The 55,235-nt window shown below is 68.4% G+C and carries 55 protein-coding genes and 1 tRNA gene (1 of these 56 only partly in view); 26 read left to right on the top strand and 30 right to left on the bottom strand.

The features are described from left to right. Window positions 1-295, bottom strand: the 5' portion of a protein-coding gene (locus GYM46_RS02490; RefSeq protein ID WP_008263304.1) for a VOC family protein. 53 nt of this gene lie to the left of the window's left edge; only the first 295 of its 348 coding nucleotides appear in the window; it begins with the start codon at window positions 293-295; its stop codon lies off the left edge, out of view. 56 nt (window positions 296-351) lie between these two features. Further along, window positions 352-1,053 carry a helix-turn-helix transcriptional regulator gene (locus GYM46_RS02495; protein ID WP_008259145.1) on the bottom strand — a complete coding sequence of 234 codons (702 nt, stop codon included), beginning with the start codon at window positions 1,051-1,053 and terminating at the stop codon, window positions 352-354. 619 nt (window positions 1,054-1,672) lie between these two features. On the opposite strand from GYM46_RS02495, the gene GYM46_RS02505 reads away from it, so the two are divergent. Further along, on the top strand, window positions 1,673-2,890 hold the full coding sequence (locus GYM46_RS02505) for an RtcB family protein (protein ID WP_008262927.1): 1,218 nt from the start codon (window positions 1,673-1,675) through the stop codon (window positions 2,888-2,890). Window positions 2,891-2,939: 49 nt separating this feature from the next. On the opposite strand, the gene GYM46_RS02510 is transcribed toward GYM46_RS02505, so the two are convergent. Beyond that, the gene (locus tag GYM46_RS02510) at window positions 2,940-3,296 is read right to left on the bottom strand and encodes a hypothetical protein (protein WP_008260841.1); all 357 of its coding nucleotides are present in this window, start codon (window positions 3,294-3,296) and stop codon (window positions 2,940-2,942) included. Window positions 3,297-3,357: 61 nt separating this feature from the next. Continuing rightward, entirely contained in the window at window positions 3,358-3,846 is a 489-nt protein-coding gene (locus GYM46_RS02515; RefSeq protein ID WP_008262625.1) for a winged helix-turn-helix transcriptional regulator, read from the bottom strand. Window positions 3,847-4,059: 213 nt separating this feature from the next. On the opposite strand from GYM46_RS02515, the gene GYM46_RS02520 reads away from it, so the two are divergent. From GYM46_RS02520 to GYM46_RS02540, 5 genes are all read left to right on the top strand, one after another. Then, window positions 4,060-4,917, top strand: coding sequence for an acyl-CoA thioesterase (locus tag GYM46_RS02520; protein WP_008259201.1), 858 nt, complete (start codon window positions 4,060-4,062; stop codon window positions 4,915-4,917). A 67-nt stretch (window positions 4,918-4,984) separates the two neighbouring features. After that, window positions 4,985-5,260, top strand: a complete 276-nt coding sequence (locus tag GYM46_RS02525) for a hypothetical protein (protein WP_008262499.1) — start codon at window positions 4,985-4,987, stop codon at window positions 5,258-5,260. A gap of 66 nt (window positions 5,261-5,326) precedes the next feature. Continuing rightward, on the top strand, window positions 5,327-6,019 hold the full coding sequence (locus GYM46_RS02530) for an alpha/beta fold hydrolase (RefSeq protein WP_008263687.1): 693 nt from the start codon (window positions 5,327-5,329) through the stop codon (window positions 6,017-6,019). A gap of 110 nt (window positions 6,020-6,129) precedes the next feature. Continuing rightward, a complete protein-coding gene (locus GYM46_RS02535; RefSeq protein ID WP_008263334.1) occupies window positions 6,130-7,293 on the top strand; it encodes a YjgN family protein in 1,164 nt (387 codons plus the stop codon). Window position 7,294: 1 nt separating this feature from the next. Next, on the top strand, window positions 7,295-8,383 hold the full coding sequence (locus tag GYM46_RS02540; protein ID WP_008262299.1) for a M48 family metallopeptidase: 1,089 nt from the start codon (window positions 7,295-7,297) through the stop codon (window positions 8,381-8,383). Here GYM46_RS02540 and GYM46_RS02545 read toward each other — a convergent pair. Genes GYM46_RS02545 through queC form a run of 3 tightly spaced genes read right to left on the bottom strand, consistent with a single transcriptional unit; the run spans window position 8,378 to window position 10,109 of the window. Further along, a complete protein-coding gene (locus GYM46_RS02545) occupies window positions 8,378-8,746 on the bottom strand; it encodes a 6-pyruvoyl trahydropterin synthase family protein (protein ID WP_040349321.1) in 369 nt (122 codons plus the stop codon). The genes GYM46_RS02540 and GYM46_RS02545 overlap by 6 nt on opposite strands. Continuing rightward, on the bottom strand, window positions 8,746-9,381 hold the full coding sequence (gene queE, locus GYM46_RS02550; RefSeq protein WP_008260496.1) for a 7-carboxy-7-deazaguanine synthase: 636 nt from the start codon (window positions 9,379-9,381) through the stop codon (window positions 8,746-8,748). Before queE ends, GYM46_RS02545 begins: the two co-directional genes overlap by 1 nt. Then, entirely contained in the window at window positions 9,378-10,109 is a 732-nt protein-coding gene (queC, locus tag GYM46_RS02555; protein WP_040349962.1) for a 7-cyano-7-deazaguanine synthase QueC, read from the bottom strand. Before queC ends, queE begins: the two co-directional genes overlap by 4 nt. 222 nt (window positions 10,110-10,331) lie before the next feature. Between queC and GYM46_RS02560 the strand changes: the two genes are divergently transcribed. Continuing rightward, window positions 10,332-11,987 (top strand): response regulator, encoded by a 1,656-nt coding sequence (locus GYM46_RS02560; protein ID WP_008263832.1) that lies wholly within the window; start codon window positions 10,332-10,334, stop codon window positions 11,985-11,987. 18 nt (window positions 11,988-12,005) lie between these two features. Here the strand turns inward: GYM46_RS02560 and GYM46_RS02565 are convergent, their stop codons facing one another. Next, a complete protein-coding gene (locus GYM46_RS02565; RefSeq protein WP_008259765.1) occupies window positions 12,006-13,037 on the bottom strand; it encodes a ligase-associated DNA damage response exonuclease in 1,032 nt (343 codons plus the stop codon). A gap of 80 nt (window positions 13,038-13,117) precedes the next feature. Between GYM46_RS02565 and GYM46_RS02570 the strand changes: the two genes are divergently transcribed. From GYM46_RS02570 to GYM46_RS02590, 5 genes are all read left to right on the top strand, one after another. Further along, complete coding sequence (locus GYM46_RS02570; RefSeq protein WP_008262527.1) at window positions 13,118-13,588, top strand: PaaI family thioesterase; 471 nt, start codon at window positions 13,118-13,120, stop codon at window positions 13,586-13,588. Then, window positions 13,585-13,977, top strand: a complete 393-nt coding sequence (locus GYM46_RS02575; protein WP_008260356.1) for a PaaI family thioesterase — start codon at window positions 13,585-13,587, stop codon at window positions 13,975-13,977. Before GYM46_RS02570 ends, GYM46_RS02575 begins: the two co-directional genes overlap by 4 nt. A gap of 164 nt (window positions 13,978-14,141) precedes the next feature. After that, window positions 14,142-14,492 carry a hypothetical protein gene (locus GYM46_RS02580; RefSeq protein ID WP_008263080.1) on the top strand — a complete coding sequence of 117 codons (351 nt, stop codon included), beginning with the start codon at window positions 14,142-14,144 and terminating at the stop codon, window positions 14,490-14,492. 89 nt (window positions 14,493-14,581) lie between these two features. Beyond that, a complete protein-coding gene (locus tag GYM46_RS02585; protein WP_008259595.1) occupies window positions 14,582-15,019 on the top strand; it encodes a hypothetical protein in 438 nt (145 codons plus the stop codon). A 51-nt stretch (window positions 15,020-15,070) separates the two neighbouring features. Continuing rightward, window positions 15,071-15,706, top strand: coding sequence for a S24 family peptidase (locus GYM46_RS02590; RefSeq protein WP_008263968.1), 636 nt, complete (start codon window positions 15,071-15,073; stop codon window positions 15,704-15,706). 131 nt (window positions 15,707-15,837) lie between these two features. Here the strand turns inward: GYM46_RS02590 and GYM46_RS02595 are convergent, their stop codons facing one another. The 3 genes from GYM46_RS02595 to GYM46_RS02605 form a co-directional block, all read right to left on the bottom strand. After that, window positions 15,838-16,308 carry an SH3 domain-containing protein gene (locus tag GYM46_RS02595; protein ID WP_008260398.1) on the bottom strand — a complete coding sequence of 157 codons (471 nt, stop codon included), beginning with the start codon at window positions 16,306-16,308 and terminating at the stop codon, window positions 15,838-15,840. A gap of 142 nt (window positions 16,309-16,450) precedes the next feature. Next, entirely contained in the window at window positions 16,451-18,121 is a 1,671-nt protein-coding gene (locus GYM46_RS02600) for a lysine--tRNA ligase (RefSeq protein WP_164952584.1), read from the bottom strand. A 198-nt stretch (window positions 18,122-18,319) separates the two neighbouring features. Further along, window positions 18,320-18,787: a hypothetical protein gene (locus GYM46_RS02605; RefSeq protein ID WP_008259556.1), complete on the bottom strand. Its 468-nt coding sequence runs from the start codon at window positions 18,785-18,787 to the stop codon at window positions 18,320-18,322. Window positions 18,788-18,870: 83 nt separating this feature from the next. Here GYM46_RS02605 and queA point away from each other — a divergent pair, with 83 nt between their 5' ends. The 4 genes from queA to GYM46_RS02625 all read left to right on the top strand — a co-directional run bounded on the left by queA (window position 18,871) and on the right by GYM46_RS02625 (window position 22,678). After that, window positions 18,871-19,971, top strand: coding sequence for a tRNA preQ1(34) S-adenosylmethionine ribosyltransferase-isomerase QueA (gene queA, locus GYM46_RS02610; protein ID WP_040349318.1), 1,101 nt, complete (start codon window positions 18,871-18,873; stop codon window positions 19,969-19,971). Between the two features lie 787 nt (window positions 19,972-20,758). Further along, window positions 20,759-21,244, top strand: coding sequence for a hypothetical protein (locus GYM46_RS02615; protein WP_035310830.1), 486 nt, complete (start codon window positions 20,759-20,761; stop codon window positions 21,242-21,244). Beyond that, window positions 21,241-22,353, top strand: a complete 1,113-nt coding sequence (tgt, locus tag GYM46_RS02620) for a tRNA guanosine(34) transglycosylase Tgt (protein WP_156796405.1) — start codon at window positions 21,241-21,243, stop codon at window positions 22,351-22,353. Before GYM46_RS02615 ends, tgt begins: the two co-directional genes overlap by 4 nt. A 16-nt stretch (window positions 22,354-22,369) precedes the next feature. Then, on the top strand, window positions 22,370-22,678 hold the full coding sequence (locus GYM46_RS02625) for a hypothetical protein (protein ID WP_008262665.1): 309 nt from the start codon (window positions 22,370-22,372) through the stop codon (window positions 22,676-22,678). A gap of 36 nt (window positions 22,679-22,714) precedes the next feature. Here the strand turns inward: GYM46_RS02625 and GYM46_RS02630 are convergent, their stop codons facing one another. From GYM46_RS02630 to GYM46_RS02640, 3 genes are all read right to left on the bottom strand, one after another. Continuing rightward, entirely contained in the window at window positions 22,715-23,257 is a 543-nt protein-coding gene (locus GYM46_RS02630; RefSeq protein WP_008263642.1) for a hypothetical protein, read from the bottom strand. 69 nt (window positions 23,258-23,326) lie between these two features. After that, window positions 23,327-24,193: an ROK family protein gene (locus GYM46_RS02635; RefSeq protein WP_008262501.1), complete on the bottom strand. Its 867-nt coding sequence runs from the start codon at window positions 24,191-24,193 to the stop codon at window positions 23,327-23,329. A 26-nt stretch (window positions 24,194-24,219) separates the two neighbouring features. Beyond that, window positions 24,220-24,296 (bottom strand) — tRNA-Lys (locus GYM46_RS02640). A gap of 89 nt (window positions 24,297-24,385) precedes the next feature. Here GYM46_RS02640 and GYM46_RS02645 point away from each other — a divergent pair. The 8 genes from GYM46_RS02645 (at window position 24,386) to astB (ending at window position 37,324) form a co-directional block, all read left to right on the top strand. Further along, the gene (locus GYM46_RS02645) at window positions 24,386-25,477 is read left to right on the top strand and encodes a CaiB/BaiF CoA transferase family protein (RefSeq protein ID WP_008259919.1); all 1,092 of its coding nucleotides are present in this window, start codon (window positions 24,386-24,388) and stop codon (window positions 25,475-25,477) included. Between the two features lie 72 nt (window positions 25,478-25,549). Beyond that, window positions 25,550-25,819: a hypothetical protein gene (locus GYM46_RS02650; protein WP_008258639.1), complete on the top strand. Its 270-nt coding sequence runs from the start codon at window positions 25,550-25,552 to the stop codon at window positions 25,817-25,819. An 85-nt stretch (window positions 25,820-25,904) separates the two neighbouring features. Beyond that, window positions 25,905-27,701, top strand: coding sequence for an autotransporter assembly complex protein TamA (locus GYM46_RS02655; protein WP_008259663.1), 1,797 nt, complete (start codon window positions 25,905-25,907; stop codon window positions 27,699-27,701). Beyond that, entirely contained in the window at window positions 27,698-31,930 is a 4,233-nt protein-coding gene (locus GYM46_RS02660) for a translocation/assembly module TamB domain-containing protein (RefSeq protein WP_008259775.1), read from the top strand. The genes GYM46_RS02655 and GYM46_RS02660 overlap by 4 nt, the downstream gene beginning before the upstream one ends. A 67-nt stretch (window positions 31,931-31,997) precedes the next feature. Next, window positions 31,998-33,251, top strand: coding sequence for a hydrolase (locus tag GYM46_RS02665; RefSeq protein WP_008263390.1), 1,254 nt, complete (start codon window positions 31,998-32,000; stop codon window positions 33,249-33,251). Next, entirely contained in the window at window positions 33,252-34,259 is a 1,008-nt protein-coding gene (locus tag GYM46_RS02670; protein WP_040349315.1) for an arginine N-succinyltransferase, read from the top strand. A 151-nt stretch (window positions 34,260-34,410) separates the two neighbouring features. Beyond that, window positions 34,411-35,829 (top strand): succinylglutamate-semialdehyde dehydrogenase, encoded by a 1,419-nt coding sequence (gene astD / locus GYM46_RS02675; protein WP_008261310.1) that lies wholly within the window; start codon window positions 34,411-34,413, stop codon window positions 35,827-35,829. 157 nt (window positions 35,830-35,986) lie between these two features. After that, window positions 35,987-37,324, top strand: coding sequence for an N-succinylarginine dihydrolase (astB, locus tag GYM46_RS02680; RefSeq protein ID WP_008261327.1), 1,338 nt, complete (start codon window positions 35,987-35,989; stop codon window positions 37,322-37,324). Here astB and phhA read toward each other — a convergent pair. Further along, window positions 37,321-38,196, bottom strand: a complete 876-nt coding sequence (phhA, locus tag GYM46_RS02685) for a phenylalanine 4-monooxygenase (RefSeq protein WP_008260790.1) — start codon at window positions 38,194-38,196, stop codon at window positions 37,321-37,323. The genes astB and phhA overlap by 4 nt on opposite strands. Before the next feature lie 56 nt (window positions 38,197-38,252). Next, entirely contained in the window at window positions 38,253-38,561 is a 309-nt protein-coding gene (hspQ, locus tag GYM46_RS02690; RefSeq protein ID WP_008263584.1) for a heat shock protein HspQ, read from the bottom strand. Window positions 38,562-38,708: 147 nt separating this feature from the next. Here hspQ and GYM46_RS02695 point away from each other — a divergent pair, with 147 nt between their 5' ends. Continuing rightward, window positions 38,709-39,809 (top strand): Ppx/GppA phosphatase family protein, encoded by a 1,101-nt coding sequence (locus GYM46_RS02695; protein WP_008264394.1) that lies wholly within the window; start codon window positions 38,709-38,711, stop codon window positions 39,807-39,809. A 3-nt stretch (window positions 39,810-39,812) separates the two neighbouring features. Here the strand turns inward: GYM46_RS02695 and GYM46_RS02700 are convergent, their stop codons facing one another. The 5 genes from GYM46_RS02700 to gyrA all read right to left on the bottom strand — a co-directional run bounded on the left by GYM46_RS02700 (window position 39,813) and on the right by gyrA (window position 46,129). Then, window positions 39,813-40,685 carry a peptidylprolyl isomerase gene (locus tag GYM46_RS02700; protein ID WP_008259478.1) on the bottom strand — a complete coding sequence of 291 codons (873 nt, stop codon included), beginning with the start codon at window positions 40,683-40,685 and terminating at the stop codon, window positions 39,813-39,815. A gap of 28 nt (window positions 40,686-40,713) precedes the next feature. Next, entirely contained in the window at window positions 40,714-41,595 is an 882-nt protein-coding gene (locus GYM46_RS02705) for a peptidylprolyl isomerase (RefSeq protein WP_040349310.1), read from the bottom strand. Window positions 41,596-41,603: 8 nt separating this feature from the next. After that, entirely contained in the window at window positions 41,604-42,092 is a 489-nt protein-coding gene (gene coaD / locus GYM46_RS02710) for a pantetheine-phosphate adenylyltransferase (protein WP_008263176.1), read from the bottom strand. Between the two features lie 265 nt (window positions 42,093-42,357). Then, window positions 42,358-43,170, bottom strand: a complete 813-nt coding sequence (locus GYM46_RS02715; RefSeq protein WP_008259792.1) for an aminotransferase class IV — start codon at window positions 43,168-43,170, stop codon at window positions 42,358-42,360. A 175-nt stretch (window positions 43,171-43,345) separates the two neighbouring features. Beyond that, the gene (gene gyrA / locus GYM46_RS02720; protein WP_008259178.1) at window positions 43,346-46,129 is read right to left on the bottom strand and encodes a DNA gyrase subunit A; all 2,784 of its coding nucleotides are present in this window, start codon (window positions 46,127-46,129) and stop codon (window positions 43,346-43,348) included. Window positions 46,130-46,251: 122 nt separating this feature from the next. Between gyrA and GYM46_RS02725 the strand changes: the two genes are divergently transcribed. Further along, window positions 46,252-46,827 carry a superoxide dismutase family protein gene (locus GYM46_RS02725; protein WP_008260309.1) on the top strand — a complete coding sequence of 192 codons (576 nt, stop codon included), beginning with the start codon at window positions 46,252-46,254 and terminating at the stop codon, window positions 46,825-46,827. Between the two features lie 4 nt (window positions 46,828-46,831). Here GYM46_RS02725 and GYM46_RS02730 read toward each other — a convergent pair whose 3' ends face one another. From GYM46_RS02730 to GYM46_RS02770, 9 genes are all read right to left on the bottom strand, one after another. Beyond that, window positions 46,832-47,362 carry a DUF1003 domain-containing protein gene (locus tag GYM46_RS02730; protein ID WP_008260717.1) on the bottom strand — a complete coding sequence of 177 codons (531 nt, stop codon included), beginning with the start codon at window positions 47,360-47,362 and terminating at the stop codon, window positions 46,832-46,834. Window positions 47,363-47,392: 30 nt separating this feature from the next. Further along, window positions 47,393-48,313, bottom strand: coding sequence for a DMT family transporter (locus GYM46_RS02735; protein WP_008264066.1), 921 nt, complete (start codon window positions 48,311-48,313; stop codon window positions 47,393-47,395). Window positions 48,314-48,377: 64 nt separating this feature from the next. Then, a complete protein-coding gene (locus GYM46_RS02740) occupies window positions 48,378-48,848 on the bottom strand; it encodes a DUF2269 family protein (protein ID WP_008262627.1) in 471 nt (156 codons plus the stop codon). Further along, the gene (locus GYM46_RS02745) at window positions 48,845-50,146 is read right to left on the bottom strand and encodes an SDR family oxidoreductase (RefSeq protein WP_008260273.1); all 1,302 of its coding nucleotides are present in this window, start codon (window positions 50,144-50,146) and stop codon (window positions 48,845-48,847) included. Before GYM46_RS02745 ends, GYM46_RS02740 begins: the two co-directional genes overlap by 4 nt. Then, on the bottom strand, window positions 50,143-50,598 hold the full coding sequence (locus tag GYM46_RS02750; RefSeq protein WP_008264377.1) for a thiol-disulfide oxidoreductase DCC family protein: 456 nt from the start codon (window positions 50,596-50,598) through the stop codon (window positions 50,143-50,145). The genes GYM46_RS02745 and GYM46_RS02750 overlap by 4 nt, the downstream gene beginning before the upstream one ends. An 18-nt stretch (window positions 50,599-50,616) precedes the next feature. After that, complete coding sequence (ssb, locus tag GYM46_RS02755; RefSeq protein ID WP_008260567.1) at window positions 50,617-51,120, bottom strand: single-stranded DNA-binding protein; 504 nt, start codon at window positions 51,118-51,120, stop codon at window positions 50,617-50,619. 183 nt (window positions 51,121-51,303) lie between these two features. Further along, window positions 51,304-51,729 carry a hypothetical protein gene (locus GYM46_RS02760; protein ID WP_008262783.1) on the bottom strand — a complete coding sequence of 142 codons (426 nt, stop codon included), beginning with the start codon at window positions 51,727-51,729 and terminating at the stop codon, window positions 51,304-51,306. Beyond that, window positions 51,729-52,409 carry a hypothetical protein gene (locus tag GYM46_RS02765; protein ID WP_008262702.1) on the bottom strand — a complete coding sequence of 227 codons (681 nt, stop codon included), beginning with the start codon at window positions 52,407-52,409 and terminating at the stop codon, window positions 51,729-51,731. The genes GYM46_RS02760 and GYM46_RS02765 overlap by 1 nt, the downstream gene beginning before the upstream one ends. Window positions 52,410-52,488: 79 nt before the next feature. Next, a complete protein-coding gene (locus GYM46_RS02770; protein ID WP_008260458.1) occupies window positions 52,489-55,194 on the bottom strand; it encodes a hypothetical protein in 2,706 nt (901 codons plus the stop codon). Window positions 55,195-55,235: the final 41 nt, after the last annotated feature.

Raw genomic sequence — 55,235 nt, forward strand, 5'->3', positions numbered from 1 at the left:
CGCGCCCGGCCTCCATCTCCATCGGCGGGATCAGGATGCGCGCGCCCCGGTCCCAGCAGTCGATATGGGCCTGTTCGACGGCGGCCGGGTCGTCGAGCGGGAACTCCAGCTCGCGCCCCTCGCCCGCATCGGCAGGGGCCCGCCGCATCAGGCCCAGCGCTCGACCCGAGCGCATCATGAACAGGGCGCGGTCCGGCCCCGCCATCAGGGGCCGGCGCCCCAGAAGGCCCGAATAGAAGCGGGCGCTGGCCTCGGGGTCGGCCACCGCCAGAAGAATGTCGTCGATGTCAGTCATGTTCGCCCTCCGCCTTCTACGAGAACAAACCTAGACCGGACTACTGCCAGTTCCTGTCAGCATGATCCCGCCTCACCCCGTTTTTCCTGCGCCTCGCGCCAGGTCTTCAGCAGGGCTTGGCGCGAGGTGGGATAGCGCGCCTCCGTCACCTCGGCCTCGACGATCCGGTCGGTGCGGAAACTGCGGAAATCCTGCCGCAGTTCGCACCAGGCCAGCAGCAGCCGGACCCGGTCGAAGAAGACCAGGGCGAAGGGCCAGACCACTCGTTCCGACGCCGCCCCCGCCTCGTCGCGATAACACAGCCTCAGCCGCCGCTCGGTGCGGATCGCCTTCCTCAGCAGGGCGGGATCGACCAGATCGGTCGGAAAGGGCGCGCCCGGCACGACCAGCAGGGCCGAGGTCTCCATCTCGTCGCGCAGGTCCGGCGGCACCACCGCCGCGATCCGCGCCAGCGCGCCCAGCGCCGCCTCACGCATCCGCGCATCGGCCCGGTCGGCCACCCAGCGCGAGCCCAGCACCAGGGCCTCCACCTCCTCCGGCGTGAACATCAGCGGCGGCAGCAGAAAGCCTGGCTTCAGCACATAGCCGACCCCCGGCTCCCCCTCGATCGTCGCCCCCTGGGCCTGCAGGCTGGCGATGTCGCGATACAGGGTGCGCAGACTGACCCCCGTCTCCTCGGCCAGCGCACGGCCGCTGACCGGCCGGCGACGCCGCCGCAGGGCGTTCAGAAGATCGAGCAGGCGTTCGGACCGGGACACGTCGCGATCCTAGCAGACCTGCTGCCAGAAAGCGGCAGCATCCATCTCTCTCAACCTCGTCGGGGGCGCCGACCACAACCCCTCCACCCGGGTCGAACGCCGCTTCACCGTCGCCGACTGGACCCGCGACGGCGAGGTCGTCACCATCCGCCACACCCTCCCCGCCTCGTCCACGCCCCGCTACATCCGCGTGCGCGGCACCAACGGCGCCGAGCTTGAGCCCACGCCCGACACCGCCGGCGAAGACCCCTGGAGCGACCTGTGGTTCAACGCCAACCCGGTGTTCCTCACGCCGGAGGGGTGATGGTCGCGGGTCTCTTGTGCCCCCTCGCGCCCGGCGGGGTTGTGCAGGCGGACTTCGAAGTGTAAACGCCCCACCTCCGAAGACGAGAGACCCATGTTCACCCACTACGTCCCCATGAATGCGCCCAAGGGCTTGGACCGACTGCCGGTCCAGGGCGAATGCGCATGCGTGAGGGGTAGGTAGGGAACGACCGGTCATCGACTTCGGTTTTCCAGCAACCCCTCCCGCCACCGGCCGGAGGGGTTTCTTGTATCCGCAAGCGACGTCTCTCCGTCCGGTCCGGGAGGATCACAGACAGAGAAGGAGACGTCGGCCATGTCAGGCTATGACGTGATCGAAGGCTCGGGCGCGCCGATCAAGGCGTGGACCCGAGGGGTGCCCATCGAGGATGCGGCGCTGAAACAGCTGAAGAACGTGGCCTCGCTGCCGTTCATCCACAAACACGTCGCGGTCATGCCCGACGTGCACTGGGGCATGGGCGCGACGGTGGGGTCGGTGATCCCGACCGTGGGGGCCATCATCCCGGCCGCCGTGGGCGTGGACATAGGCTGCGGCATGATGGCGGTGCGGACCTCGATCCGCGCCGAACACCTGCCCGACGACCTGTCGGCCATCCGCTCCGCCATCGAGGCCGCCGTTCCGCACGGCCGCACCGACAATGGCGGGCGCAACGACAAGGGCGCCTGGGCCGCCGAACCACCGGCCTCGGCCGTGACGCGCTGGGCCGATCTGAAGGCGGGTTATGACGCCGTGGTGGAAAAGCACCCTAAGGCGGCGCACCCGCGCGGCTTCGGCCACCTGGGCACCCTGGGCACGGGCAACCACTTCATCGAGCTGTGCCTCGACGAGGCGGGCGACGTGTGGGTGATGCTGCACTCCGGCTCGCGCGGCGTGGGCAACCGGTTTGGGACCTATTTCATCGAACGGGCCAAGCACGAGATGCGTCGCTGGCACATCAACCTGCCCGACCAGGACCTGGCCTATTTCCCGGAAGGGACGGACGGCTTCGTCGACTATGTGCGGGCGGTGTCGTGGGCGCAGAAGTACGCGCGCGCCAACCGCGAGGTGATGATGGACAGCGTGCTCGGGGTGCTGAAGGCCTTCTGGCCGGATCTGGAGACGACGCAGGAGGCGGTGAACTGCCACCACAACTACGTCTCGAAGGAGAAGCATTTCGGCAAGGACGTCTTCCTGACCCGCAAGGGGGCCGTGTCGGCCAAGGACGGCGAACTGGGCATCATCCCCGGCTCTATGGGGGCGAAGTCCTTCATCGTGCGCGGCAAGGGCAATGCGGACTCGTTCTGCACCTGCTCGCACGGCGCCGGTCGTGCCATGAGCCGGACCGAAGCCAAGCGCCGCTTCACGATCGAGGACCACGTCCGCGCCACCGAGGGCGTGGAATGCCGCAAGGACGCCGAGGTGATCGACGAAACCCCGATGGCCTATAAGGACATCGACGCGGTCATCGCGGCCCAGACCGACCTGATCGAGGTCGTGCACACCCTGCGTCAGGTGGTGTGCGTCAAGGGATGACGGGAGCCGGTTCCGCCGCAGGGTGGAGCCGGCTTTCGTCGTTCTGAGCCTAGCGAGGCCAGCGACGCAAAGGCTCGCCCTTACTCAAGGCCACACTCTCCGCATCGCCCCTTTGAGCGTCGATCACATGCTCTGGCCCGAAGGGCAGTTCCACCCCGCGCCACAGCCGGTCGTTCTCGGCGATGCTCTCAGGTTCGTTGTCGAGAAGACCGAGGTATCGCCCTTCCACTCTCTCTGAAACGACGACCCACATCCGCTCCACGGTCTCTTGATCGCCCTCTTCGCCAGTTGTCCCAATGCTGAACAACAGCTTGGCGAAGTCACCGACAACCAAGGCGGTCCGTATCCGCTCATCCGGAATTTCAAAGCTGCCCGGAAACTCCAGATGACGTTCTTGGGCATCCAACAGCTGCCACCCGTCATCTTCGATTGTCGGCCCTCGCATTTCGTCCCCTCGGGCGAATTCCTTAAGCCGCTTCTTTCGGCATCACATCCCCCACCGTTGGACGGTTCTCCGCGCGCGTCAGCACGATCTCCCTCGGCTTGACGATCTCGCCGCAGCAGCCGCAGGCGATGCGCGGCGTAAGCGTATGGCCGCAGGTCGAGTGGACCATTTCGATGCCGCAGTCGGTCTCGCCATAGACGTGTTTGGCGCCCCAGCCGTGCAGGGTCACCAGCACCCCGTACAGGTCCTTGCCCTTGGCGGTCAGCACATATTCGTTGCGCGGCGGCCGCTCGGAATAGGGGCGCGGCTCCAGCACCCCGTGCTGGACCAGGCTTTTCAGCCGCGCGGCCAGGACGTTGCGCGCCACGCCCAGATTGTCCTGCCACTGTTCGAACCGGCGCACCCCGTTGAAGGCGTCGCGGATGACCAGCAGGGTCCACGGATCACCGATCACCTCCAGCGTGGCGGCGATGGAGCAGCTTTGGCGGCTGTAGTCTGCGGTGCGTCCCATGCGACAAAAGTGACCCCGCGTCAGCCGCTTGGCAAGAGGGTTGCCAAACCGAACCCGCTAAGTCAGTCTTGTTTGGCAACGGACTGACGGACCTCCCGGTTCGCCGACCTTGTTCCTTTGACTGGCGGAGGGCTCTGCGCTCAAGTCGCGAAGCGTAGCGCAACTTGAGAACTAGCCTTCCGCCTCTTCTTCGCCTGACGCAGGATCGCGCCCATGGCCCATATGACGACTCCCATCTCCCTCGACGCCGCCCTGGCCTTCCACACCCTGGACGACGGCGGCCTGTCGGCGCCCGTGCCCGGTCATTTCTCCAACGGCCCTTCCGGCATGGCGCCGGAGAAGGGCTTCCCCTTCGGCGGCCTGCTGGCGGCCCTGTGCGCCCAGTCAATGCGTCGGGGCCTGTCCCTGACCGCGCCGCTGCGCACCCTGTCGGTCCAGTATCTGTCGGCGGCCCGGTTCGGTGAACAGGTCGCCTTTCGTCCGCGCCTGCTGCGCGGCGGCCGCAATGTCATCTATGCGGCGGTCGAGGCGGAACAGGACGGCCGCATGACCCATCACGCCACCGGGACCTATGGACTGGACGGCGACACCACGCCCCTGACCCCGCTTCATCTGCCGCCGCCCCCGCTGGACAGCCTGAACCCCGCCGCCACCATCCAGGGGCCGATGTCGCCACACTTCGCCCAGCACGTCGAGTACCGGTTCGACGGCGGCCCCAACATCCTGGGCGGCAATAGGGGCAAGCCGGTGATCGAGCGCACCTGGATGCGGATGGCCGACCGACGGCCGCTGGACGAGGTCGGGCTCTGCTATCTGCTGGACGCCCTCTATCCCCCGGCCTGGACCGCCTCCTCCACGCCCGCGCCCATGACCACCGTCGATCTGCGCATCGACATCCTGACCGACCCGACGCCTGAAACAGCGCCCGAGGGCTGGGCCTTCTTCGAGTTCCGGATGCTGGACCTCGGCCTGGGCTGGACAGTGGACGAGGCGACCGCCTGGGGCGCGGACGGAACCCCGCTGGCCATCGCGCGACAGCGGCGCAAACTGCTCCCCCAACGCACGGCCTGACCCGGCGACGGTCAGGCCCTGTTCACCATTCGGCTGTAGGCTCCACATATCACGAGAGACTCCTCCGATGACCGACCGCCGCCCCCTGCGCGCCGCCGCACTCCCCGTCCTGCTGGGGGCAGCCCTGCTACTCCAGGGCTGCGTCGTCGGCGCCGTGGTCGGCGGAACCGCCGCCGTCGTGGGCGGCACGGCCAAGGCCACCGGCGCGGTCGTCGGCGCCGGCTTCGACGCCGTCACCAACTCCGACGAGGAAACCCGCGCCCGCCGCGAACGCGAACAGCGCGAGTACGAGCGCGACCAACGTCGCTGCGAACAACGGCAGCGTCAGGGCAAGAGCTGCTGACAGGCTGAGCCACACAGCCTCATTCGGCCCCTGCGCGGGCGGGAGAGGTCGTGATACGGTCCTCATATGACCCCGACCGTCCTGATCCCCGGCCTCGCCTGCACGGCCGAAATGTTCACTGCCCAGACCGTCGCCCTGTGGCCCCACGGACCCGTCACCGTCGCCTCGACCCTGGAGGGCGAAACCATCGCCGCCATGGCCGCCGCCATCCTGCGCGACGCCCCGCCGCGCTTCGCGCTCGGCGGCATCTCCATGGGCGGCTATATCGCCATGGAGATCCTGCGCCAGGCGCCGGAACGAGTCATGAAACTGGCCCTGCTCAACACCTCGGCCCGTGCAGACACCCCTGAACAGATCGAGGCCCGACGCCTGCTTATCGAACGGGTCCGGAACGGCGAACTGGAAGCGGTCCTCGCCCAGGTCACGCCCAACCTGCTTCACCCCGCCCATCGCGACCGTCAGGATCTGATCGACATCCAGATCCGCATGGGCCGCGATGTCGGATCAGACGGTTTCATCCGCCAGGAAGCCGCGATCACAAAACGGATCGACTCTCGGCCACACCTCGCCGCCATCAGGGTCCCGACCCTCGTCCTCGTCGGCGACCGCGACCCGCTGACCCCGCCGGACCGCGCCCGGGAAATCGCCGACGCCATCCCTGACGCGAGCCTCGCCATCATCCCCGACTGCGGCCACGCCTCGACGCTGGAGCAGCCCAAGGCGGTCAATGCGGCGCTGGCGGAGTGGGCCTCCGCCTGAGGCGCTCCGTCGGCTGCAGCCCTGGCGATGGCGCCCGCTTTCGATTTAATCGATTGCACCCTCGCGTTGTCTGCGGATATCCAGAACAGGGGACATTGTAGGGGGACAGTTTGACCGACATCACCGAAGACGCGCCGACTCTGGCGCGTCCGCTTCATGACGCCTTGGGTCCAATTTCCGACCCGGACGAAGGCGCCGAGACCCTGGTCTTCTCCACCACGCTCCAGCCGTCGAAATTCCTGGGCCTCAGCCTGAAGAACGGCCTGCTGAACATCGTGACCCTGACCCTCTGGCGGTTCTGGGGCAAGACCGAGGTGCGTCGCCGCGTCTGGAGCGGCGTCCGGCTGAACGACGAGGCCTTCGAATACACCGGTCGCGGGGTCGAACTGTTCGTCGGCTTCCTGCTGGCCCTGGTCGTCCTGGGCGCGCCCTTGTTGCTGGTGGTCTTCGCCGGACAGTTCCTTCACCCAGCCCTATTTGGGCTGATGCTCATGCCCCTCTATCTGTTCATCTACTGGCTCTGGGGCTTCGGCGTCTTCAGCGCCTTCCGCTATATGGCCAGCCGCACCACCTGGCGCGGCATCCGATTCCGGCTCACGGGGTCCGCCGCCATCTACGGCGTCAACTTCCTTGGCTATCTGCTGCTTTCCAGCATCACCCTGGGCTGGTTCTGGCCGACCGCCGAGCGCAAGCTGTCGGAATCCCTTTGGGACGGACTGCGCTTCGGCGACCGCCGCCTGGCCTTCCGCATTGGTCGCGCCGAAAAGAAGGGCGTCTACGGCGCCTACGCCATCGGCTGGTTCGGCACGGCAGTGAGCTATATCCTGTTGGTTGTCGTCGTAAGCGGAGTGGCGTTCGCCCATCTCCAGGCTGAACCCGCTCCGACGCCCGATACGCCCGTACCGCCCGATGTTGTGGTCTTGCTCGGCGTCTATGCCGCCATGGCGGTTCTGGCGCCGATCTTCCTGCTGGTCTGGGCGCCCTACAAAGCCGCCATGCTGCGTTCGGTCGCCCATGGCGTGACGATGGACAGCGCCGGCTTCGTGCTGAACGTGAAGGCTCTGCCCCTGTGGTGGCTGACGGTCAGCAACATGTTCCTGATAATCGTCACCCTGGGCTTCCTCATGCCCTGGGCCCAGGCCCGGACGGCGCGCTTCCTGGTCCAGCGGCTGAAGTCGGCCGGCAAGGCCAAGGTCGGGCTGGCGCACCAGACCGGCCGCGGCCCCGGCTCGGGCGAAGGCCTGGCCGACGCCTTCGGCTTCTCGGCCATCTGAGATGGACGGCCGCTTCTACGACGGCGAGAGTGCCCGATCTCTTCCGGTCGTCGTCTCCGTGGACGCGGAGGCCGTCATCCTGTCGGTCGACGGCCAGGAGCGCCGCTGGCCGGCCAAGGGCCTGTCGGTGGCGTTCGAGGCGAACGAGGCCCGCCTGTCGCACAGCGCCGAGCTGGACGCCCGGCTGGTCGTGTCCCGATCCGACTGGACCCTGGCGGGCGGTCTGCTGGCCAAACAGACCGCCCGCCGCGACCGCTCGCGCGAGCGACGCCTGGCCGTGGCCCTCGCCGTCGTGGCGGCGGCCGTGACCGGCTTCGTCTTCATCGGCATACCGGCCCTGTCGGGTCCGCTCGCCCGGGCGACGCCGGTCGAATACGAGCGCAACATGGGTCGAAACTTCGACCTGCAGATGAGCGCCCTCTTCCCCAGCTGCGAGGGCGAGGCGGGCCAGGCCGCCCTCCAGACCATGACCGACCGGCTGGCCTCCAACGCGGACACCGTGTTCGACATCCGCATCCGCGCCGTCCAGGCGCCGATGATCAACGCCTTCGCCCTGCCCGGCGGCTCCATAGTCGTCACCGACGACCTGATCCGCGCGGCCGACACCCCCGACGAGGTCGCGGCCGTGGTCGCCCACGAGATCGCCCATGTCGAGAAGCGACACGTCATGCAGGCGGTGTGGCGCAGCCTGGGACTGGGCCTGATCCTCGACGCCGTGGTCGGCGGCGGCTCCGGCGCGGGCCAGCAGGCGGTGATCCTGGCCGGTCAGGCGACCGACCTCAGCTACGGCCGCGCGGCCGAACACGAAGCCGACGAACGGGGCCGCGCGCTCCTGCACGACGCCGGTTTCAGTTCAAAGGGCATGGCCGCCTTCTTCGACCGACTGTCGAAGATGGAGGATCAGAAGCTGGCCGAGGCGGCCGAGTTCGCCGCCACCCACCCCGCCTCCGGCCGTCGCGCCCGCGAGGCGCGCGAGGCGGAACGCCCCGGCGCCCCCGCCCTGTCCGCCGAGGACTGGCGTAAGGTCAAATCGGCCTGCAAGGCGGAAGACCCGACGCTTCGCGTGATCCGCCGCAATCTGGGCCTATAGGCTCAGCACGCACCGCTCGTTGATCGTCGGCCGCGCCACCTGCACCCGGCACAGGCCAGGCCAGGCCGGCTTCAGGGTCTTGGCGAACCACAGGCACAGGTTCTCCAGGCTGGGCAGTTCCAGCCCCTCGTGCTCGTTCAGCATGCCGTGGTCCAGCTGTTCCGCCGCCGCCTTCAGCGCCCGGTCCAACGCCCCCAGGTCGGCGACCCAGTTGTGTTCGGCGTCCAGAGTCTCGGAGCGGATCGTGGCCTCGACCGTGAAGGAATGGCCGTGGACGCGGCGATAGATGCTGCCCTCGGGTTCGTTGGGGAAATGGTGGGCGGCGTCGAAGGTCGCCTGTTTGGTGATTTCGAAAACGGGCATTAGCGGACGCCGATATACTTGTGGGTCTGGACGCTCAGGCGCCACTGGGGATGGGTCAGGCAGTATTCGATGGCGGCGGCGGTGTTCTCCGCCTGGTCGGGGCCGTCCATGGGCTGCAGCCAGAACCGCTCGAACGCGAGGTGTTCGAACCGGTCCGGCAGGGCCTTGGCCTGCGGATAGACCAGCTTCAGCTCCTGGCCCTTGACCTGGATCAGATCGGCGTCCGCCTTGGGACTGACGCAGATCCAGTCGATCCCGTCCGGCGCCGCCAGGGTGCCGTTGCTCTCGATGGCGATCTCAAAGTCCCGCGCGTGCAGGGCCGCGATCAGCGGCGGGTCCAGCTGCAACAGGGGCTCGCCGCCGGTGCAAACCACCAGTTTCGGGTCCCCCGCCCGCCCCCGCCACATCGCCGCGACATGGTCGGCCAGCAGGTCCGCCGTGGCGAACTTGCCGCCCCCGTCGCCGTCCGTCCCGACGAAATCCGTGTCACAGAAGCTGCAGACGGCGCTCGCCCGATCCTGCTCGCGCCCGCTCCACAGATTGCAGCCGGCGAAGCGCAGGAAGACGGCCGGCCGGCCCGCCTGTCCGCCCTCGCCCTGCACCGTCAGAAAGACTTCCTTGGCTGAATAGGTCACGTCTCGACGCCCTGGGACGCGACCCAGTCTTCATACCCCGCCGCGCGCAGTTCGCAGGCCGGGCATTCGCCGCAGCCATAGCCCCAGGCGTGCCGATGCGTCCGGTCGCCCTGATAGCAGGTATGGCTGTCCTCGATGATCAGTTCGACCAGAGCCTCGCCGCCGATCCGCTCGGCCAGCGCCCAGGTCTGCCCCTTGGTCAGCCACATCAGCGGGGTGTCGATCACCACCGGCTTGTCCAGCCCCAGAGACAGGGCGCGCGCCATGGCCTCCATCGTCTCGTGGCGACAGTCGGGATAGCCGGAATAGTCCGTCTCGCACATGCCGCCGACCAGCACCTCCAGCCCGCGCCGATCCGCCAGGGCCGCAGCAGCCACCAGGAAGATCAGATTGCGCCCCGGCACGAAGGTCGTCGGCAGGCCGCGCGCGTCCATCTCGATCTTGCGGTCGGCGGTCAGGGCGCTCTCGGCGATCCGGCCATAGCCGGTCAGATCCACCACATGGTCGTCGCCCAGCCGGTCGGCGTACTGCGGCAGGGCCGCCCCCATGCCGGCGCGCACCGCCTGGCGCGCCTCCATCTCGACCCGATGGCGCTGGCCATAGTCGAAGCCGACCGTCTCCACCCGCTCGAACCGCTCCAGCGCCCAGGCCAGGCAGGTCGCGCTGTCCTGCCCGCCGGAGAACAGGACCAGGGCCGATGTCGGAGACTTTTCCAGGATGACGCTCATGACGAATCTGCGGTCGGCCGGTCGGCCGCGCGCATGCACAAAGGGATGGGGACCCATATGGGTCAGGGCGGCCTTCTACACCAGAGGGGCGGACGGCGCAAAATCCGGGTGGCCAGTCCGCACCTGACGCCGCATTTCATCCACGAAACTTTTTGATCCAGCTTAACTAATCCGCAAGCGCTTCCGGTCAAGGTTGTCAGGGAGTAAGGAGTTCTGGGCAGTATGCCGATCATTGAGACCCTTTCAGAGCGGCCCGAGCCCATCGCCCCGTCCACGCTCGGCTGCGCGGTGCTTGCGCGTTTCGAGCGCGAACCCGACACCCTGGTCATCCCGGTTGTCGAGAATGGCCGTCCCGTGGGTCTGGTCGAACGCACCGCCTTCCTTCAGAAAATCGCCGGCCGCTTCGGCCACGCCCTTTACGACAACCGCCCCATCAGTTTCGCCATGGACGCCGAGCCTGCGGTCGTCGAAGGCGACACCCGGATCGACGCCTTCTCCGACATCATGTTGCGCGGCGGTCCCGCCGCCCTGCTGCGCGGCTTCATCGTCACCAGGAACGGCCGGTATCATGGGGTCGGCACAGCGGCGACCCTGCTCAAGGCCGCCACCGATCGCCAGCGTGAATACGACGCCCGGATGGCCGATCAGACCGCCATCCTCAACGACACCCGCGCCCAGGCCATCGCCGCCGCCCGCGCCAAGAGCCAGTTCCTGGCCATCATGAGCCATGAGCTGCGCACCCCTATGAACGGCGTTCTGGCCGTGGCTGAACTGCTGCGCCGCCAACCTCTGAACGAGGCGGCCCAGGCCCACGTCCAAACCATCGTCGATTCCTCCGAAAGCCTGCTGCGCATCCTTCAGGACGCGGTCGACCTGTCCAAGGCCGAGGCGGGCGAGCTTGAGCTGAACCCCGTCCCCACCCCGCTCCGCGCCGTCATGGACGACGTCCAGTCCCTGTGGGAGCCGCGCGCGTCCCAGGACGGCGTGACCCTGATGGTCGGTTACGAGGGCGACACCGAACTGGCGGCCGTCATCGACGGCGTGCGGCTGAAACAGGTGTTCAACAACCTGATCGGCAACGCCCTGAAATTCGCGCGCAACGGCATGGTCGAGGCCCGGCTCAAGGCCTGGGTCGAGGGCGACCAGATCCGCATGCAGGCCCGCGTCCGCGACGACGGCCCCGGCCTGGACGCAGACCGCGTCGATTCCGTCTTCGAACCCTTTGTTCACGGCTCGGGGCCTGACGGCGCCGGCCTGGGCCTGTCGATCTGCCGTCAGGTGGTCGACCGCATGGGCGGGCGCATCTGGGCCGAGAACAACCAGGGCCGCGGCGCCACCTTCGCCTTCGACCTGACCGCGCGCCGCGCCGTGGTCGAGGTCGAGACCCCGTCGAACGTGTCGGACCTGTCCGAGCTGAACCTCCAGTCCGCCCCGCACATCCTGATCGTCGACGACAATGCGACCAACCGCGTGGTGGCCCAGGCCCTGTGCGAAATGTTCGGCTGCAGCTCGGAACTGGCCGAAGACGGGATCGAGGCGCTTCAGGCCGTTCAGGAAAACCGCTACGACCTGATCCTGATGGATATCAAGATGCCGCGCATGGACGGCGTCCAGGCCACCCAGGCCATTCGCGCCCTGAACGGTCCGGTCAGCCGCATTCCCATCGTCGCCCTCACCGCCAACGCCGATCCGGAAGACGCCAAACACTATCTGTCCATCGGCATGGCCGCCGTGGTCGAGAAGCCGATCAAGCCCGAACGCTTGCGCATGGCGATGAACGCCGCCCTCTCGACGACCCAGGCCGCCGCCGATGACAGTGGCGAGGGCGATGGTGAGAGCGCCCAGGCTCCAAAGCGCCGCGCCGCCCGTCGCGCCTGACGCGCTTCAGGCCCTGGCTCAGTCTGGCCGGACCTCCAGCGCCTCCTCATCCTCCTCGTCGTAGCCCACGAGGCGCAACGCCCGCGCCTTCTGGCCGTTCAGCTCGGCCCATCGAAGCAGCCCCTCCTCGCGGCCGTGGGTGATCCAGATCTCGTCGGGCTTCAGCTCTTCGAAGGTGGCGACCAGTTCGCCCCAGTCGGCGTGATCCGACACCACCAGCGGCAGTTCCACGCCCCTCTGACGCGCCCGCGCCCGCACCCCCATCCAGCCGGACGCAAAGGCCGTCACCGGATCGGCGAAACTGCGGGCCCACCGATCCTGGATCGCCGACGGCGGCGCGATCACCACCTCGCCGCCCAAGGCGCCCTTGCCCAGACCCCGCGCCGGCAGGACCGGCCCCAGGTCGATCCCCTCGCGTTCATACAGGGCGTTCAGCCGCTCCATCGCCCCGTGGACATAGATCGGCCGCTCCCACCCCGCCTCGCGCAGGCTCATGATGATCCGCTGCGCCTTGCCCAGGGCGTAGGCGCCGACCAGATGGGCGCGTTCCGGGAACTGACCCAGCGACCGGACCAGCCGTCCGATCTCCTCCTCGGTCGGCGGATGGCGGAACACCGGCAGGCCGAAGGTCGCCTCCGAGATGAAGACGTGACAGGGCGTGGGCTCGAACGCCGGGCAGGTCGGGTCGCGCCGGCGCTTGTAGTCGCCCGACACCACCATGGTCAGGCCCTTCCACCTCGCCTCGACCTGGGCCGAGCCCAGCACATGGCCGGCCGGGACCAGCCGCAGGTCCACGCCGTTGACGGCGGCGGCCTCGCCATACTCCACAGCCCGCATCTGCCCCGCGAACTCGGCGCCATAGCGTTCGGCCATGATGGCCAGGGTCTGGCGTGTCGCCAGCACCACGCCGTGCCCGGCCCGCGCATGATCCGAATGGCCGTGGGTGATCACCGCCCGATCCACCGGCCGCACCGGATCGACGTAGAAGTCACCCGGCGGGCAATACAGGCCGGCGGGCGTGGGGTGCAGCAGGTCTTCGGGGCGGATCATGGGACCGTAACGCTCTCGACGCCGTCGGGTCCCCCCTCCATACAGGAGACGATCATCGGCTTCACGGGCGTTCCTTTCGCATGCAAGACAGTTTCGTCGACACCATCCTGCCCCAGCTGGCGACGGGGTCCGCCCACACCAGTGCGCTGGGCTTCGTCTTCGACGGCCTGCACGAGGGCGATCCCCGCATTCGCGTGCCCTGGCGGCCCGATCTGGTCGGCGATCCCGGCACCGGCGTCCTGGCCGGCGGCCTCGTCACCACCCTGCTGGACCACATCGGCGGCCTGGCGGTCTGGACGGCCATGGCCGAGTTTCAGCCCATCGCCACCCTGGATCTGCGGGTGGACTATATGCGCGCCGCCCATCCGCGCGTGGACCTGCTGGCCCAGGGGAAATGCTACCGGCTGACGCCGACCATCGCCTTCGTCCGGGCCTGGGCCTTCGAAGAAGACCCATCCGACCCGGTCGCGGCGGCCCAGTCCGCCTATGTGCTGAACCGCGCCCGCCCGCACCGGGAAAAGACGGCCGCCAGCCGTGAGGCCACGGCATGAGCGACCTTCTCGAACGCATCCCCTACGCCCGCTTCCTGAACCTTCAGACCCTGGTCAGCGGCGACGAGATCACCGTCATCCTGCCCTTCGCCGACCGGCTGATCGGCAATCCCATGCTTCCGGCCCTGCACGGTGGTTCGACGGCGGCCCTGCTGGAGATGACGGCCATGGCCCAGGTCGCCCTGGCCTTCCCCAGCCCGCGCCTGCCCCGCCCGATCAATGTCACCGTCGCCTATCTGCGCACCGGCCGCCCGGTCGACGTCTTCGCCCGCGCCAGCATCAGCCGCGCCGGCCGCCGCGTCGCCCATGTCCAGGCCGAGGCCTGGCAGGAAGCCCGCAGCCAGCCCATCGCCTCCCTGACCGCCCATTTCCTGCTGGACAATCCCTAAGCCTTTCAGCGGCTTCGGGCGGACGAAAACAGAAATGACACCCCGTTCGTCGAACAATCGGCGCTGAACACGCGCACGACCATCACGGTTAACAAGACTCTACCAAGCAAGGTTAATCCATGTTAAGCTTACATCTCTTGTAAACCTTGTTTTAGGGGCTTTCTATGGAACGGACCGAAGTCATCGCCAGCGTCGCCGGCGATCTCCACGCGACCGAACACGCGATCGACGCCGCCATCACCCAGGCGACGACGCTGGTTCAATCCTTCATCGGCGCCCGCGCCGCCCTGTCCCTTTCGCCCGTCGCCGCCACCGCGTCGCAGGCCAAGGCCATGGAAACCATCGCCGCCCTCGCCGCCGCCCGCGAGTCCATCGTCGCCTGCCACGCGGAACTCCAGAAGGATCACCGTCGTATGGGTTACGGCACCTACGCCATCGGTCCGGTTGGCAAGCCCGACGACTGGCTTGATCCCAAGCCTGTCAAGCAGACCGGCCACCTTCGCTCGGTCGGGTGAATTTTTGGTAAGCTTAGCGGACTGACATTATCGTTTAACCAGCAATGGTTCATTATCGCCCCCGTGCACTCAGTGCGGGGGCGATTTGCATGGTGAACATGGGTTATGCGGTCGTCGGCGCGATCTTCATGGTCGGCATGGTCCTTTTCGCCTTCATCAAGGGCGGACCGCGAGAACGAGTCGGTGCCGGTTATCTTCTTGCCGCCTGGTTCGCCTCACTGCTCGTTCAGGAGAACAACGGCTTTCGCGGATTGCCTATTGGGATGTTTCTCATTGATGCGATGTCCCTAGTGGTATTCGCCGCTTTAGCCTGGCGGGCGCATCAATCCTGGCCCGTATGGGTAGCCGGCCTACAGCTGATTACTGTCATGGCTCACATCATGATCCTGACGACGAAGACGATCCCCATAGCGTCGCTCTACACAGTGATGAACTTGATCGGCTATCTCATCATCATCTGCATCGGCGTCGGCACCTTCTGGGCCTGGCAGGAGCGCAAGGCTGAGGCCGAGTTTGCGTCTAGGTAGAAATTCCTAATCCCATCCCCTAAACTTCCCCGACTCAGTCGCGGGAACCCCATGCCCCTGTCGCACGCGAAACTCTGGAAGGCCGTGGACGCCCTGGCGCGGCGCGAGGGGTTGTCGCCGTCGGGGCTGGCCCGGCGGGCGGGGCTGGATGCGACCAGTTTCAATCCGTCCAAACGGTTCGGCGCCGGCGATCCGCCCCGTCCCCGCTGGCCCTCGACCGAGAGCATGACCCTGATGCTTCAGGCGACCGGCGTCTCCCTGGCCGAGTTCGCGGCCCTGGCCGACGACGCGCCGCCGACGTCCACGACCGTGCCCCTGCTGGGCCTGGCCCGCGCCGGCCTGGACGGTTTCTTCGACGACGCCGGCCTGCCGGTCGGCGACGGCTGGGATCAGACCGAACTGCCCCGGGTCAACGCCACCACCTTCAGCCTGCGGATCAGCGGGGATTCGATGGCGCCCCTGTATCGCGAGGGCGACCGTGTCATCGTCGACCGCGGCGACCCCGCCGTGCGGCGCGGCGACCGGGTCGTGGCGCGCCTGACCTCGGGCGAGGTGGTGGCCAAGGAGCTGACCGGCCTGACCGCCCGCGCCGCCACCCTGTCCTCGATCAACCCCGACTATCCGCCCCGGATCGTGCCCCGGCGCGAGATCGAATGGATGGCCCGCATCCTGTGGGTCAGCCAATAGAAAGCCCCGCCCGGCGAACCGGACGGGGCCAGGCTCAAACGGCGAACCGTGAGCCTTCGACTGTCCCGGCGGCGGAACCGGACGGGGCGTAAGCAGCCCGCCGCCGAAAACAGTCTTTCCGCAAGCGACCCTTAGCGGGTCACGTAATTCGCATTGACCCAACCGCCGCCGGCGATCTGGATCCAGTCGCCTTGCGAGGCGACGGCCGTGAACTGTTGGCCGGCCGACAGGCTGCCCGCCTGGCGGAAGCCGGTGCCGGGGCCGCTGCGGATGCGCAGGTTCGTGCCGGCGCGATAGGTGTTGGCGTTGGCCTGGGCCGCCGCGCGGGTGCGCTGCTGGTTGCAGCCGATATAGGAGCCGGCCGCCGCGCCGGCGCCGGCGCCGACCACGGTCCCGGCCGTGCGCTCGTTGCGCGCCAGGTTCGAGCCGACCACGCCGCCAACGACCGCGCCGATCAGGGCGCCCACGCGTTGACGACCGCCGGGGGCGTCGCAGTTGGTCACGCCATTGGCCTGGGCCTGGGCGGCCATGGGGGCGGCGGTCACCAAGGCGGCCAGCGCCGCAGCCGTGGCCAGACCCGTCTTCAGAAACTTGCTCGACATAACTCTATCTCCTGTCATCGGGCTTGCCGATGAGGAGACAATGCCCGGCCGAACCTGAAGGCTCCCGGAGCTTCGCCGTTATTTTCCGTTCATCTTCATCGACGCCGCCGCCCGAGAGCGGTTCGCGCCAAGGCCGATCTGGTTAGTCCGCCAGACGCCCGTTCGCCCCCGCCTCGATCAGGGCGATGGTTTGCGGCAGGCCGTAGATGGCCGCGAACGAGCCGAAGCGCGGCCCCTGGCTTGCGCCCAGCAGCACTTCGTACAGCGCCCCGAACCAGGCCCGCAGCGGCTCGAACGCGTGCGCCTTGCCCACCGCATAGACCTCGTTCTGGATCAGCTCGCCGTCCGTGGTGTCCGCCGGCAACGCCTTCAGCCGTTCCGCCAGATCCAGCAGCGCCGCCTTCTCCTTGTCGTCCGGCAGGCGATACGCCTTCGAGGGCTTCACGAAGTCCTCGTAATAGTTCAGCGCCCGGTCCATCAGCTGGTCCAGCAGCGGCTCGTTCTGCGGCGTCGCCTCGGGCAGATATTTGGCGAAATAGGCCCACAGCTGGTCCTTGGTCGAGGCGTTGGCCACCCCCACCAGGTTCAGCAGCAGGGCGAAGGACACCGGCGACGTGTGGGTCGGCGGGTTCCCCGCATGGATCGACCAGACGGCGTTGTCGATCCGCTTGGCCGGCTCCTGGGTCTTGTAGCTTTCGATGAAGGCCAGATAGTCGTCGATGGCGCGCGGAATGACGTTGAAGTGCAGGCTCTTGGCCGACTTCGGCGACTGGAACATGTACCAGCTCAGGCTCTCCGGCGTGCCGTACCGCAGCCATTCGTCCATCGTCAGGCCGTTGCCCTTGGACTTGGAGATCTTCTTGCCTTCGATATCCAGGAACAGTTCATAGTTGAACCCTTCCGGCGGCGTGCCGCCCAGGGCGCGACAGATCTTGCCGCTCTCGCGCACGCTCTCGATCAGGTCCTTGCCCGACATCTCGTAATCGACGTCCAGCGCGACCCAGCGCATGGCCCAGTCCGGCTTCCATTGCAGCTTCACATGACCGCCCGTGACCGGCAGTTCGGTGCGTCCGCCGGCCGGATCGTCGAAGACGATGGTGCCCTTGTCGACATTCCGCTCCAGCGTCGGGACCTGCAGCACATGGCCCGTGATCGGGCTGACCGGCAGGAAGGGCGAATAGGTCGCGCGCCGCTCCTCGCCCAGGGTCGGCAGCATGATGGCCATGACCGCGTCGAACCGCTCCAGCAGGGTCAGCAGGGTCGCGTCGAACACGCCGGACTTGTAGGTCTCGGTCGAGCTCATGAACTCATAGTCGAAGCCGAACCCGTCCAGGAACGCCCGCAGCCGCGCATTATTGTGCGCCCCGAAACTGTCGTGCGTCCCGAACGGATCCCGCACCCGGGTCAGCGACAGGTTCAGGTCCTCGCGCAGCATCTCCGGGTTCGGCACGCCTTCCGGCACCTTCCTGAGGCCGTCCATGTCGTCGCTGAAGGCGATCAGTCGCGTGCGCCAGTGGTCGCCGGTCAGGGCCCGGAAGGCGTTCCTCACCATCGTGGTCCGCGCCACCTCGCCGAAGGTGCCCATGTGCGGCAGGCCCGACGGCCCGTATCCCGTCTCCAGCACCACAGGCCGGCGCAGGGCCTCGAACTTGGCCAGGGCCTCGTCGGCCTTGCCCGCATCGATCAGCGCCCGCGCCTCGGCCCGCTCGCTCTCGCCCAGCCGCTTTTTCAGAACATGGGCCAGCAGATTGCGGGCTTGTTCGAACGGCCAGGACTTGGCCTCACGGGCGAGGATTTCGAGGTTCTGAAGCATGGCGGCGGTTTGCAGTCTGCAAACCGCCGGGTCAACCGCCTATCCTTCCACCCGCTCCGTCACCCTCGGGCTTGTCCCGAGGGCCCACCTGTCCGCGAAATTCGAACGATGACGGTTGGCAGGTCGTTAGTGCGGTCGCGTTCCAGCCCGTGTCCGCCGTGGGCCCTCGGGACAAGCCCGAGGGTGACGGGTTCAGGGTCATCGCCGTCCCACCGCCCAACTCACCACCGCCGCCCCGGCCGCCACGATGATCGCATCCTCGATCAGCCCGCTCTTCGTCTGCCCGATCCGCTTCATCGCCGTCTTGCGTCCCCGCAGCGTCAGATAGGCCAGGGGCACGGCCGTCCCCACCGCAAGCGCCGCCCCCAGCTTCTCGCGCCCGCGCGGCGCCAGGGCCGAGCCCGCGATCCCCGCGCTCATCACCCGCGCCAGCAGGCCCAGGAACACCGTCCGGTCCGGCGCCGACTTCATCTTGTCGCCGAACAGCTCGCCCACGCCCATGGCCAGACCGCCGAACTTGAACAGCGGATGATCCAGCAGCACCAGCCGCCCCGGCGTCTCCCGGTGCGCCAGCCGCGCCCCTGCAAGGGCCGCCATCGGCGTCATGGATCGGGCGCTGGCGACGGCGCCGATGAGGACGGAGGGAAGGAGGGCGAGGGTTTTCATGCTACCTCAACCCCGCAGGCGCGCGGAGGTTCACCGGCCGCCGCACTTGACCCCCCGCGCCCGGCATGGCCTTTGCCCCGCCGATGAAGACCGCCGATTTCGACTTCGACCTGCCCGAGGACCGCATCGCCCTGCGTCCCGCTGATCCGCGCGATTCCGCCCGGCTGCTGGTGGTCAAGGACGGCGCCCTGGACGACCGCATCATCCGCGACCTGCCCGACTTCCTGCGGCCCGGCGACGCCCTGGTCTTCAATGACACCCGCGTCATCCCCGCCCGCCTGTCGGGCGTCCGCACCCGCCCCGGCCCCGAAGGAGAGACCCTGACGGTCGCCGTCGAGGCCACCCTTCACCACCGCGACGCCCCCGACGTCTGGTCCGCCTTCATGAAGCCCGGCAAACGCATCAAGCCCGGCGACCGCATCCGCTTCGGACAGGAAGCCGACGCCGCCTGCGATCTGGGCCGCCTCGACGCCACCGTCACAGCCAAGGGCGACGACGGCCTGATCACCCTGAAGTTCGACCTGTCCGGCCCGGCGCTGGACGACGCCATCCGCGACGTGGGGGTCATGCCCCTGCCCCCCTATATAGCCGCCAAACGGCCCGAGGACGACCGCGACCGGTCCGACTATCAGACGGTCTTCGCCGAACACGACGGCTCGGTCGCCGCCCCCACGGCGGGCCTGCACTTCACCCCCGCCCTGCTGGACGCCATCCGGGCCCGGGGCGTCTCGACCCACGCCGTCACCCTGCACGTCGGCGCCGGCACCTTCCTGCCGGTCAAGGCCGATGACCTGGCCGACCACAGGATGCACAGCGAATGGGGCGAGGTCTCGCCCGAGACCGCCGACGCCCTGAACGCCGTCCACGCCGCCGGCGGCCGCATCGTCTGCGTCGGCACCACCTCGCTGCGCCTGCTGGAAAGCGCCACGACCGAGGCCGGCGAGATCCGCCCCTTCCACGGCGACACCGCCATCTTCATCACCCCCGGCTACCGCTTCCGCGCCGTCGATGTGCTGATGACCAATTTCCACCTGCCCAAATCCACCCTCTTCATGCTGGTCAGCGCCTTCGCCGGCCGGGCTGCGATGAAGACCGCCTACGCCCACGCCATCGCCGACGGCTACCGCTTCTACTCCTACGGCGACGGCTCCTTGCTGTTCCGGGGGGCCGAAAGCCACGCCTGACCGCCAAGCTCACCGCCCCGTTCGCGCAGGCGAACGGGGAGGACAGGCGATCGCGTCAGCGAGCGCCAGGCGGGGACGACTCGGTGTCAGAAGCCAGCAAGGGTCATCACCATCGTCAGAAGCGCCCCCTCCGTCACGGCGCTCTGCGCCGCGCCACCTCCCCCAAGGGGGGAGGAATGCGAACACCGAAATCCTCCCCCCTTGGGGGAGGTGGATCGCCGGCGAAGCCGGCGAGACGGAGGGGGCCCGAACGGCGCCAACTGTCACAATGACGCTGGTCCTGCCGTAACGATTCCAACCCCTTGCCAGATTCTCGCCCCGACTTCCCCGCCAGGGTTTCCCCACCCCCTATAATCCGCCTCGGTCTCGTCGCTTGGAGGGCTCGCTTGGCCTGCGACCTTGCGGCGGCGGGGGCGGATGGAACGGGAGCGGGGGTGCAATCCCTCCGCGCCGGCGGCGTCTCAAAACGCCGTTGGAGGGTCGAGGGGGATACTCGATCGCACTCGGGACGGTTCTTCGCAGGGACCGCCGACCCGTCGCAGGCTTATGGGGTTAGGCGATAAGACCGCCACCGCTCGGCGCCCCGAGCTTGCAGGCCAACCAACCGCGCGGGGCGTCAAACCTTCGTCGAAACGGTACTCAAAACACAAAACTCCGGGCGAAGGCCCGGCGCCCCGCCCAGCCCTCCATGAACTTCGCAGCGAAAGCGCGAAGATGACGCCGCATGTCTGTAGCCTTCCGCCGCCCAACCCCTTAAATGCCGCCTGCTGACGAAAACGAGCCCCCCTTGTCCCTCGACGACTTCCAAAGCGACCTTCCGCAGGATCTCCAGGACGGCCTGATCGCCGTTGGCGAGGCCGCGCGCGATCTGCGCGAGCCCTGGTGGATCTTCGGCGGGGCGGCCATGGCCCTGTACGGCCTGACCGACCTGCATGTGCCCGACATCGACGTCCTGTGCGCCCCGCGCGACGCCCGCGCCCTGCTGGCGGCGCTGGACGGCCAGGTCGTGGCCGATCCGGGCGAGGGCCTGTTCCGCTCGGCCGTCTTCGGCCGCGCCCCGGATCAGCCGATCCTGGTCGAGGTCATGGCCGATCTGGAGACCCGCGACGGCGCCGAATGGCGGCCGGTGGCCTTTACGTCGCGCCGTCCGGTCTTCATCGACGACGTCCCGCTGTTCGTGCCCGACATCCGGGACCATATCGCCCTCTACCGCCTGTTCGGCCGCCCCAAGGATCTGGCGCGGGTCGAACAGCTTGAACGACTGATCGCCTGATGCCCTTCCCCTTCGAGATTTCCGCCAAAGAGGGCCGCGCCCGCACCGGTGTGCTGAAGACCGCGCGCGGCGACATCCGCACCCCCGCCTTCATGCCTGTCGGCACGGCCGCGACGGTCAAGGCCATGACGGTGGACCAGGTCAAGGCGACCGGCGCCGACATCATCCTGGGCAACACCTATCACCTGATGCTGCGCCCCGGCCCCGAGCGGATGGAGCGTCTGGGCGGCCTCCACAAATTCATGGGCTGGGACAAGCCGATCCTGACCGACAGCGGCGGCTTCCAGGTCATGTCCCTGGCCGGGATTTCAAAGGTGAAGGAAGAGGCCGTGACCTTCTCCTCCCACATCGACGGCTCCAAACACGTCCTGACGCCGGAACGCTCGATCGAGATCCAGGCCGACCGGATCGGCGCCGACATCTCGATGCAACTGGACCAGTGCGTGGCGTATCCGGCCGAGAAGGACGCGGCCCGCAAGGCCATGGAACTGTCGATCCGCTGGGGCGCCCGCTCCAAGGCCCGGTTCGGCGAGCGGGAAAACCAGGCCCTGTTCGGCATCCAGCAGGGCTCGACCTTCGAGGACCTTCGTCGCCAGTCGTCGGACCAGCTGCGTGAGATCGGCTTCGACGGCTACGCGATCGGCGGTCTGGCCGTGGGCGAAGGCCACCAGGCCATGTGCGAGGTGCTGGACTACGCCCCCGAGATGCTGCCCGCCGACCGTCCCCGCTATCTGATGGGGGTGGGCAAGCCGATCGACCTGGTCGAGGCGGTGTATCGCGGCGTGGACATGTTCGACTGCGTCCTGCCGACCCGCGCCGGCCGCCACGGCCAGGCCTGGACCTGGGACGGCCCGCTGAACCTGAAGAACGCCCGCTTCGCCGAGGACCAGGATCCGCTCGATCCCGCCATCGACGGGCCGTCGTCGCAGTATTCCAAGGCCTATCTGCACCACCTGATCCGCGCCGACGAAATCCTCGGCAAGGTCCTGCTCAGCTGGCACAATATCGCCTTCTACCAGGCCCTGACCGCCGCCATGCGCGCCGCGATTTCGGAAGGCCGATTCGAACAGTTCCGCCGCGACTTCCATGCGCGGCATGTGTCGAACTGACCCCCGGAACCATTTGATGCGCGTCGAGAAGTCAGGCTTCCACGCCTACAACACCTATCTGGAAGAGCCGCCCCGCGACGCGGGGAACGAGACGGCCCTGCACCGCCACGTCATCATCATCGGCGGCGACAAATATTCCTTCTTCGCCCACTGGTCCGGCAAGTTCGCGCACAAGGGCGAACGGATCTCGTTCGACTGGGACTGGGACCGGACTGGCGAGTTCCGCAACATCGACAAATCCTCCTTCGAGGCCTTCACCAAGGAAGGCGCGGTTCAGATCAGAGGCGATCGCACCGACAAACGGCGGCCTGCCGGCAGACGTTAGATCCCGTCGATCGTGGGTCGAACGGCCAAGCCGCCCCTACCGCTTCGGCCGGAACCAGCTCGGCGCCGCCGGCGGGGCGCAGTTCCTCTGCATGCCAATCCCCTTCAGAAACGCCCGCCGCATCCGCCCCGACTGGATGGCCGACTGGACATGGCGGCTATGCTGATCGGCGCCGCTCAGGCGGCGGATCCAGCTTCGTCCGGGAATGAAATCGGTCGTCGTCCCGCGAATGGCGTCCAGGGCCGCCCTGGCCGCCGCATCGGCCGCCTGTTCGCTGCGGTACGAGCCGTCCTGGCGCGGCGGTTCGTCCGTATCCGGCCCCAAGGCCTCGTCCAGCCGCGCCACCTCGGCGCCGATGGTCGAGCACTGGTTCAGATTACGCAGGTCATAGGGATTGGCCTCGGCCTGCAACAGCACCGTCGGAATCAGCTGGCGCCGCAGGTTGAAATCGTCCAGCGGGGCGGTGACGGCGTCGCCCAGCCCCGCCCTGACCTGTTCCGCGCCGCTCATGGCCGAACGGCCGGCGTTGCAGCCGGCGAGCAGTACGGCCGCGAGGGCCAAAGGGAGGATCGGCTTCATCCGGCTCTTAGACCACGCACAGCCGTCGCGATCAAAACCCACTCGACCTTGGGCGGCGTTTATCCGCGATCAGGCGGCCAGGTCCTGCGCCATCAGCATCGCCCCATCCAGCCCGGCGTGCTCACGCTCGGCGGCCACCAGATAGCCGCCCTCGCCCATGACCACCGCCGATCCATAGCCGTTGACCCGGCGTCGCGCCGCCGCCTCGACCTCGATGATCAGGCCCGGCGTGGACATGACGCCGCCGCCGAACACGATCCGATCCGGCGCCCAGGCGAACACCAGGCCGGCGACCAGTTGCCCCAGATAATCTGCGACCACCGCCCGCACCTCATCCGCGTCTTCCAGGCGTCGCCCCGCCAGCCGCGCCTGAACCGCCGGCCCCGCCGCCAGCCCCTCGACGCAATCGGCATGGAAGGGGCAGGCGCTGGCCTGGACGTCGCCCTCAACCCGACGCACGAACAGATGACCGATCTCCGGATGCAGCGCGCCCTTCAGCGTCTGGCCGTCCACACACAGGCCGCCGCCGATTCCGGTGCCCACAGTGACATAGGCCACGGCCCGCGCCCCACGGCCCGCGCCCAGTCGGGCCTCGGCCACGGCGGCGGCGTTGACGTCGGTATCCACGGCGAAAGGGGCGCCCAGACGGTCCGCCAGAGTCCTGGACAGATTGAACCCGGTCCAGCCCGGCTTGGGCGTGGCCAGCATCAGCCCGCGCTGGGGCGAGCTCGGATCAACCACCAGAGGCCCGAAGCTGGCGACGCCCAGCCCGGCGACCGGCCGTTCGGCCGCCGCGGCGACAAGCGCCTCGACCGCCGCCTCAGGCCGCCCGGTCGCAAACCGACCCTCGTCCAGCACGACGCCCGCCGCATCGACGATGCGCCATACGATCTTGGTCCCGCCGGTCTCGACCGCGAAGAAGACGGGCTGGCTCATCGGGGGGGCTCCGCAAAAGGGAGAAATGGTACGTCCTCTCGGGCTCGAACCGAGGACCCTCTGATTAAAAGTCAGATGCTCTAACCAACTGAGCTAAGGACGCACCGTGCGACGTTCAGGACTGGCCCGAACCGTCGAAGGGCGCCTTCTGTTGCAATCCGCTCTTCCGGTCAAGACCGGGTCTGCTACTCAATGCGTATGAAACCGCTGAACGGACTGCGCATCCTGGAGTTCGACGGCCTGGGGCCGGTGACTTTCGCCGGCCTGATGCTGGCCGACATGGGGGCCGAGGTGCTGCGTCTGACCCGCGCGGCCTCGGCGGGCGCCCCCGTTTTCGCCGAGGTGGGCGGGGCCCTGCTGCATCGCGGACGGACCGCCGTACCCGTGGACCTGAAGTCCGACAGCGACCGCGAGCGGATCCTGCGCCTGGTCGATGGCGCGGACGCCGTGATCGAAGGCTTCCGTCCGGGGGTCATGGAACGGCTGGGCTATGGTCCCGAGGTTCTGCACGCCCGCAACCCGGCCCTGGTCTTCGGTCGGGTGACAGGCTGGGGCCAGACTGGGCCGCTGGCCGACGCCGTGGGGCACGACCTGAACTATATCGGCCTGTCGGGGGTGCTGCACGCCATGGGCGAGGCGGACCGCCCGCCGCCCCCGCCGCTGAACCTGGTCGGCGATTACGGCGGCGGGGCCATGATGCTGACGACAGGGGTGCTGGCGGCCCTGCTGGAGGCCAGGACCACGGGACGGGGCCGGGTCGTGGACGCCGCCATGACCGACGGCGCGGCCCTGTTGGGCGGCCTGTTCCAGGCCCTGCGCGGCCAGGGGCTGTGGGGCGAGCGCCGCGGAGCCAATCTGCTGGACGGAGGCGCGCCCTTCTATCGCTGCTACGCCTGTCGGGACGGCGGCTTCGTCGCGGTCGCGGCGCTGGAGCCGCGCTTCTACGCCGCGCTGCTGGCGGGCCTTGGGATCAATCCGTCCGAAGCGCCTCAGCATGACAGGACCGGCTGGGCCGTCCTGCACGACCGGTTCGCCGGCCTGTTCGCGGCGCGGGACCGGGACGACTGGACGACGCATTTCGCCGGGACCGAGGCCTGCGTGACACCCGTCCTCAGCCTGGCGGAGGCGCCGGATCATCCGCACAATCGCGACCGAGCGACCTTCCGGAACGGCCTGCCCGCCCCCGCGCCCCGCTTCGACGGCGCCGAACCGCCAACGCCGACCGTCCCGCCCCTGACCGCCCTGGGTGAGGCGGCCTGGAGCAAGAGGCGGGATGACCCCTGAAGTTTTCCGCGCTATGGGAACGAGGCGGCGCCGAGGGCGTTGCAACGGACGATATCCGGGGAACTATTTCTGATGAGACGCTCGATCTTCGTTCTGACCGCGACGGCGCTGGGCGCGCTGGTGCTTGCGGGCTGCGACGACTACCAATCGAGGTCGCAGGACGACTATGCCGACGCCCCGCCGGTCGAAGAACAGGCTCCCGCCGCCGAGGATTCGGCCGAGCCGGTCGTCGCGCCTGAAGTGACCGATCCGGCGCCGGCGCCCGCGCCAGCCCCCCTTCCGCCGGAAGAGCGGACGTCCGAACAGTCGGTTCAGCCGGAAAGCGAAACCCTGTTCTACTGAGGCGCGCCGCTTCGCCGCCACATCAGGATGCAAGGGCGTACCGAGACGCCGACTTGGAGTCCGCGCCCTTGACGAAAGCTAGAGTTTGACGTTCCGGCCCACCCTGTTTCTCGCTGCCCTGGCGACCTGCAGCCTTTCCGCCCAGGCCGCCTCAGCCGATCCTCGCGCCCAGATCCGCGGCGACATGGACGCCGAACTGCGCCGCATGCTGGAACGTGCGGTCGGCGAGGTGGATGGGGCCCCGGAAAGCCGTTTCGAAGCCCGCCGCCGCGCCCAGGGCGCCCTGTCGGCAGCCGAGGCCCTGCTGCGTTCCGAAGCCTATTACCAGCCCGTGCTGGAAGACGTGGTCGAGGGCGAGGATCGGCCGTCGGCCATCGTGGACGTCCAGCCTGGCCGCCGGTTCCTGCTGACCCAGCCCACGATCACCTGGACCGATCCAGCGCCCGACGCCGAAAGCGCCGCCGACGCCCTGAAGGCCATAGGCCTGAAGGCGGGAGCCCCTGGCCGGGCCGTGGACGTCATCTCCGGCGAAGGCCGGGCGGTCGCCACCCTGGTCCGCGACGGCTACGCCGACGCCAAGGCCGATCCGCGCCGCGTCGTGGTCGATCACGCCGCCTTCACGGTCGCCCCGGAATACCGCATCGACTCGGGCCGACTCGTCCTGCTGGACGGCGTGGTCATGCCCCGGACCGGTCGCACCAACCCGGCCTGGGTCGCGGGCCTGGCCCCCTGGACCGAGGGCGATCGCTATGACCCCGACCAGGTGGCCGAACTGGAACGCCGGCTGCTGGACACCGGGGTCTATGACGGGGTCGGCGTCGCCCTGGCGCCCGTCGACCAGACCAACGCCGACGGGCATCGCCCCATCATCGTCAATCTGCAGGACCGGCCGCGCCGCGTGCTGGAGGCCGGGGCCACCTGGTCCACGGCCGAGGGCGCGGGGGTCGATCTGATCTGGACCCGCTACAACCGTTTCGGCCGCGCCGACACCCTGAGGCTGGAAACCCGGCTGGCCGATATCGACAGCCGTATCGGCGCCGACCTGTCCCTGCCCCACTGGCGCAAGCCGGGCCGGACGCTGAAGCTGAGCGCCGGCGTGGTCAAGGAAGACACCGACGCCTACGACCGCACCGCCCTGGTGCTGGCCGCCGAACTGCAGCAGCGGATCGGCAAGACCTCCTACTTCAACTATGGCGTCGGGCTGGACGCCGGCCGGTACAACGAGATCCGGTACGACTACACCTCCATCCCGCCCCGTGCGGTCAGCTTCGATCGCGATCTGGCCATCATCACCGGGCGGACCAGCGCCTATATCGACAACTCCAACGACCCGCTGAATCCGACCCAGGGCTGGCGCGTGACCGCCTCGGTCCAGCCGACCGCCGTGACCGGCCAGGACACGATCCTGTTCCTGCGCGGCGAAACCCAGGCCACGGCCTATCTGCCGCTCCAGGACGGGGCGCGCACGGTTCTGGCCGGCCGTCTCCGCATCGGTTCGATCATCGGCGGCGGCGAGCTGAGCGTGCCGTCGGACCGTCTGTTCTACTCGGGCGGCGGCGGGTCGGTGCGCGGCTACTCCTATCAGAGCGTCAATCCCAAACTGCCCGACCTGACCCCCCGCGGCGGCCTGTCGCTGTTCGAGACCTCGCTGGAGGTGCGCCGTGACATAGGCCAGAGCTTCCAGGCCGTGGCCTTCGTCGATGCGGGCGCCGTCGGCTTCCAGGAGACGCCGAACCTGACCAACATGCGGTACGGCGCGGGCCTGGGCGTCCGCTACAAGCTGCCGTTCGGTCCCGTCCGCGCCGACATCGCCGTGCCGCTGGACAAGCGCGAGGGCGATTCCGCCTTCCAGATCTACATCAGCATCGGGCAGGCGTTTTGACCGAAGCCCCGCCCGAAAACACGCCGGACGCCGCACCGCCGGAAGAATCGGCCGCCGAGGTTCGCAAGAAGCGCAGCCTGCTGCAGCTGTTGGCCCTGGTCGTCGGCGGCGTGGTCGGCGGCCTGCTGGTGCTGCTGGTCATCGCCCTGATCAGCGGGCGGATGTACATCGTCTCGGACGGCGGGCGCGACCTGGTGACCGGCTTCGTCCAGGGCCAGAAGATCAGCCGCTATGGCCGGATCAACGTCTATGGGCTGAAGGGCGACCTGTTCGACGACTTCACCCTGGACCGGGTCACGGTGACGGACCGGGACGGCGTCTGGCTGGACGCCCGCAATGTCCGGGTCGACTGGTCCTACTGGCCGTTGATCACCCGTCGGTTCCACGCCACCGACATCAGCGCCGAGGTGATCCAGCTTGTTCGTCGGCCGGTTCTGGATGCTCCCAGCGGCGAACCCGGCGGCCCCCAACCGATCGACGTCGATATCGACCGCTTCTCCGCCAGGGTCGAACTGCTGGAAGGCTTCTCCAAGGAATACGGCCGCTGGAACCTGACGGGCGACATCGCCCTGCCGCGACGCGGGGCCAAGACCGCGACCGTCAACGCCGACAGCCTGAACCGTCCCGGCGACTATCTGCGGCTGGCGGCGACCTTCGGCGGCAAGCTGGAAGAGACCCGCGTCAATCTGCGCGCCAATGAAGCCCAGGGCGGGCCGCTGGCCGGATCACTGGGCTATTCGCCCGACCTGCCCTTCTCGGCCGTGGCCTTGGTGAACGCCGACATGGTCCACGCCAAGGTCCAGACCGGACAGTTCACGCCTCTGACCGTCGATGGCCGGTTCGGCGAAGACGGCTCGCGCGTCTCGGGCTTCTTCGACTTCAGCGGATCGGACCTGTTCGAACCCTTTGTTCAGCGCGTGGGCCGCACCGCCCGGTTCGGCTTCGCCATGGTTCCGGCCAAGGACAAGGCGTTCCAGGGCGTGGGCTGGAAACTGATGTCGGACAATGTCGCGTCCGAGGCCCGCGGTCTGATCCGCATGTCGGATCGCAGTTCGCCTGATGGAATCAGGCTGGATCTCCAGACCGTCTCGCTGAGCCGTCTGGTCGGGTCCGACGTCGGCGGGCCGGCCGCCTATTCGGGCCTGTTCAAGGGCGACGCCGAGACCTGGACCCTGGAAGGTCAGGCCAGCCTGCTGAACGCCAATCTGGCCAGCTATCGCGCCACCCGCCTGGCCGGTCCGCTGAACGTCCAGGTCAAGGACGGCCGGATCGATCTGGACGGGGACATCCGCGCCGTCGGCGGCTCGAACCAAGGGCTGATCGGCGGCCTGCTGGGCGCGACGCCGCGCGTGCAGATGGAGGCCGCCCGGATGAAGGACGGCGCCCTGTTGCTGGAAAAACTTGATCTTCAAGGCCAGGGGCTGACGCTGAAGGGCTCGGGCTCGCGCAATCTGCTGGGCGGCATGGGCTTCCGCGGCGATGCGCAACTGACCGACGCCTCGCGCATCCTGCCCCACGCCAAGGGCGCCTTTGGCGGTCCGGTCCGCGCCTCGTCGGCCAAGACCGGCGCGCCCTGGGTGCTGACCTTCGACGGCCGGGGCCGCAATCTGACGGTCGGAATGGACGAGCTGAACCGGTTGCTGGGCCGCACGCCCCGCCTGCAACTGACCGGCAAGCTGAATGGGAACCGGATCGAGGTGGATCGCGGCGAACTGACCGGAGCGGCGGGCCGCGCCGGGGCCAAGGGCCTGATCGAGACCGACGGCCGGCTGCGGCTGGCGCTGGACTGGAACGCGCGCGGCCCCTTCGCCGTGGGGCCGGTCGAGATCGGCGGCGACATGAACGGGCGCGGCGCCCTGACCGGCACATTGTCCCAGCCGCGTGTCGATCTGACCGCCGGATTCGACACGGTCACGGCCGGCGCCCTGACCCTGACCCAGGCCGACCTGATCCTGAGTTTCCGCAAGGGCGCGGATGCGTCGGACGGCCGGATCACCGTGACCAGCGGTTCGAACTACGGCCCGGCCCGGGCGTCCGGGAACTTCTTCCTGGGCGGGCGGCGGATCCGGCTGAGCGATCTGGACGTCAACGCCGGCGGGGTGACCGCCCAGGGGGCGATCGCCCTGTCCAACAACGTCCCCTCCAGCGCGGACCTGACCTTCACCGCCCGCACCGGCGCCTTCCTGGCGTCGGGCGAGGCCAACGGCCGCATCCGTCTGACCGAAGGCGGCGGATCCGAAAGCGCCATCCTGGACGTCAACGGCCGCAACATCCGCCTGGCCGGCCAGAGCTGGAACATCCGCACCATCGACCTGGACGGCCGCGGCACGCTGGACAACCTGCCCTTCACCCTGGCGCTGGACGTCGGCGGCGGCGTCCCCGCCCAGTTCAACGGCACAGGCGTCTATTCGCGGCGCGGGGCCGCCCAGACCCTGACCCTGCGCGGCGGCGGCCGGGTGCGCGAGGTGGCCTTCACCACCCGCAGCGCCGCCATGATCACCCTGAACGGCCAGAGCCGGACAGCCCACCTGGACCTGGGCGTCGGCAGCGGCGTGCTGCTGGCCGATCTGCGTCAGGACGCGCGCACGGCGATCATCCAGGCCGACCTGACCAGCGTGGACCTGCAGACCCTGTCGCCCAATCTCCGCGGCCGCGCCACCGGGCGGGTCGCCCTGCGCGGCGCAGGCGACGACCTGTCGGGGGCGGCCAACGTCACCCTGGCGGATGTCCGCAGCATCGACGCCCCCAGCGGGCTTTCGGTCGACGGCCGGCTGGACGCGACCCTGATCAACAACAGCCTGACGATCAAGGCGACGGCGTCCGACGAGGGCGCGGTCCAGGCGGCGGCCGATGTCGTTCTGCCGGTCGAGGCCTCGGCCGCCCCGCTGCGTCTGGCCATCGCCCGCCAGCGGCCCATGTCCGGCAATGTTTCGATCAACGGCCAGATCCAGCCGATCTGGGACCTGTTCCTGGGCGGCGACCGCAGTCTGGCGGGTCAGGTGGCGGGCCAGGCGACCCTCGGCGGCACCCTGGCCGCGCCGCGCCTGAACGGACGGTTCGACCTGACCCAGGGCTCCTATCGCGAGAAGGCGGTCGGCCTGGTCCTGGGCGACCTGACCTTGAGAACAAGCTTCGACGACACCACGGCCCTGATCGAGACCTTCACCGCCAATGACACCGCCGGCGGCACAGTCGCCGGCCAGGGCCGGATCGGGCTGCGCGAAGGCTCGGGCTCGACGGCGCAGTTGAACCTCACGCGGTTCCGGGTCATCGACAACGATATCGGCGAGGCCCGCGCTTCAGGTCCGATCACCATTGTTCGCGGTCAGGACGGCAACATCCAGCTGTCGGGCCAGATGAATATCGACGAGGCCCGGATCGAGCCGGAAGTGCCCGGCGCCACCGGCATCGTCTCGATGGACGTGGTCGAGATCAATCGTCCCGGCGGCGATCCGGTCGAGACCGAGACCCGTCAACGCGGGCCGCAGATCGGCATGGACATCGCCCTGCGCTCGACCGGCGGCAAGGTGCGGGTCAGCGGCCGCGGCCTGAACGTCGTGCTCGACGTCAACGCCCGGGTGCGCGGCACCATCGCCCAGCCGCAACTGACCGGCACGGCCAATGTGGTGCGCGGCGATTACGAGTTCGCGGGCAAGCGGTTCATCTTCAACGACACCGGCCGCGTGACCCTGTCGACCGATCCGAAGCAGATCCGCCTGAACCTGTCGGCGACGCGCGAGGATACGGCCCTGACCGCCTCCATCGCCGTGACCGGCACGGCCGACCAGCCGAAGATCGCCCTGACGTCCACCCCCGCCCTGCCCCAGGACGAAATCCTGTCGCAGGTGCTGTTCGGCCGTTCGGCCTCGCAACTGTCGCCGTTCGAGGCGGCGCAACTGGCCGCCGGGGTCGCGGCCCTGGCGGGCGGCGGCGGCTTCGACGTGATCGGGAACCTGCGCGAGCTCGCCGGGCTTGACCGTCTGTCCTTCGGCGGCCAGGCCTCGGCCGTGACGGTCGCCGGCGGTCGCTACATCACCGACAACGTCTATCTGGAAGTCATCGGCGGCGGCGAAGGCGGGGCGGCGGTCAAGGTCGAATGGCAGCCGCGCCGCAACCTGGCCATCAGTTCGCAGTTCGGCGGTCAGGGCGACACCAGCCTGTCGATCCGCTGGCGCCGCGAAAGCCGCGAAGCCGGCCAGCGCACCGACCGCCGCCCGAACCGGAACTAAGCCTCAGCCGCCCGACGTGCCCCACGCGACCTTCACCTTTGGCCCCGCGACGGCTAGGGTCCGGCCGATGCGGATTCTGACCACGGACCAGGCCGTCCTCGACCACGTCGCCGCGCGACGCGAGGCGATTATCGGCCGCACCATCGACTGGGCGAACATCAACTCCGGCAGCCGCAACGCCGCCGGTTTGAACGCTGTGCTGGACGCGCTGGAGGCCGTAGCCAGGGCCCTGCCCGGCGCCGTCGTCGAACGGATCGCCACCCAGGGCTCCACCACCGTCGCCGACGACGGCTCGGTGCGGACCGAGGCTCACGCCGACGCGCTGAAGATCACCGCCCGTCCCGAGGCGCCGATCCAGGTCGTCCTGACCGGCCACTACGACACCGTCTTCCCTGCCGACAGCCGCTTCCAGACCGTCACGACCCGCGCGGACGGCGCCCTGAACGGCCCCGGCGTCGCCGACATGAAGGGCGGGATCAGCGTGCTTCTGGCCGCGCTGGAAGCCTTCGAGACCCACCCCGATCGGCACGGCGTCGGCTGGACCGTGCTGCTGAGCCCCGACGAGGAGATCGGCTCGCCCGCCTCGGCCCCGCTGCTGGCCGAACTGGGCGCGCGCGGCCATGTCGGCCTGACCTATGAACCGGCCTTGGCGGACGGCACCCTGGCCGGTGCGCGCAAGGGCAGCGGCAACTATCATCTGATCGTGACGGGCAAGGCCGCCCATGCCGGCCGCGCCTTCGAAGAGGGCCGCAACGCCATAGCGGGAGCGGCCATGATCGCCGCCGCCCTGCACGGGCTGAACGGCCAGCACGAGGGCGTCACCGTCAATGTGGCCAAGATTTCGGGCGGCGGGGCCCTGAACGTCGTCGCCGACAACGCCGTGGTGCGGTTCAACGTGCGTGTGCCGGACAAGGCCGCCGCCGACTGGATCGACGCCTCGGTCCGCGCCATCGCCGCCACGCCGCCGTTCGAGGGTCTGACCCTGGACCTGCACGGCGGCTTCACCCGTCCGCCCAAACCGATGGACGCGGCCCAGACCGCCCTGTTCGAGGCGGTGAAGGAAGCCGGCGCCCTGCTGGGCCAGCCCATCGCCTGGAAGCCCTCGGGCGGCGTCTGCGAAGGCAACAACCTCCACGCCGCCGGATTGCCCAACATCGACACCCTGGGCGTCCGGGGCGGCGACATCCATTCGGACCAGGAGTTCGCCTGGCCCGACAGCTTCGTCGAACGCGCCCAGCTCAGCGCCCTGATCCTGTGCAAGATCGCCTCGGGCGAGATCGACGCGGCCAAACTGAAATCCCTGCGGATGGAAACCCTCTGAATGCTCGTCGTCCGTCCCGCCGGCCCTGCCGACCTCGACTATCTGCTGGAACTGGCCATCCTGTCCGGTCCCGGCTTCACCAGCCTGCCGGAAGATCCCGACGCCCTGGCGGAAAGGCTGGAGCTGAGCCAGGCCAGTTTCCGGGGCGAGGTGACGCACCAGGAGGCCTGGTACACCCTGATGCTGGAAGACGGCGACACCGGCGACATCGACGGGGTCGGATCGGTCAAGGCGACCGTGGGGCTGAAACGGCCCTTCTTCTCGTTCCGCATCGTCAACAACACGGCCTCGTCGCCGTCCCTCGGGGTCAAGCTGGATCACCAGACCCTGGTGCTGGTCAATGAATGCACCGGCTGGACCGAGGTCGGGTCGCTGTTCCTCAAGGCCGATCGGAGGAAGGGCGGGGCGGGGCGCCTGCTGAGCCAGTCGCGCTACATGCTGATCGGCGCCCAGCCCGAACTGTTCGCCGAAAACGTGCTGGCCGAGCTGCGCGGCGTCTTCTCGCCCGACGGGGCCTGCCCCTTCTGGGACCATGTGGCGCACAAGTTCTTCCCGATGGAGTTTGATCACGCCGACCGGATGAGCGGATCGACCGACAAGCAGTTCATCCTGGACCTGGCCCCGCGCCACCCGATCTATACCGAGCTGCTGCCCGAGCCGGCGCGCGCCGTGATCGGCAAGGTCCACCCCCAGGGCGTGCCGGCCATGGCCTTGCTGGAAAGCGAAGGCTTCCGGCCCAACGGTCTGGTGGACATCTTCGACGCCGGTCCGACCGTGTCGTGCGGGCGCGACAATATCCGCACCGTGCGCGACGCGCGCCGCCTGACGGTCGAGATCACCGACCGGGTCGAGGCCGAACTGCCGGCCCTGATCTCGACCGACAGCATCGCCGCCTTCCGCGCCGTCCGCGCCAAGGCGGACATCGACGGCGACACGGTTCGCATCGGCGCCGAGACCGCTGCGGCCCTGAAGGTGGGCGCAGGCCATACGGTGCGAGTGAAATCGTGACTTCCCCCTTCCCGCTCATCCCGGCGAAAGCCGGGACCCAGCGCTTTGGGCGAAAGTTGCGTGCAACAGGATTCCAGTGCTCATCCGACGCACTGGCGATGCGAAAGAACTGGGTCCCGGCTTTCGCCGGGATGAGCGGAGTATCTGTGCCATGACCCGTTTCACCTCCACTGACCCCGCCACCGAAGCCGTGAACTGGGAAGGCGAGGCCGCCAGTCCGGTTCAGGTCCAGGCCGCCGTCGACGCCGCCCGCGCCGCCTTTCCAGCCTGGGCCGACGCCCCACGCGCCGACCGCATCGACGCGGTCAAACGCTATCAGGCCGTGCTGAAGGACCGCGCGCCCCAGATCGCCGAGGCCATCGCCCGCGAGACCGGCAAGCCCCTGTGGGAGACGAAGACCGAAGCCGCCGCCATGATCGGCAAGGTGGACATCTCCATTCGCGCCTATGACGAACGCACGGGCGAACGGACCAGCGACACCGCCTTCGGCCGGGCGACGCTGCGGCATCGACCACACGGCGTCGCCGCGGTTCTGGGCCCGTTCAACTTCCCCGGCCATCTGCCCAATGGCCATATCGTCCCCGCCCTGCTGGCTGGCGACACCGTCGTGTTCAAGCCGTCTGAAGAGACGCCCCTGGTCGGCCAGGTGATGGCCGAGGCCTTCGCCGCCGCCGACCTGCCGACCGGCGTGGTCAACGTCGTCCAGGGCGGACGCGAGACGGGGGCGGCCCTCCTCGACGCCGGGATCGACGCCCTGATGTTCACCGGTTCGGGCGCGGCCGGCGCTCACTTCCGACGCAAGTTCGCCGACGATCCGCACGTCATCCTGGCGCTGGAGCTGGGCGGCAATAATCCCCTGGTCGTCTGGGATGCGGCGGACGCCGAAGCCGTAGCGGGCATAGCGGTGCAGTCCGCCTTCATCACCACGGGCCAGCGCTGCTCGTGCGCGCGGCGCCTGATCGTGCCGGAGGGCGCGCAGGGCGACGCCATCATCGAAGCCATCGCCGCCCTGTCCGACCGCCTGGTCTTCGGTCCCTGGGACAGCGATCCTGAACCCTATGCCGGGCCGCTGATCTCGGCCCGCGCGGCCGAGGCCGCGCTGAAGGCGCTGCAACAGCGGATCGACGCAGGCGCCAAGGTCATCCGCGCCTCCGGCCCTGTCGCCAACCTGCCCGGAGCCTTCGTCAAACCGGCCCTCATCGACGTGACAGGCGTCGATGTGCCAGACGAGGAAATGTTCGCCCCCTTCCTATCGGTCGTCCGCGTCCCGACCTTCGACGCTGCGATCCAGGCCGCCAACGCCACCCGCTATGGCCTGTCCGCCGGCCTGGTCAGCGACGATCCAGCCAACTGGGACCATTTCATCCGTCGCATCCGCGCGGGCGTGGTCAACTTCAACCGCCCCACCACCGGCGCCGCCGGCGACATGCCCTTCGGCGGCCTGGGCGCCAGCGGCAACCACCGGCCGTCGGCCTATTACGCCGCAGACTACTGCGCCTATCCGGTCGCCAGCTTCGAGGCCAACGCGGTCGCGAACATCGAAGGCGAGATCAAGGGGTTACGGTCGTGATTCCTTCTCCCCTTGCGGGAGAAGGTGGCCCGCGCAGCGGGTCGGATGAGGGGTTTCTCCCTGCCGGCCGCCTGCGTGACCCCTCACCCGCTCGCGCCAGGACGACGGCTTGCGCCGTCGTGCGCGACCTCCCTCTCCCGCAAGGGGAGAGGGCCGAATGACCCCCGCCGTCGAAGCCAACGCCGACGGGCTGATCGGGCCGACCCACTCCTACGCCGGTCTGTCGCCGGGCAATCTGGCCTCCAGTCTGAACAAGGGCGAGGCGTCGAACCCGCGCGCGGCGGTGTTGCAGGGTCTCGACAAGATGAAGACCCTGGCGGACCTGGGCCTGCCCCAGTTCGTCCTGCCGCCGCATGAGCGGCCGAACATTCCCTTCCTGCGCACCCTGGGCTTCACCGGATCGGACGCCCAGGTGCTGGAGCAGGCCTGGAAGGACGCCCCTGCCTTCGCCGCCGCCGCCTGCTCGGCCTCGCCCATGTGGGCCGCCAACGCCGCGACCGTGACGCCCAGCGCCGACGCCGCCGACGGTCGGGTGCATTTCACACCCGCCAATCTGGTCACCAATCTGCACCGATCGCTGGAGCACCAGCAGACGAAGCGGGCGTTGGACGCCCTGTTCCCGGATCCCGAGCGGTTCGCGGTTCATGACGCCCTGCCCTCCGTGGCCCATCTGGCCGACGAGGGCGCCGCCAACCATGTGCGCCTGTGCGCCGAGCATGGGGCGCCGGGCGTCAATCTGCTGGTCTGGGGGCGCGAGGCCTTCACGCCCTGGGACGGTCCGTACCCCGCCCGCCAGACGCGCGAGGCGTCGCAGGCCCTCGGTCGTCGCCACGGCGCCAGCGGCGTCGTCCTGGCCCAGCAGTCAAAGGCCGCCATCGCCGGCGGCACCTTCCACAACGACGTGGTCTGCGTCGGGGCGCGCGAGACCCTGTTCTTCCACGACCTCGCCTTCGAGGACACGGCCGGAACCCAGGCGGCCATCCGTCGCGCGGCCGAAGGCCTGTTCGACCCGATCTTCGTCGAGGTGTCGTCCGCCGACCTGCCCCTGGCCGACGCCATCAGCAGCTACCTGTTCAACTCGATGCTGATCCAGATTCCGGGCGAGGACCGCCTGACCCTGATCTGCCCGACCGAGACCCGCGACAACCCGCGCAGCCATGCGGTGGCGCAGGCTCTGGCCGCCTCCAACGGTCCCATCGGCCGGGTCCAGTATGTCGATGTGCGCCAGTCGATGCGCAACGGCGGGGGGCCGGCCTGCCTGCGCCTGCGGGTCGTGCTGACCGAGGCCGAGCTGGCCGCGACCAACCCGGCCATGCGCCTGACGGACGCGCTGCACGCTCGGCTCAAGACATGGGGCGAGCGCTGGTACCGCGACGAATTGCGCCCCGCCGACCTCGCCGATCCAGCCCTGCTGGACGAGAGCCGGAGCGCGCTGGATGAACTGACGGCGATTCTGGATTTGGGCGGCGGCTTCTATCCGTTCCAGCGGCCCTAGGCCGCGAACCGCCCGCCCTTGGACGCATAGGCCTGAGTCCCACGCGTGAAAACCTGATCGCTGGGCAGGACGGTCTCAATCGGCAGGTCTACCTGGCCCTTCAAGGCGTCATAGACGGGGCCGAAGTCCTTCAGCGTCTCGTCCTTCAGCGCTTCCAGGCTGTCGATGACGAAATAGACCTGCTGGAAGTCGTCGATCCGGTACAGGGTCCGCATCACCCGCTCCAGATCGAAACCCAGCCGGTTCGGCGACGGATCTTCCAGCGCAAAGACGCTTTCGGTCGCCGACGAGACGATGCCGGCGCCGTAGATGCGCAAGGCTCCGGCCTCCTGCATCAGGCCGAACTCGACCGTGTACCAGTACAGCCGCGCCAGGTTCGGCAGCATGCCCAGACCGGCGGCGCGCTGTCCGCCCTTGCCGTAGGCCTCCATATAGGCGGCGAAATCGGGGTCGGTCAGCATGGGCACATGGCCGAAGACATCATGAAAGATGTCGGGTTCCTGGAGGTAATCCAGCTGGTCCGGTTTGCGGATGAACTGGCCCGAGACGAAGCGGCGATTGGCCAGGTGATCGAAGAAGACCTCGTCGGGCACGAGGCCCGGCACGCAGACCACGGTCCAGCCGGTCAGGGCCTGGAGCTTGGGATTGATGATCTCGAAATCGGGAATGCCGCCTGCATTCAGGTCCAGCGCCCTCAACCCGTTCAGGAAGGCGTCACAGGCCCGGCCGGGCAGGATCTTCATCTGGCGGGCGTACAGCGTGTCCCAGGTCTGGTGTTCGACCTCGGTATAGGCGGCCCAGTTCTGGGGAATGGTCCAGTCGGCGGCCGCGCCCTCGGGCGGTTGTTCGAAGACATGTTCGAAGTCGGACATGGACGCTCCTCTTTGCCCCATCCTAACGCCCGGCGGGCGCCCCTTCCAAGTCTTCCTCAGTGAATGCCTTCATGCAGGGGGGCGTGATGGCCTTCGGCGTCGGTGGTGAACCAGCGCTGGGCGTCATCGGGCAGCAGGACGGACTGGCCGTCTTCCAGCACCCCCTCCGCCGCATAGGCGACGAAGCCGCCGTCCTCGCCCAGGGCGAAGACGCGGTAGAAGGGCTGGTCCGCCGCCACAGCGCCGGTTTCGACGGCGGGGCCGGCGTAACCGTGATCGACGTCCATCACCACGCCGCGAAAGGCGTTGTCGCGGTGACGAACGATCTGGCCGATGGCGAAACGGGCCGTGTGAACCTGGGTCATGAGGTCTTGTTACGCTGGTGCGGATGACCGGGACGCCCACAGGTCCGTTCATCTTCCTGACAGAATGGCTTGGCGCGGACGATCTTCGCGGGCTAGGCTGATCCGGACGGGCGCCGCTTTGGACCGCCCACATCGGAATGACGGCCCATGCCGGAGACCCACGGCGCGCCCCGACGGCGCGACGAGCGGTCCCAGCCTTCCCGCGAGCGGGATGCGTCGGGTCGGGACGCGCCCCTGTATGGCGCGCTCGATCTGGGGACCAATAATTGCCGGCTGCTGATCGCGCGGCCGTCGCGCGACGGCTTTCGGGTGGTCGACAGCTTCAGCCGGATCGTGCGGCTGGGCGAAGGCCTGTCCCGCACGGGGCGTCTGGACCCGCGGGCGATGGACCGGGCCTATGACGCCCTGGCCCTGTGCGCCGACCGGATCGTCAGGAAGGGCGTGGAGTCGGTTCGGCTGAGCGCGGTCGCCACCCAGGCTTGCCGCGCGGCCGAGAACGGCGCAGAGTTCATCGATCGTGTGCGCAAGGGCACCGGCTTGCGGCTGCGGATCATCGATCCGGCCGAAGAGGCGCGACTGGCGGTCGAGGGCTGTCTGAACCTGATCGATCCCAAGGCCGAGGCCGTGCTGATCATCGATGTCGGCGGCGGCTCGACCGAACTGTCCTGGCTGAAGCGGGAAGACGCCGATTGGAAAACCACCGCCTGGATGTCCGCCCCCCTGGGCGTCGTCACCCTGGCTGAGCGCCACCCGGAGCCGGAAGGCGCCGGCGAGGACTGGTACGAAGCCATGGTGAACGACATGGGCGCGGCCATTGCGGCGGGCGGGATCGAGGACCCAGCCATGATGGAGCTGTTCCTGGCGGACCGCGCCCATCTGGTCGGCACCTCGGGCGCGATCACCAGCCTGGCGGGCATTCACCTGAACCTGCCGCGCTACAATCGCGACCGGGTCGATGGGCTGTGGATGACGCGGAGCGAGTGCGAGGCGGCGGCCGAACGGCTGAAGGCCCTGGGCCCGGACGGACGGGCCAAGGAGGCCTGTATTGGACCCGATCGCGCCGATCTGGTCCTGGCCGGCGCCGCCATTCTGGAGGCCATCCAGCGGGCCTGGCCGTCGGAGCGGGTCCGGGTCGCAGACCGCGGTCTGCGCGAAGGCCTGTTGCTGCAGCAGATGCGCGAGGACAAGAAGCCGCCCAAGCGGCGCCGGCGTCGGCGGGGCCGAGGCCGGGGCCCTACGGCGACCTGAGCGTCAGCTCGCCGCCGCCAGCCGCACCGGCACGTCGATGTCGCAGACCGAAAAGTCCGCCCCCTTGGCCTGACGCGCCTGATCGACCAGGGCGCGGAAGGTCGGCGAGGCGGTGTTCAGCATCTGCACCGCCGGGCGTTCGGCGGCGGGCAAGTCCGAGGCCAGGCGGACGCGGGTCATCCGGTCGGGATCGGTGACGACGCCGTCCGGATTGGGGCTGGCTTTCAGGGCGCGCACGACCTCAAGCCCGACGACGACGCGGCCCCAGACGGTGTAGCGCTTGTCCAGGGCGGGGTAGGCCTGACGCATCAGGAAGAACTGGCTGTTGGCGGTGTCATTGCCCTCGTCGCGGGCCATGCCGGCGACGCCCGGGCAATAGAGGCCCCAGCCATGCACCTTGCGGTCGGCCGTCCCCGCCATCAGGGCGTCGGGCTGGGTCTGGACCGGGAGGGAATGGTAGAAGCCGATCAGGGCCCCGGCCGGCGCGGCGGTGGGGGTGAAGGCCATGTCCGGTCCGCGTCGGAAGGTGAACTCCGCCTTCAGGTCAGGATACCAGCTCTGGCCGTCGCCGGTCCCCAGGGGGTCGCCGGTCTGGGCCATGAACCAGTCGATGACCCGGTGCCAGGCCAGGTTGTCGTAGAAGCCGCGCGACGCCAGCAGCTTGATCCGCTCGACATGGGCCGGGGCGATCTCGGGCGCCAGTTCGACCAGAATCCGGCCCTTGGTCGTGTCGATGACCAGCAGATTGTCGGGCGCGACGGCGCGCCATTCGGTCGGGCCGGGCGGGGGCGGCGGCACAGCCGCCTGCTGCGCCAGAGCCGGACTGGCCAGCAGCGCCGCAAGGCCTGCCGCCATCAGCGTGTTTCGAATGGTCATCCCCCGGCCCTCCCCTCTATTTTGGCGATCAGCCGCCGACGACCTCGGCCACCGGTTGAACGTCGCAGATATTGAAGCTGCCGCCGCGCGCCGTGCGGGCCGCCGCGATCCGTTCGGCGAAGGCGGCGCTGGCCGGATTCAGCACACGGACGGTGGGCCGTTCGCCTTCCGGCAGGGCCGAGGCCATGCGGACCCGCGTCATGACGTCGGGGTTGGCGACCTTGCCGTCTTCGGCGTCGGAGCCTTTATTCAGCTTGTTCACCACGTCCAGGCCCGAAACCACGCGGCCGAAGGCAGTGTAGACGCCGTTCAACTGGTCCCGGTCGCCCATCATCAGGAAGAACTGGCTGTTGGCGCTGTCGGGCGCGCCGGCGCGGGCCATGCCCAGGACGCCGGGGCAGAACAGGCCGTGAGCCTCGACCTTGAAGTCGGCGGTGATCATCATCTGGGCGTCGGGCTGGGTCTCGACCGGCAGAACGCCGACCAGACCGCGCACGCCCTGTCCCGCGTTCGGCACGGCGACGAAGCCGGCGTCACGACCACGACGGAAGCTGAACTCCGCCTTCAGATCGGGCAGTTCGCTGCCGCCCTCGCCGGTGCCCTGGGGGTCGCCGGTCTGGGCCATGAAGTCGGGGATGACGCGGTGGAACTTCAACCCGTCATAGAAGCCCTGGTTGGCCAGGGTGCGGATGCGTTCGGCATGCGCCGGGGCGGCGACCGGCGTCAACTCGACCAGGATCCGGCCTTTCGGCGTGTCGATGACCAGCAGGTTCTCCGGGGCGACGGTGCGCCAGTCCGCAGCGGGAGCCTGAACCTGGGCTTGGGCCTGAGCTTGGGCCACAGCCGGAGCCTGGGTCGCAACCGACGCCAGAAGAGCGGCGGCGGCCGCCGCGATCACACCAAGACGCATTGACGCACTCATCCTCTGTTCTTGACCTTGTCCCGCACGCGCGCGGCGATGGCGGGGCTGACGAAACTGTCGATCGCGCCGTCCAGACGGGCGATTTCCTTGACCAGCCGCGAGGCGATGGCCTGATGCCGGGGATCGGCCATCAGGAATACCGTCTCGATGTCCTGATTGAGGCGCTGATTCATGGCCGTCATCTGGAACTCGTATTCGAAGTCGGCGACCGCGCGCAAACCGCGAATGATGACATTGGCGTTCAGCTCTTCCGCGAAATGCATCAACAAGGTCGAGAAGGGCTGGACCACGATATCGCCGCCCAGGTTCGCCACCTCGGCCTGGAGCATCTCGACCCGTTCGGCCGTGGTGAACAACGGCCCCTTGTCGTCGTTCTGAGCCACGCCGATGACCACCCGGTCCACCAGCTTCAACGCCCGTTTGATGATGTCGGTGTGACCGTTGGTCACTGGATCGAAGGTGCCCGGATAGAGTCCGATGCGCATGGCGTGTCTCCCCAGCCTGTCGCCTGCTGTTCGGCGTGACTTAGCAGGTGCGAAAGGTTCGGCCTAGCAGGCCGTTGGCGTGGAGGCGTGTCGCAAAAACAGGGTGACAAGGCGCCAAAAGCGCCAAAGCAGGCGGGTGGACGGCGGGGCGAATTTTGGCGTCACATCGGTCATCGCGCGATTTTACGCCCGCCGTAAACCCAGGCGCGCCGATTGCTGAATCTGCTGACGATGGATTTGATTTTACTGGATTTTTCTTGACGAATTAGGAGTGCGGAACCGTCAAAGGCAGCGGATTATTGGCGGCCCAGGCGGTTTCGATCACCGTCAGCAGGGTCGGATCGACGGCGAAAACCGTGTCGTCAACTGCCGTGATGGGACAGGCCGGCGTGGCGCTGTTGCACAGGAATGCGCCATCGAAGCCCGCCAGTTCGGACACATGCACCGGGCGGGTCTGCGACGATAGGCCCAGTCCAGCCAAGCCCCGCTCGATCAGGACCTGGGTCACGCCCGCCAGCATCGGCGCCTGGGGCCAGACGATGCGGTCCCCCTGGATGAAGCCGATGTTCCAGGTCACGCCTTCGGACATATGGCCCTGCTCGTCGACGAACAGGGCGTCATCGAAGCCCGCCGCTCGCACAGTGCGGCGGGCGCGCGTGGCGCCGAAGGTGGCGACATGTTTCAGGTGCGCCGGCTCACGCTCATAATGCACAGCCGTCACCCGCATTTGGGTGGCCAGGGGCGGCGGGGGCGGCGAGACGACGGTCATCACCTTCGGCCGCCCGACGAAGGACGGATTGCGATGACCGATCTCGGGCGAGAACAGGCTGATGCGCATCCAGGCTTTGTCACGGCCGGCGACCGCGAGCGCGATCAGGCGGCGGAACTCGGCCTCGCCGGGGCTTTCGCCGAACAGTTCGACGGCGGCCTGGCCCAGCCGGGCGAGATGCAGGTCGAGGCCCCGGACCGCGCCGTGCTCGACGCGGAAGGAGGTGTAGGCGCCGTAATTGACCAGGGCCTGGTGGGCGAGGTCGTCAGGGGTGGCGGGTTCGCCGTTGATCAGGATGTCAGACGTCATGGCCGCTCCCCTCTCCTCCTTTCCTTCTCCCGTGGGGAGAAGGTGGCCCGAAGGGCCGGATGAGGGACCGCCGGTGGGCTAGCTCGCACCACCGTTCCCCTCACCCTTTCGCGCAAGGACGACGGCTTCGCCGCCGCGCGCTCAAGCCCTCTCCCGGCGGGAGAGGGTCTTGGTTCTATGCTTCGGCCTCGCCGCCCTCTTCACTCGCGACGTCCGCCTCATCCGACCCGCCGCTTTCCGGCAGGCGTTCGACCGAGACGACCTTTTCGTCCTTGCCGGTGCGGAAGATGGTGACGCCCTGGCTGGAGCGGCCGACGATGCGGACTTGATCCATACGGGTGCGGATCATCTGACCGCCCGAGGTGACCAGCAGCAGATCGTCGGTTTCCTCGACCGGGAAGGCCGCCGCCAGGCGCGTGCCGGCGCGACCGCCTAGGCCGTGGGCCGTCAGGCCCTGACCGCCGCGGCCGGTGCGACGATACTCATAGGCCGAAGAGCGCTTGCCGAAGCCGGTCTCCGTGACCGTCAGGATGAACTGTTCGGCGGCGCCCAGTTCGGCGATCCGCTCCACCGTCAGAGCCGCGTCGGCGACCTCGTCTTCGGCTTCAGCCGGAGCCGCGACATCCTCTTCCGCCTCCGCGCCGGCCAGGGCCTTGCGCATGGCGTTGGCGTGTTTGACGTAGGCCGACCGTTCCTCCGGCGTCGCATCGACGCGGCCCAGGATGGCCATGGAGATGACCTCGTCGCCGTCTTGCAGGCGCACGCCCCGGACGCCGGTCGAATCCCGGCCCTTGAACACGCGCACGTCGTCGGCCTTGAACCGGATCGCCCGGCCCAGCGCCGTGGTCAGCAGCACGTCGTCGTCGGCGGTGCACAGGCCGACGCCGACCATGCGGTCGTCGCCTTCCAGCTTCATGGCGATCTTGCCGGCGCGGTTGACGGTGGCGAAGTCCGACAGCTTGTTGCGGCGCACGTCGCCCGAGCTGGTGGCGAACATGATGTCGTAGTCGCCCCAGGTCGTCTCGTCCTCGGGCAGGGGCAGGACGTTCATGATGCTGTCGCCCGGCTCGATGGGCAGCAGGTTGACGAAGGCCTTGCCGCGCGACTGCGGATTGCCCAGCGGCAGGCGCCAGGTCTTCAGCTTGTAGGCCTTGCCGTTGGTGGCGAAGAACAGGACCGGGGTGTGGGTCGAGGCGCTGAACACGCCGGTGATGGCGTCCTCGTCCTTCATCGTCATGCCGGACTTGCCCTTGCCGCCGCGATGCTGGGTCCGATAGGCGTTCAGGGCGACGCGCTTGACGTAGCCGCCGTGGGTGACGGTGACGACCATGTCCTCGCGCGGGATCAGGTCCTCGTCCTCCATCTCGCCGTCGCCTTCCCCGATCAGGGTGCGACGCGGCACGGCGAACTTGTCCTTCACGTCGATCAGGTCGTCGCGAATGATGGCCAGGACGTTCTTGCGGTCCGACAGGATGGTCAGGTGGCCCTGGATGGTGTCGGCCAGGCCGTTCGCCTCGCCGAAGATGTCGTCACGACCCAGGCCGGTCAGGCGCGACAGGGTCAGGGCCAGGATGGCGCGGGCCTGTTCGTCGGTCAGTTGCAGGCTGTCGCCGTTGATGACGACGCTGCGCGGGTCGGCGATCAGCTCGACCAGGGCCATCATGTCGCCGACCGGCCAGGGCTTGGCCTGCAGTCGCTCGCGCGCCTCGGTCGGATCGGCCGAGGAACGGATGATGTGGATGACCTCATCGATATTGGCGACGGCGACGGCGAGACCGACCAGGACGTGGCCGCGGTCGCGGGCCTTGTTCAGCTCGAACTTGACGCGGCGAACGACGACTTCCTCGCGGAAGTCGAGGAAGATCTGCAGCAGGTCGCGCAGGCCCATCTGTTCGGGCCGGCCGTGGTTCAACGCCAGCATGTTGACGCCGAACGAGCTTTGCATGGCGGTGTAGCGCCACAGCTGGTTCAGGATCACGTCGCCGGAGGCGTCGCGCTTCAGCTCGATGACGATCCGCATGCCCTGACGGTCGGATTCGTCGCGGACGTCGGAAATGCCTTCCAGACGCTTCTCGCGCACCATTTCGGCGATGCGCTCGATCAGGGTCTGTTTGTTGACCTGATAGGGCAGCTCGGTGACGACGATGGCCTCGCGATCCTTGCGGATCTCTTCCACCGAGGCGCGCCCGCGCACGATGACCGAACCGCGACCGTCGCGCAGCGCATTGCGCGGCGCGGTGCGGCCCATGATCTCGCCGCCGGTCGGGAAGTCGGGACCGGGCACGATGTCCAGCAGGGCGTCGTCGGTGACGTTGGGATCGTCCAGCAGGGCCAGGGCCGCATCCACGACCTCGCCCAGATTATGCGGCGGGATGTTGGTCGCCATGCCGACGGCGATGCCGCCGGCGCCATTGACCAGCAAGTTCGGGATCCGGCTCGGCAGGACGACCGGCTCCAGCTCCTTCTCGTCGTAGTTGGGCTGGAAATCGACGGTGTCCTTGTCGATGTCGGCCATCAGGGCGACGGCGGCCGGGGCCATCTTGGCCTCGGTGTAACGCATCGAGGCGGGCATATCGCCGTCGACCGAGCCGAAATTGCCCTGGCCGTCGACCAGCATCAGCCCCATCGAGAAGGGCTGGGCCATCCGCACCAGGGCCATATAGACCGAGGCGTCGCCGTGGGGGTGGAACCGGCCCAGCACGTCGCCGACCACGCGGGCGCATTTCGAATAGCTGCGCTCGGGCGTCATGTTCAGGTCGTGCATCGAATACAGGATGCGACGGTGAACCGGCTTGAGGCCGTCACGGGCGTCGGGAAGGGCGCGCGAGACGATCACGCTCATGGCGTAGTCGAGGTACGAACGCTTCAGTTCGTCCTCGATCGTGATCGTGGAAATGTCGGAGCCGCCGCCTCCCGGAACGATCGGAGTTGCGGCGTTTTCGTAGCTGTCGTCGGTCAAGGAAGCGTGGCTTTATGCGGCCGGAATCGGAACGTGATCCGCTGTGACGATTTCTAGCATTCCAGGGCCTCGGTGGCAAAGCGACGTCGCCGTGAAAGCCCGTCTCTGAAAGGACGTTCCACATGCGCTTCACGCCCCTCGCCGCCGCCCTCGCTCTCGCCGCCCCGCTGGCCCTCGCCGGAGCTTGCGCATCGACCGCCGACGCGGCCCAGATGCAGGCCGAACGCGCGCCCGTCGGCGCGACCGGACAGGCCGTTCTGATCAACGCCCAGGGGGCCAATATCGGACGCGTCGATCTGCGCCAGGGACCGACCGGCCTGGTGATCAAGGTCGAGGCCTCGGGCCTGACGCCCGGCTGGCACGGCATCCATATCCATGCGACCGGCCAATGCGCCGCGCCCTTCACCTCGTCAGGCGCCCATATCAACCACGGCGAGCCCAAGGCGCCGCACGGCCTGTTGAACGCCGCCGGTCCCGATGACGGCGACCTCCCGAACGTCTATGCCGGCGCCGACGGCAAGGTGAACGCCGAACTCTTCACCACCCGCGCGCGGATTTCCTCGGAAGGGCCCGGCCAATGGCTGTGGGACGCCGACGGGTCGGCGATCATCATCCACGCCAATCCCGACGACCACTCGAGCCAGCCCATCGGCGGGGCCGGAGATCGGGTCGCCTGCGCGGCGTTGAGCGCGAGCTGACGCCCTAACGCTCCTTCTCGGCCAGCAACCGCTCGATCAATTCGGTCTGCTCCTGCTGGCGCGCCGTCAGGTGTTCCACCTTGTCCAGCAGGGCCATGATCTCGATCTCGGCCTTCAGATTGACCTGGTAGTCGTTGCCGGCGTCCAGCCGGTCCTTCGAGGCCTGACGGTTCTGGCTCATCATGATGATCGGCGCCTGGGCCGCCGCGATCATCGACAGCATCAGGTTCAGGAAGATGAAGGGATAGGGGTCGAACGCATCCCGTCTCAGAACCAGATTGATCAAGGTCCAGGTCACGAGGAACAGGCCGAAGGCGATCAGGAAGGTCCAGGATCCGCCGAATTCCGCCACCCGGTCGGCCAAACGGTCGCCGAAACTCTGGCGGTCGTCGAAGGCCTCGTTCACATCCTCCGAGATCGGGCGGCGTTCGGCGGCGCTGCGAACGACGCTGGCCTCGTTCGCGGCCAGTTCATGCGTCTCCTTGCCCAGCCAGCGGCGGGAAACATGATCGGCGTCGAGAGGGGCGTGGGGCATGACGGATTCCTGAATCGCTCAGGAAACAGATCAAGCCTTGGCGGCCCCCGCGCGCAAGCCCCGTTCGGCCAGGGCGACCAGGGCGACCCCGCCCATGGTGATGGCCGAGCCGGTCAGGATCTGGGGCGTCAGCACGTCGCCCATCAAGCCCCAGCCGATCAGCATCGACACCACGGGCGTCACCAGAAGATAGGGCGTCACCCGCCCGGCCTCGCGCCGCTGCACCAGCCAGAACAACAGGGTGGTGGCCAGGACCGAGGAGACGATCCCCGCCCACAGCAGCGAAGCCCAGACCATGGGCGTGGCGGACTTCACCGCCGCCCACTGCCCGTGCTCGAACACCGCCGAACCGAAGGCCATGACCGGAAAGGCGCCGAGCGCCAGCAGCCCTTGCATCTTCAGCGGCGGGATCGAGGTCGTGCGCCGCGCGACCACCGTCGTCACGCCCCAGGCCGCCCCGGCGGCGATGGCGACCAGGATGGCCTTCCAGTCCTGAAGCGCATGGGCGTCCAGCGTCATCCAGGCCACGCCGACAAAGGCCACCCCCATGCCGACCAGGGCGGCCCTGCTCAGTCGCTCGCCCAGGATCAGGAAGGCGAACAGGGCGGTGAAGGGGATCCACAGCTGGTTGGCCACCGTCACGGGGCTGACGTCGGTCGCCATCCAGTAGGCGGTGTAGGCCAGACCATACTGGATCGGCCCGCCGACGATGACGATCAGCAGCAGGCTCCTCCAGTCCGGGAACGGCGGACGGACGAAGACGATCAGACAGGCCGTTGCGAGACCGAAGCGGATCGCCCCGACCAGCAACGGCGGCAGGGTCTCGGTCGCCAGCTTGGCCCCCGCATTGTTCACGCCCCAAACGACAATGATCGCCACGATGGCGGCGATCTCCAAACCGGTCAGGGCGTGGGGCTTGTGCGACGGCGGGGCGGGGGTGGCGGCGGTCATGATCCGGCTATCGCACGGCGCAGGCCTCGCGTCGGCTCACTTTGAATGAGCTTAGGTTTCCGGCTTAAAATTCAGGCTTGGCGACCATCAGCCAGTAGATGGCCAGGACGCCCGCAAACGCCGGCCAGCCCAGAGCGAACCACCATCGGAACAGGCGATGATAGGCGGGCGGCAACGCCGCCCCCTGCCCCGCCGCCTGCTCGGCCAGCTTCATCATCCGGTACTGGATCCAGACGACCGGCAGCCAGCAGACGCCGACGAAGACATAAAGCCCATAGGCCGCCAGCAGCCACGGGCTGGTCAGGGACCAGCCCTGCAGATGGATCAGGCCCAGGCCGCTGATCGGCTGGACCACCACGGCGGTGGTGGTGAAGACGAAATCGGCCAGGACGACGATGCGGCCGACCTCGGCCACCGTGCGGGCGTCGCGCGTGGCGTGGGCGCGCAGCATGAAGAAGGCGATGCCCGCCCCTGTGCCGAACAGGACGGCGCCGGACAGGATGTGGATGATTTTCAATGCGAAATAGAGGCTCATCGGCGGGCGTCCGTTGCGGCCACAAACAGGCACAGCGCCATCATCGGCAGGACCTTCAGCCACGGCCCCAAGGGGTCTATCCAGTAATGGGGCAGGCTGAGCGTGCCCGCGATCAGATAACCGATGGTGGCCAGACACATGAAGATCGCCACCCGCGCGGTCCAGGGCCGCACGAAAAGGGCCAGGCCCAGCACCACGTCCAGCAGGGCGCCCCACCAGGCCACCGGCCCGGCCCAGCGGCCGTAGCCGCCCTCGTGCAGAATGGCGACGGCGCCGTTCCAGCCCGGCCCGAAGCTGATCAGGCCCGTGATCAGCCAGAACAGGCCCAGGGTCAGGATGGAGATCGGGCGGACGAACCACAGCCGCGCGTGCCAGACGTCCTGGACCGAAGCCGGGGTCTCGGCCAGGAAACGCGTAAAGCCGCGCGAAGACACGCCCAAACGCTCGGCCCAGCCGCTGTCGTGGCCGGAGACGTCGTAGTCCATCTGTTTGATCGCGGTCGTGCGGATCGGCGAGGACCAACCCAGCCGACCCAGCAGGTCGCCGACGGCCAGGGCCGGCGCAGCCAAGGCGCGGGGCGCAGGCAGGACCGGCGCAGGCTTCAAACCGAGCCAGCCGCGATAAAGACGCACCGTCTCGACCATGGTCACCGCCTCCGGCCCCGGCATGTCCAGCGACTGACGCGACGGGGCGCCCGCTTTCAAGGCCGCGACGACGGCGGCGCACAGATCGCCCAGCGGGATCGGGCGGAAGGTCTGATCGCCCCCCACTACGGGGCTGAACAGAGGAAAGGCCGCCAGTGCGCGGATCAAACCCGTGCCGCCGAAGGCCGCCCGGTCCACCACCAGCGACGGCCGCAGGATCAGCCAGTCCAGGGCGCCGGCGGCGACCAGTCGTTCGGTCTGCGCCTTGGTGCGGGCGTAGTCGGTGCCGGCTTCTTCGTCCGCGCCGACGGCGGAGATATGCACCAGACGCCGGACGCCCGCAGCCTCGCACGCCGCGATCAGGGCGCGCGGGCCGTCGACATGGGCCGCGCGGGTGCTGTCGCCGCCGCCGTCCTGCAAGACGCCGACGCAGTTCACCACAGCCGACACCCCGTCCATAAGGGGCGCCCAGGCCTGGGCTGTCGTCAGTTTCGAAAAGTCGGCGACGATCCAATCGAAGCTCGGGGCGCGACGGGACGGTTCGGCGATACGCCGCGCCCCGGCCCGCACGCGCCAGCCCTCTGCGGACAGGGCCGCCGCTACGTGCGAGCCGATGAAGCCGTTGGCGCCCAGCACCAGCACGCGACCGCTCATCCCAGCACTCTATCCTTCAGATCGACGCCCGCCGGAGGAAGGGCGCACCAGGTCGAACCGGGAAACCGGCGACGGCGACGCGCCACGAAGTCATACAGGCGGTCGCGAATGAACCGTGGCGCGATCCGACCTATGATCGCCCACCGATAGGGTGCAGGCAGCTGGGCGGCGATGGCCAGGACGGCGTCGGAGCGTTCGCGCGCCACGCCGTCCTGGATCAGCAGCATGGTCGCCGGATCCTGGGGATCAACGCCGTAATGCATCAAAAGCGCCTGCCCCAGGGGCGACTGCGTCGGGGCCAGCCGGAACAGCCCGGCCCGGTCGGCCTTCAGGATTTTGCGCGCCGAGCCGGAGCACAGGGCGCAGTCGCCGTCGAACAGGACCAGGGGTCGGTCGTCCGGGAAGGCCGGGACGGCGGGATCCTCACGATAGCTGTAAGGCCCCCGCCCCATGGTTGGTTCGGATCGACCTTAGAACGGAATGTCGTCGTTCAGGTCGTAGCTTTCCTTCGGGCCGCTCGGCTTGTTGGCGCCGCCGGTGGAGAAGCCCGAGGAGTAGTCGTCGTCACCGCGACCACCACCGCCGCCGCCGCCGTAACCGCCGCCTTGCGAGCCGCCTTCCGAACGGCCGCCCAGCATGGTCAGCTCACCCTTGAAGCGGCTGACCACGATCTCGGTCGAATATTTCTCGACGCCCTGCTGATCGGTCCATTTGCGAGTCTGGAGCGCGCCCTCGATATAGACGGTCGAGCCCTTCTTCACATAGTTCTCGACCACCTTGACGATGTTGTCGTTGAAGATGACGACCCGGTGCCACTCGGTCTTTTCCTTGCGCTCGCCCGAGGACTTGTCGCGCCAGGTTTCCGAGGTGGCGATCGACAGGTTGGCGATGCGGTCGCCGTTCGGCATCGACCGGATTTCGGGATCGCGGCCCAGATTGCCGACCAGAATGACCTTGTTGACGCTGCCCGCCATGGAAACTTCCTTCTCGTAGGGAGCGGCGAGTCCCTCGCCCACTCCGTAATTCAGCCGGATGTCTTAGAGCCGCCGCCGATCACCGCCAGCCGCATTCGACATCAGACCCGCCAAACCGGTGGATTAACGAAATGTTCCACCTTTGTTCACGTCACGCAAGTCTCTTCTACGACAGCCCGGGCCCTACTTGGTCTCGGGCTGCGGCGCGGCGATCGCGATCGGGCGCCCCGTCTCGTCGCGCTGGATGGCGCCGGGAATGGCCAGACGGCCGTCGCCGGTGCGGGCCATGGCGAAGAAACGGCTGCCCGTCAGGGTCTTGCCGAACTTCACGCCCTCGCGGTCCACGAAGATGAAGCGGCCCTGATAGGCCCCCGCGACCTCCTGATTCGAGCCGCCCATGCGCAGGAAGCGCAGACGCATTTCTTCCAGCTGGCCGGCGCACAGTTCGATCTGGGCGACGTTCTCGCCCATCTTCTGCAGGCGCGGCGGCTGACCGTCCGGGGTGGCGACGAAATAGCAGACGCCGGGCTCGAACTCGAACTTCGGCTGGTTGCTGCACGCCGCCAGGACGGCGGCGGCGGCGATGACGGAAAGGGCGAGCACGCGCATCAGTTCAGACCCGGGAATTGGCAGTTGCGGTCCTGCTCCGCCAGAGTGCGGAAACGGCTGTTGTCGCCCGACTGTTCCACCCGGCGCGGGACGAGGCGAAGGGTCGTGTCGCCCCAGCGGCCGTACTGGGCGTCGCCCGGACGCACGCAGGTGCCGGCGTACAGGGCCTGGACGCAGGCGTTCAGGCTCATGCCGCTGGACAGGACGCGCCAGTCCGAACCGGAGTGACGCAGGCACTGGGCGCCGGCGGACGGCGCGGGCGCCGGATTGCTCGGCGCGGCGGCGCCCGGAGCCGGGCTCGGCAGGGGATCGGCCTGGGCCATCTCGACCGGCGGCAGTTCCGGCGGCGGGGCGAAGGCGGCGGTGGGGGCGGCCGCCAGGGCGCCCGTCTCGTCGATGCCGACATCCAGGGCGTCGGTCGCCAGGCCGTTGCGTTGGGCGCAGACGGCCAGTGTCGCCATGCCCACGAACTGGCCGTCCACGAAGCAGCGCAACTCGCGTGTCGGCTCCAGCGTCGGGGCGTCGGCCAGGTCGACGGTCAGACCGCCCCTCGCGGCCGGCGGGGCTTCCGGCGTCTTGTCGCCGCCGCCGGTGAAGATGAGCGCCAGCACCACGGCGGCGATGATCACCAGACCGGCGCCGATGGCGATGATGACGCGATTGTCGTTCGGAAGGGCCATGAGGGGCTTTCGCAACTGAAGCGCCCAATAACCCGGAACGCACGCCGGGCGTCAACCGCCTAGGCGCGCATGACGCCGATCAGACCGACAGGCGGCTCAGCGCGGCCTGGAAGTTGGCGAGTTGGGTCTGGTAGTAGGCGGTCGATGAACCTTTTCCGGTCTGGGTGTTGGTGATCGTCCCGGTCGAGGGCGCCAGCGACTTGTAGGCGGACCGGACGGCCGTCATCGCCTGGGCGATGCCCTCGTTCGCCGCCTTGATCGAGGCCGGATCGTTCAGGTTCAACAGGGTCGACAGATTCAGACCGAAGGTCTTTGGCGCATCCTTGTCCGGCTTGACGGGGCTGACGAAGCCGGGGGTCAGACCCAGGGCCGCCAGGGCGTCCTTGCCGACGGCGCCCGACGAAATGATGGCGCCTTCCCGGTTCGCCGCCGTGGATATCTGCAGCCGCTGGGTGACGGGTACGGCCTTCAGGTCCGTCACCACCTTGGCGTCCAGCTGGCGGCCCGAGGCGTTCACGATCTTCTTGGCCAGGGTCTCCAGCGTGTCCTTGGCCTCGATCGTCACGGTGACGGCCCGCCCGCCGCCTGCCGGCGAAATGCTGAACTGATCCCCGACCCGAGCGGCGGTGCCGACGGTCAGCAGCTTGGAGTCCGCCTGCATGATCTCGCCCTGCGGCAGCCCCAGCCGGTCCAGCACGCTGGAACCGCCTGCGGCGAAGCTCAGACTGGTCGGCTTGGCCTGGTCGTCAGCGGCGCGCCAGGTCTTGTTCTGCTCCACCGCGCCTGTCGCCAGGTCGATACGCGCCAGATAGCCCTGGGTCGGACTGTCCTTGGTCGCGCCCTCGGCCCGGTTCGTGCCGGTGATCCAGACCTTGCCGTTCTTGATTTCGACATCGGCGGCGGTGTCGTCGCCCGCCCCGCCGAAATAGGTCAGCCGGTCGCTGCCCGAAGCCTGAAGATCGGCCGACAGGGTGGCGACGAACACGTCCTTGCCGCCGGCGTGGGCGTTGGTCACCGTGCCGATGTCCAGCGCGGCGTTATTGGTATGGCCGGTCACGACGACCTTGCCGTTTTCCACCGATACGCCCGCGATTTCACCACTGGCGTAGCCCAGGTCGCGGGTCGAGGCCAAGGTCGGCACACCCCCTGCATCGAGGGTGAAGCGCCGCACGATGGCCTTCCCGTTCTCGACCCCGGCCGTATAGAGGTCTGAACCGGACACGGTCATCGCCTGGACGGAATCGTCGCCGGCGCTGCCGAACTGCAAGGTGGAGGCGTTCACCCCGGTGATCGGCCCGGTCACGGTCAGGGGCTTTTCCTGGAAGGTCTGCAGATAGGAATCCCATCCGCCCAGGGCCACAGTCCCCGACATGGCCGATTTGGACCGTCCCGCCACATACACCACGCCGTCCGCGCCGAAACTGACCTCCGTCGCCTCGTCGGCGGCCTTGGCGCCTCGGCGCTGGGTCCACAGTTCCTTGCCGGAGTCATCGAAAAGCGTGACGAAACTATCGGCGGTCGTGGGGCTGTCGCCGCTCTTGCCCGGCACCAGCGCCCCTGTGACCGAACCGGCCAGGGCCACGCGTCCATCGTCGTCGATGGCGATGGAGAAGCCGTTCGCGCTGGACGCCGCCCCCAACAGCTTGGTCTGCATCAGATTGCCGGCGGAATCATACTTCATCAGGGCGACGTCGCGCGTGCCCTTGATCGGCTGGGCTGCGTCGCCGGCCTTCAGATCGGCCACGACCCAGACCGAACCGTCCGGAGCCACGGCGCTGGCTCGCACCGCCTCGACGCCCTCGGGCATCTCGGTATGCCCGACCCGGCCCTCGACCCAGAACGGATCGTTTACGCCCTGCTGCGCGGCGGGCGCAGCGCCGCCGTCGGCCTGGAACTTCAATATCTGTCCCGCGCCGGCCTTGCCGACGCCTTGGGTCACATAGACGGCGTCGGACGTATCGACTGCCGCGAAACTGACCTTCTCGCCCGCGCCGCTCGTGACCTTCAGAGCCCATTGGTCCGGCCCGGCCGGCAGGGTGATGGTCTTGTCGCCGGACTTGATCGTCTTGGGCTCCGCGGGGATGTATTGCGTCCCGACCCGCGTCGCGACGCCGGCCGCCTCCAGCTTGCCGTTCATATAGTTGACGACATTGACCATCGACCGTTCGGTGGAGCCCATCTCGGACAGGTCCATGGCGACGGTCTGGCTTCCGGTCTCGGTCTTGGCCGTCATCGAGAACTTGACGTCGCCTTCGAACGCGGCGACCGGGCTTGTGGCGACGCCCTGGTGAAGCGGTGCGGTCGTGAAGGTCGTCGGCGCCCGCTCCAGCGCATAGCTGGTCTTGACCTTGGTCTGCGACACGCCCTGCACCAGGCGGACGTCCTCGAATTCGGCGGTCTTGAGATAGGCCGACATCTCGGCCAATCCCTCGCTGAAGCGTTTCGACACCTGTGCGGCTTCCGCAGCCGTCAATCCCTTGACGCTCGCCCGATCCGCCAGGGCGCTGAGGCTGTTCAGTCCCTGATAAAGGGCGAACATCTTGCGATAGTCGCTGGACGCGCCCGACAGGTCCAGTTCGACCGAACCTTCGTTTATGATGTTTCGTCCCGCCAGGGCCGCCCGCACCAGCTCGCTGGCCTTGGGCGCAGTCGCCGACGCGGTCGAAGCCCAGGGCGCCGTGGGCTGGGTCTTCTTTGGCTTGGCTGCAGGCGTGTTTGAGCCGATCAGCGACCCGGTGTCCGTCGTGATCCCGTAGAGACCCAGCAGATAGCTGTTGTTGATCATCTCACATGGCTCCGGCGATTACAGTGCGGCCGAGCCCGATA

This window comes from Brevundimonas mediterranea, assembly GCF_011064825.1.
Taxonomy (GTDB): domain Bacteria; phylum Pseudomonadota; class Alphaproteobacteria; order Caulobacterales; family Caulobacteraceae; genus Brevundimonas; species Brevundimonas mediterranea_A.

What these genes read in the sequence shown, in the direction of transcription:
- GYM46_RS02600 (WP_164952584.1), bottom strand. Translation starts at nt 18,121, where the DNA reads ATGCTTCAGAACCTCGAAATCCTCGCCCGTGAGGCCAAGTCCTGGCCG.
- coaD (WP_008263176.1), bottom strand. Translation starts at nt 42,092, where the DNA reads ATGCGCATCGGACTCTATCCGGGCACCTTCGATCCAGTGACCAACGGT.
- GYM46_RS02760 (WP_008262783.1), bottom strand. Translation starts at nt 51,729, where the DNA reads ATGCGCGTGCTCGCCCTTTCCGTCATCGCCGCCGCCGCCGTCCTGGCG.
- GYM46_RS02585 (WP_008259595.1), top strand. Translation starts at nt 14,582, where the DNA reads ATGGTGAACATGGGTTATGCGGTCGTCGGCGCGATCTTCATGGTCGGC.
- phhA (WP_008260790.1), bottom strand. Translation starts at nt 38,196, where the DNA reads ATGTCCGACTTCGAACATGTCTTCGAACAACCGCCCGAGGGCGCGGCC.
- hspQ (WP_008263584.1), bottom strand. Translation starts at nt 38,561, where the DNA reads ATGACCCAGGTTCACACGGCCCGTTTCGCCATCGGCCAGATCGTTCGT.
- GYM46_RS02590 (WP_008263968.1), top strand. Translation starts at nt 15,071, where the DNA reads ATGCCCCTGTCGCACGCGAAACTCTGGAAGGCCGTGGACGCCCTGGCG.
- GYM46_RS02565 (WP_008259765.1), bottom strand. Translation starts at nt 13,037, where the DNA reads ATGATCCGCCCCGAAGACCTGCTGCACCCCACGCCCGCCGGCCTGTAT.
- GYM46_RS02630 (WP_008263642.1), bottom strand. Translation starts at nt 23,257, where the DNA reads ATGAAGCCGATCCTCCCTTTGGCCCTCGCGGCCGTACTGCTCGCCGGC.
- queC (WP_040349962.1), bottom strand. Translation starts at nt 10,109, where the DNA reads ATGAGCGTCATCCTGGAAAAGTCTCCGACATCGGCCCTGGTCCTGTTC.
- GYM46_RS02645 (WP_008259919.1), top strand. Translation starts at nt 24,386, where the DNA reads ATGCGTATGAAACCGCTGAACGGACTGCGCATCCTGGAGTTCGACGGC.
- GYM46_RS02745 (WP_008260273.1), bottom strand. Translation starts at nt 50,146, where the DNA reads ATGAGCGGTCGCGTGCTGGTGCTGGGCGCCAACGGCTTCATCGGCTCG.
- GYM46_RS02730 (WP_008260717.1), bottom strand. Translation starts at nt 47,362, where the DNA reads ATGCCCCACGCCCCTCTCGACGCCGATCATGTTTCCCGCCGCTGGCTG.
- GYM46_RS02605 (WP_008259556.1), bottom strand. Translation starts at nt 18,787, where the DNA reads ATGAAAACCCTCGCCCTCCTTCCCTCCGTCCTCATCGGCGCCGTCGCC.
- GYM46_RS02705 (WP_040349310.1), bottom strand. Translation starts at nt 41,595, where the DNA reads ATGCGTCTTGGTGTGATCGCGGCGGCCGCCGCCGCTCTTCTGGCGTCG.
- astD (WP_008261310.1), top strand. Translation starts at nt 34,411, where the DNA reads ATGACCCGTTTCACCTCCACTGACCCCGCCACCGAAGCCGTGAACTGG.
- GYM46_RS02625 (WP_008262665.1), top strand. Translation starts at nt 22,370, where the DNA reads ATGCGCGTCGAGAAGTCAGGCTTCCACGCCTACAACACCTATCTGGAA.
- GYM46_RS02740 (WP_008262627.1), bottom strand. Translation starts at nt 48,848, where the DNA reads ATGAGCCTCTATTTCGCATTGAAAATCATCCACATCCTGTCCGGCGCC.
- GYM46_RS02530 (WP_008263687.1), top strand. Translation starts at nt 5,327, where the DNA reads ATGACCCCGACCGTCCTGATCCCCGGCCTCGCCTGCACGGCCGAAATG.
- GYM46_RS02650 (WP_008258639.1), top strand. Translation starts at nt 25,550, where the DNA reads ATGAGACGCTCGATCTTCGTTCTGACCGCGACGGCGCTGGGCGCGCTG.
- GYM46_RS02580 (WP_008263080.1), top strand. Translation starts at nt 14,142, where the DNA reads ATGGAACGGACCGAAGTCATCGCCAGCGTCGCCGGCGATCTCCACGCG.
- GYM46_RS02770 (WP_008260458.1), bottom strand. Translation starts at nt 55,194, where the DNA reads ATGATCAACAACAGCTATCTGCTGGGTCTCTACGGGATCACGACGGAC.
- GYM46_RS02560 (WP_008263832.1), top strand. Translation starts at nt 10,332, where the DNA reads ATGCCGATCATTGAGACCCTTTCAGAGCGGCCCGAGCCCATCGCCCCG.
- GYM46_RS02735 (WP_008264066.1), bottom strand. Translation starts at nt 48,313, where the DNA reads ATGACCGCCGCCACCCCCGCCCCGCCGTCGCACAAGCCCCACGCCCTG.
- GYM46_RS02515 (WP_008262625.1), bottom strand. Translation starts at nt 3,846, where the DNA reads ATGGGACGCACCGCAGACTACAGCCGCCAAAGCTGCTCCATCGCCGCC.
- astB (WP_008261327.1), top strand. Translation starts at nt 35,987, where the DNA reads ATGACCCCCGCCGTCGAAGCCAACGCCGACGGGCTGATCGGGCCGACC.
- GYM46_RS02715 (WP_008259792.1), bottom strand. Translation starts at nt 43,170, where the DNA reads ATGACGTCTGACATCCTGATCAACGGCGAACCCGCCACCCCTGACGAC.
- GYM46_RS02670 (WP_040349315.1), top strand. Translation starts at nt 33,252, where the DNA reads ATGCTCGTCGTCCGTCCCGCCGGCCCTGCCGACCTCGACTATCTGCTG.
- GYM46_RS02545 (WP_040349321.1), bottom strand. Translation starts at nt 8,746, where the DNA reads ATGCCCGTTTTCGAAATCACCAAACAGGCGACCTTCGACGCCGCCCAC.
- GYM46_RS02635 (WP_008262501.1), bottom strand. Translation starts at nt 24,193, where the DNA reads ATGAGCCAGCCCGTCTTCTTCGCGGTCGAGACCGGCGGGACCAAGATC.
- GYM46_RS02540 (WP_008262299.1), top strand. Translation starts at nt 7,295, where the DNA reads ATGGACGGCCGCTTCTACGACGGCGAGAGTGCCCGATCTCTTCCGGTC.
- GYM46_RS02570 (WP_008262527.1), top strand. Translation starts at nt 13,118, where the DNA reads ATGCAAGACAGTTTCGTCGACACCATCCTGCCCCAGCTGGCGACGGGG.
- GYM46_RS02665 (WP_008263390.1), top strand. Translation starts at nt 31,998, where the DNA reads ATGCGGATTCTGACCACGGACCAGGCCGTCCTCGACCACGTCGCCGCG.
- GYM46_RS02765 (WP_008262702.1), bottom strand. Translation starts at nt 52,409, where the DNA reads ATGGCCCTTCCGAACGACAATCGCGTCATCATCGCCATCGGCGCCGGT.
- GYM46_RS02725 (WP_008260309.1), top strand. Translation starts at nt 46,252, where the DNA reads ATGCGCTTCACGCCCCTCGCCGCCGCCCTCGCTCTCGCCGCCCCGCTG.
- GYM46_RS02595 (WP_008260398.1), bottom strand. Translation starts at nt 16,308, where the DNA reads ATGTCGAGCAAGTTTCTGAAGACGGGTCTGGCCACGGCTGCGGCGCTG.
- GYM46_RS02520 (WP_008259201.1), top strand. Translation starts at nt 4,060, where the DNA reads ATGGCCCATATGACGACTCCCATCTCCCTCGACGCCGCCCTGGCCTTC.
- GYM46_RS02505 (WP_008262927.1), top strand. Translation starts at nt 1,673, where the DNA reads ATGTCAGGCTATGACGTGATCGAAGGCTCGGGCGCGCCGATCAAGGCG.
- ssb (WP_008260567.1), bottom strand. Translation starts at nt 51,120, where the DNA reads ATGGCGGGCAGCGTCAACAAGGTCATTCTGGTCGGCAATCTGGGCCGC.
- GYM46_RS02695 (WP_008264394.1), top strand. Translation starts at nt 38,709, where the DNA reads ATGCCGGAGACCCACGGCGCGCCCCGACGGCGCGACGAGCGGTCCCAG.
- GYM46_RS02525 (WP_008262499.1), top strand. Translation starts at nt 4,985, where the DNA reads ATGACCGACCGCCGCCCCCTGCGCGCCGCCGCACTCCCCGTCCTGCTG.
- GYM46_RS02575 (WP_008260356.1), top strand. Translation starts at nt 13,585, where the DNA reads ATGAGCGACCTTCTCGAACGCATCCCCTACGCCCGCTTCCTGAACCTT.
- queA (WP_040349318.1), top strand. Translation starts at nt 18,871, where the DNA reads ATGAAGACCGCCGATTTCGACTTCGACCTGCCCGAGGACCGCATCGCC.
- GYM46_RS02750 (WP_008264377.1), bottom strand. Translation starts at nt 50,598, where the DNA reads ATGGGGCGGGGGCCTTACAGCTATCGTGAGGATCCCGCCGTCCCGGCC.
- GYM46_RS02700 (WP_008259478.1), bottom strand. Translation starts at nt 40,685, where the DNA reads ATGACCATTCGAAACACGCTGATGGCGGCAGGCCTTGCGGCGCTGCTG.